At 56.7% G+C, this 56194-nt stretch carries 52 protein-coding genes and 4 tRNA genes (1 of these 56 cut by a window edge); 27 read left to right on the forward strand and 29 right to left on the reverse strand.

Annotated elements, in window-relative coordinates; all coding sequences use genetic code 11:
• Positions 1-57, reverse strand: a tRNA-Asn gene (locus AC2FJV_RS16710).
• A gap of 88 nt (positions 58-145) precedes the next feature.
• Positions 146-1060: an MBL fold metallo-hydrolase gene (locus tag AC2FJV_RS16715; RefSeq protein ID WP_142633579.1), complete on the reverse strand. Its 915-nt coding sequence runs from the start codon at positions 1058-1060 to the stop codon at positions 146-148.
• Positions 1061-1104: 44 nt separating this feature from the next.
• Between AC2FJV_RS16715 and AC2FJV_RS16720 the strand changes: the two genes are divergently transcribed.
• Positions 1105-2424, forward strand: a complete 1320-nt coding sequence (locus AC2FJV_RS16720; protein WP_271947292.1) for an ATP-binding protein — start codon at positions 1105-1107, stop codon at positions 2422-2424.
• A gap of 245 nt (positions 2425-2669) precedes the next feature.
• On the opposite strand, the gene AC2FJV_RS16725 is transcribed toward AC2FJV_RS16720, so the two are convergent.
• Positions 2670-2746: transfer RNA gene (locus AC2FJV_RS16725), tRNA-Ile, on the reverse strand.
• Positions 2747-2853: 107 nt separating this feature from the next.
• Between AC2FJV_RS16725 and purM the strand changes: the two genes are divergently transcribed.
• The 3 genes from purM to rnd all read left to right on the forward strand — a co-directional run bounded on the left by purM (position 2854) and on the right by rnd (position 5764).
• Entirely contained in the window at positions 2854-3900 is a 1047-nt protein-coding gene (purM, locus tag AC2FJV_RS16730) for a phosphoribosylformylglycinamidine cyclo-ligase (protein ID WP_496675783.1), read from the forward strand.
• A complete protein-coding gene (gene purN, locus AC2FJV_RS16735) occupies positions 3897-4493 on the forward strand; it encodes a phosphoribosylglycinamide formyltransferase (RefSeq protein ID WP_496710091.1) in 597 nt (198 codons plus the stop codon). The genes purM and purN overlap by 4 nt, the downstream gene beginning before the upstream one ends.
• A 113-nt stretch (positions 4494-4606) precedes the next feature.
• Complete coding sequence (gene rnd, locus AC2FJV_RS16740; RefSeq protein ID WP_496691182.1) at positions 4607-5764, forward strand: ribonuclease D; 1158 nt, start codon at positions 4607-4609, stop codon at positions 5762-5764.
• Positions 5765-5770: 6 nt separating this feature from the next.
• On the opposite strand, the gene AC2FJV_RS16745 is transcribed toward rnd, so the two are convergent.
• Positions 5771-6295 carry a hypothetical protein gene (locus AC2FJV_RS16745; RefSeq protein WP_496714121.1) on the reverse strand — a complete coding sequence of 175 codons (525 nt, stop codon included), beginning with the start codon at positions 6293-6295 and terminating at the stop codon, positions 5771-5773.
• A 139-nt stretch (positions 6296-6434) separates the two neighbouring features.
• Between AC2FJV_RS16745 and AC2FJV_RS16750 the strand changes: the two genes are divergently transcribed.
• The gene (locus tag AC2FJV_RS16750; protein ID WP_496688197.1) at positions 6435-6845 is read left to right on the forward strand and encodes a SufE family protein; all 411 of its coding nucleotides are present in this window, start codon (positions 6435-6437) and stop codon (positions 6843-6845) included.
• On the opposite strand, the gene AC2FJV_RS16755 is transcribed toward AC2FJV_RS16750, so the two are convergent.
• Together AC2FJV_RS16755 and AC2FJV_RS16760 are read right to left on the reverse strand one after the other, a co-directional pair.
• Positions 6842-7504, reverse strand: coding sequence for a DUF1638 domain-containing protein (locus AC2FJV_RS16755; RefSeq protein ID WP_142633590.1), 663 nt, complete (start codon positions 7502-7504; stop codon positions 6842-6844). The two genes, AC2FJV_RS16750 and AC2FJV_RS16755, sit on opposite strands and share 4 nt — an antisense overlap.
• Positions 7505-7658: 154 nt before the next feature.
• Entirely contained in the window at positions 7659-8357 is a 699-nt protein-coding gene (locus tag AC2FJV_RS16760) for a corrinoid protein (protein WP_271947279.1), read from the reverse strand.
• Between the two features lie 280 nt (positions 8358-8637).
• Between AC2FJV_RS16760 and AC2FJV_RS16765 the strand changes: the two genes are divergently transcribed.
• On the forward strand, positions 8638-9723 hold the full coding sequence (locus AC2FJV_RS16765) for a PA0069 family radical SAM protein (RefSeq protein WP_271947277.1): 1086 nt from the start codon (positions 8638-8640) through the stop codon (positions 9721-9723).
• A gap of 53 nt (positions 9724-9776) precedes the next feature.
• Here AC2FJV_RS16765 and gltA read toward each other — a convergent pair whose 3' ends face one another.
• Positions 9777-11072, reverse strand: coding sequence for a citrate synthase (gene gltA, locus AC2FJV_RS16770; protein WP_142633596.1), 1296 nt, complete (start codon positions 11070-11072; stop codon positions 9777-9779).
• A 121-nt stretch (positions 11073-11193) separates the two neighbouring features.
• Positions 11194-12594 carry a glutamate--tRNA ligase gene (gene gltX / locus AC2FJV_RS16775; protein WP_496688195.1) on the reverse strand — a complete coding sequence of 467 codons (1401 nt, stop codon included), beginning with the start codon at positions 12592-12594 and terminating at the stop codon, positions 11194-11196.
• Positions 12595-12672: 78 nt separating this feature from the next.
• Between gltX and AC2FJV_RS16780 the strand changes: the two genes are divergently transcribed.
• A complete protein-coding gene (locus tag AC2FJV_RS16780; RefSeq protein WP_496714122.1) occupies positions 12673-14688 on the forward strand; it encodes a ComEC/Rec2 family competence protein in 2016 nt (671 codons plus the stop codon).
• Positions 14689-14691: 3 nt separating this feature from the next.
• Here the strand turns inward: AC2FJV_RS16780 and lexA are convergent, their stop codons facing one another.
• The 6 genes from lexA to AC2FJV_RS16810 form a co-directional block, all read right to left on the reverse strand.
• Positions 14692-15390, reverse strand: coding sequence for a transcriptional repressor LexA (gene lexA, locus AC2FJV_RS16785; protein WP_142633603.1), 699 nt, complete (start codon positions 15388-15390; stop codon positions 14692-14694).
• Between the two features lie 77 nt (positions 15391-15467).
• The gene (locus tag AC2FJV_RS16790; protein WP_281994568.1) at positions 15468-16640 is read right to left on the reverse strand and encodes a molybdopterin molybdotransferase MoeA; all 1173 of its coding nucleotides are present in this window, start codon (positions 16638-16640) and stop codon (positions 15468-15470) included.
• Positions 16637-17110, reverse strand: a complete 474-nt coding sequence (moaC, locus tag AC2FJV_RS16795) for a cyclic pyranopterin monophosphate synthase MoaC (RefSeq protein WP_496714123.1) — start codon at positions 17108-17110, stop codon at positions 16637-16639. The genes AC2FJV_RS16790 and moaC overlap by 4 nt, the downstream gene beginning before the upstream one ends.
• The gene (gene trpC / locus AC2FJV_RS16800; RefSeq protein WP_496714124.1) at positions 17110-17922 is read right to left on the reverse strand and encodes an indole-3-glycerol phosphate synthase TrpC; all 813 of its coding nucleotides are present in this window, start codon (positions 17920-17922) and stop codon (positions 17110-17112) included. Before trpC ends, moaC begins: the two co-directional genes overlap by 1 nt.
• Positions 17919-18938 (reverse strand): anthranilate phosphoribosyltransferase, encoded by a 1020-nt coding sequence (gene trpD / locus AC2FJV_RS16805; RefSeq protein WP_496693483.1) that lies wholly within the window; start codon positions 18936-18938, stop codon positions 17919-17921. The genes trpC and trpD overlap by 4 nt, the downstream gene beginning before the upstream one ends.
• Positions 18935-19516 (reverse strand): anthranilate synthase component II, encoded by a 582-nt coding sequence (locus tag AC2FJV_RS16810; RefSeq protein WP_142633613.1) that lies wholly within the window; start codon positions 19514-19516, stop codon positions 18935-18937. Before AC2FJV_RS16810 ends, trpD begins: the two co-directional genes overlap by 4 nt.
• Positions 19517-19709: 193 nt before the next feature.
• On the opposite strand from AC2FJV_RS16810, the gene AC2FJV_RS16815 reads away from it, so the two are divergent.
• The gene (locus AC2FJV_RS16815) at positions 19710-21101 is read left to right on the forward strand and encodes a divergent polysaccharide deacetylase family protein (RefSeq protein ID WP_496688187.1); all 1392 of its coding nucleotides are present in this window, start codon (positions 19710-19712) and stop codon (positions 21099-21101) included.
• A gap of 50 nt (positions 21102-21151) precedes the next feature.
• Here the strand turns inward: AC2FJV_RS16815 and trpE are convergent, their stop codons facing one another.
• The 5 genes from trpE to fabI form a co-directional block, all read right to left on the reverse strand.
• Entirely contained in the window at positions 21152-22663 is a 1512-nt protein-coding gene (trpE, locus tag AC2FJV_RS16820; protein ID WP_281994570.1) for an anthranilate synthase component I, read from the reverse strand.
• A gap of 14 nt (positions 22664-22677) precedes the next feature.
• Entirely contained in the window at positions 22678-24519 is a 1842-nt protein-coding gene (locus AC2FJV_RS16825; RefSeq protein WP_496714125.1) for a peptidylprolyl isomerase, read from the reverse strand.
• An 81-nt stretch (positions 24520-24600) separates the two neighbouring features.
• On the reverse strand, positions 24601-25776 hold the full coding sequence (locus tag AC2FJV_RS16830) for an aminotransferase (protein ID WP_496693485.1): 1176 nt from the start codon (positions 25774-25776) through the stop codon (positions 24601-24603).
• Between the two features lie 36 nt (positions 25777-25812).
• Complete coding sequence (gene gpt / locus AC2FJV_RS16835) at positions 25813-26322, reverse strand: xanthine phosphoribosyltransferase (RefSeq protein WP_142633622.1); 510 nt, start codon at positions 26320-26322, stop codon at positions 25813-25815.
• A 3-nt stretch (positions 26323-26325) separates the two neighbouring features.
• Positions 26326-27132, reverse strand: coding sequence for an enoyl-ACP reductase FabI (gene fabI / locus AC2FJV_RS16840; protein ID WP_142633624.1), 807 nt, complete (start codon positions 27130-27132; stop codon positions 26326-26328).
• A gap of 135 nt (positions 27133-27267) precedes the next feature.
• Between fabI and pdxH the strand changes: the two genes are divergently transcribed.
• The 4 genes from pdxH to AC2FJV_RS16860 all read left to right on the forward strand — a co-directional run bounded on the left by pdxH (position 27268) and on the right by AC2FJV_RS16860 (position 29116).
• Entirely contained in the window at positions 27268-27873 is a 606-nt protein-coding gene (gene pdxH / locus AC2FJV_RS16845; protein ID WP_496688179.1) for a pyridoxamine 5'-phosphate oxidase, read from the forward strand.
• A 142-nt stretch (positions 27874-28015) separates the two neighbouring features.
• Positions 28016-28522: a cold-shock protein gene (locus AC2FJV_RS16850; protein WP_282021219.1), complete on the forward strand. Its 507-nt coding sequence runs from the start codon at positions 28016-28018 to the stop codon at positions 28520-28522.
• Positions 28523-28528: 6 nt separating this feature from the next.
• On the forward strand, positions 28529-28996 hold the full coding sequence (locus AC2FJV_RS16855) for a DUF192 domain-containing protein (protein ID WP_142633632.1): 468 nt from the start codon (positions 28529-28531) through the stop codon (positions 28994-28996).
• A 43-nt stretch (positions 28997-29039) separates the two neighbouring features.
• A tRNA-Pro gene (locus tag AC2FJV_RS16860) sits at positions 29040-29116 on the forward strand.
• Positions 29117-29128: 12 nt separating this feature from the next.
• Here the strand turns inward: AC2FJV_RS16860 and AC2FJV_RS16865 are convergent.
• Positions 29129-29563 (reverse strand): hypothetical protein, encoded by a 435-nt coding sequence (locus tag AC2FJV_RS16865; protein WP_496675753.1) that lies wholly within the window; start codon positions 29561-29563, stop codon positions 29129-29131.
• 533 nt (positions 29564-30096) lie between these two features.
• Here AC2FJV_RS16865 and AC2FJV_RS16870 point away from each other — a divergent pair.
• Positions 30097-33717: a vitamin B12-dependent ribonucleotide reductase gene (locus AC2FJV_RS16870; RefSeq protein WP_496714126.1), complete on the forward strand. Its 3621-nt coding sequence runs from the start codon at positions 30097-30099 to the stop codon at positions 33715-33717.
• A gap of 539 nt (positions 33718-34256) precedes the next feature.
• Entirely contained in the window at positions 34257-34502 is a 246-nt protein-coding gene (locus AC2FJV_RS16875; protein ID WP_281972051.1) for an EF-hand domain-containing protein, read from the forward strand.
• Between the two features lie 53 nt (positions 34503-34555).
• Here the strand turns inward: AC2FJV_RS16875 and AC2FJV_RS16880 are convergent, their stop codons facing one another.
• A complete protein-coding gene (locus AC2FJV_RS16880) occupies positions 34556-36100 on the reverse strand; it encodes a trimethylamine methyltransferase family protein (protein WP_496714127.1) in 1545 nt (514 codons plus the stop codon).
• Positions 36101-36509: 409 nt separating this feature from the next.
• On the opposite strand from AC2FJV_RS16880, the gene AC2FJV_RS16885 reads away from it, so the two are divergent.
• The 4 genes from AC2FJV_RS16885 to AC2FJV_RS16900 all read left to right on the forward strand — a co-directional run bounded on the left by AC2FJV_RS16885 (position 36510) and on the right by AC2FJV_RS16900 (position 41151).
• A complete protein-coding gene (locus AC2FJV_RS16885; protein WP_142633643.1) occupies positions 36510-37022 on the forward strand; it encodes an outer membrane protein in 513 nt (170 codons plus the stop codon).
• 318 nt (positions 37023-37340) lie between these two features.
• Positions 37341-38741: a cysteine--tRNA ligase gene (gene cysS, locus AC2FJV_RS16890; protein WP_496714128.1), complete on the forward strand. Its 1401-nt coding sequence runs from the start codon at positions 37341-37343 to the stop codon at positions 38739-38741.
• Positions 38738-40372, forward strand: a complete 1635-nt coding sequence (cimA, locus tag AC2FJV_RS16895; protein WP_496714129.1) for a citramalate synthase — start codon at positions 38738-38740, stop codon at positions 40370-40372. The genes cysS and cimA overlap by 4 nt, the downstream gene beginning before the upstream one ends.
• Before the next feature lie 2 nt (positions 40373-40374).
• Positions 40375-41151: a squalene/phytoene synthase family protein gene (locus tag AC2FJV_RS16900; RefSeq protein ID WP_282027478.1), complete on the forward strand. Its 777-nt coding sequence runs from the start codon at positions 40375-40377 to the stop codon at positions 41149-41151.
• Positions 41152-41154: 3 nt separating this feature from the next.
• Here AC2FJV_RS16900 and AC2FJV_RS16905 read toward each other — a convergent pair whose 3' ends face one another.
• Positions 41155-42381: an MFS transporter gene (locus AC2FJV_RS16905; protein ID WP_282027388.1), complete on the reverse strand. Its 1227-nt coding sequence runs from the start codon at positions 42379-42381 to the stop codon at positions 41155-41157.
• Between the two features lie 96 nt (positions 42382-42477).
• Between AC2FJV_RS16905 and AC2FJV_RS16910 the strand changes: the two genes are divergently transcribed.
• The 4 genes from AC2FJV_RS16910 to AC2FJV_RS16925 are packed head-to-tail and all read left to right on the forward strand — an operon-like array spanning position 42478 to position 44575.
• On the forward strand, positions 42478-43110 hold the full coding sequence (locus AC2FJV_RS16910; RefSeq protein WP_496714130.1) for a DNA-3-methyladenine glycosylase family protein: 633 nt from the start codon (positions 42478-42480) through the stop codon (positions 43108-43110).
• Positions 43107-43772 carry an alpha/beta hydrolase gene (locus AC2FJV_RS16915; RefSeq protein ID WP_142633653.1) on the forward strand — a complete coding sequence of 222 codons (666 nt, stop codon included), beginning with the start codon at positions 43107-43109 and terminating at the stop codon, positions 43770-43772. The genes AC2FJV_RS16910 and AC2FJV_RS16915 overlap by 4 nt, the downstream gene beginning before the upstream one ends.
• A gap of 3 nt (positions 43773-43775) precedes the next feature.
• Positions 43776-44279, forward strand: coding sequence for a GNAT family N-acetyltransferase (locus tag AC2FJV_RS16920; protein ID WP_496693490.1), 504 nt, complete (start codon positions 43776-43778; stop codon positions 44277-44279).
• Entirely contained in the window at positions 44273-44575 is a 303-nt protein-coding gene (locus AC2FJV_RS16925) for a putative quinol monooxygenase (RefSeq protein WP_281994581.1), read from the forward strand. Before AC2FJV_RS16920 ends, AC2FJV_RS16925 begins: the two co-directional genes overlap by 7 nt.
• Positions 44576-44577: 2 nt before the next feature.
• Here AC2FJV_RS16925 and AC2FJV_RS16930 read toward each other — a convergent pair whose 3' ends face one another.
• Positions 44578-45003 carry a VOC family protein gene (locus tag AC2FJV_RS16930; protein WP_281994582.1) on the reverse strand — a complete coding sequence of 142 codons (426 nt, stop codon included), beginning with the start codon at positions 45001-45003 and terminating at the stop codon, positions 44578-44580.
• 31 nt (positions 45004-45034) lie between these two features.
• Positions 45035-45640: a pseudouridine synthase gene (locus AC2FJV_RS16935; RefSeq protein WP_496704559.1), complete on the reverse strand. Its 606-nt coding sequence runs from the start codon at positions 45638-45640 to the stop codon at positions 45035-45037.
• 210 nt (positions 45641-45850) lie between these two features.
• Between AC2FJV_RS16935 and AC2FJV_RS16940 the strand changes: the two genes are divergently transcribed.
• Entirely contained in the window at positions 45851-46438 is a 588-nt protein-coding gene (locus AC2FJV_RS16940; RefSeq protein WP_142633663.1) for an HNH endonuclease, read from the forward strand.
• Here the strand turns inward: AC2FJV_RS16940 and AC2FJV_RS16945 are convergent.
• Together AC2FJV_RS16945 and AC2FJV_RS16950 are read right to left on the reverse strand one after the other, a co-directional pair.
• Complete coding sequence (locus AC2FJV_RS16945; RefSeq protein WP_271947233.1) at positions 46435-46902, reverse strand: disulfide bond formation protein B; 468 nt, start codon at positions 46900-46902, stop codon at positions 46435-46437. The genes AC2FJV_RS16940 and AC2FJV_RS16945 overlap by 4 nt on opposite strands.
• Positions 46899-47477, reverse strand: coding sequence for a YqaA family protein (locus AC2FJV_RS16950; RefSeq protein ID WP_496700406.1), 579 nt, complete (start codon positions 47475-47477; stop codon positions 46899-46901). The genes AC2FJV_RS16945 and AC2FJV_RS16950 overlap by 4 nt, the downstream gene beginning before the upstream one ends.
• Before the next feature lie 145 nt (positions 47478-47622).
• Here AC2FJV_RS16950 and AC2FJV_RS16955 point away from each other — a divergent pair.
• From AC2FJV_RS16955 to AC2FJV_RS16970, 4 genes are all read left to right on the forward strand, one after another.
• Positions 47623-47708, forward strand: a tRNA-Leu gene (locus tag AC2FJV_RS16955).
• Between the two features lie 398 nt (positions 47709-48106).
• The gene (locus AC2FJV_RS16960) at positions 48107-49075 is read left to right on the forward strand and encodes a TAXI family TRAP transporter solute-binding subunit (RefSeq protein ID WP_142633669.1); all 969 of its coding nucleotides are present in this window, start codon (positions 48107-48109) and stop codon (positions 49073-49075) included.
• Between the two features lie 101 nt (positions 49076-49176).
• Complete coding sequence (locus AC2FJV_RS16965; protein WP_496714131.1) at positions 49177-51786, forward strand: TRAP transporter permease; 2610 nt, start codon at positions 49177-49179, stop codon at positions 51784-51786.
• A complete protein-coding gene (locus tag AC2FJV_RS16970; RefSeq protein ID WP_142633674.1) occupies positions 51783-52214 on the forward strand; it encodes a universal stress protein in 432 nt (143 codons plus the stop codon). The genes AC2FJV_RS16965 and AC2FJV_RS16970 overlap by 4 nt, the downstream gene beginning before the upstream one ends.
• Position 52215: 1 nt before the next feature.
• Here AC2FJV_RS16970 and AC2FJV_RS16975 read toward each other — a convergent pair whose 3' ends face one another.
• The 3 genes in view from AC2FJV_RS16975 to AC2FJV_RS16985 are tightly spaced (each overlapping or abutting the next) and all read right to left on the reverse strand, a layout consistent with a single transcriptional unit that may run on beyond the window.
• Positions 52216-53256, reverse strand: coding sequence for a lipocalin-like domain-containing protein (locus tag AC2FJV_RS16975; protein ID WP_496714132.1), 1041 nt, complete (start codon positions 53254-53256; stop codon positions 52216-52218).
• On the reverse strand, positions 53246-55660 hold the full coding sequence (locus AC2FJV_RS16980; RefSeq protein ID WP_496714133.1) for an ABC transporter permease: 2415 nt from the start codon (positions 55658-55660) through the stop codon (positions 53246-53248). The genes AC2FJV_RS16975 and AC2FJV_RS16980 overlap by 11 nt, the downstream gene beginning before the upstream one ends.
• Positions 55657-56194, reverse strand: partial view of an ABC transporter ATP-binding protein gene (locus tag AC2FJV_RS16985; protein ID WP_496714134.1) — the 3' portion only. 110 nt of this gene lie beyond the right edge of the window; only the last 538 of its 648 coding nucleotides appear in the window; the start codon falls outside the window, past its right edge — the gene reads right to left on this strand; it ends in the stop codon at positions 55657-55659. The genes AC2FJV_RS16980 and AC2FJV_RS16985 overlap by 4 nt, the downstream gene beginning before the upstream one ends.

Consider the following 56194-nt stretch of genomic DNA (forward strand, 5'->3'; position numbering starts at 1 on the left):
GGTAGGGATCGAACCTACGACCAATTGATTAACAGTCAACTGCTCTACCGCTGAGCTACGCCGGAACGGTTCGCGCCATATAGCAACCCGAAATTTCGCCGTCCAGAGGGGAAGCGCGGTTTTGGAAAAAAATTTACCTCGGCATCTATGGGGTTCTGGCGAAGATCGCGCCGACGGATAACTTTGACTGCGGTGCAACCAGAAATCGGCACGTAAGATCAACGAGATGGGCGAATACATTCCGTTCGGCAGCGGGCAACAGGGCGGCGGGGGTTTCGGTATAGATTCGCTCGGCCAATTCCCGGGCGGTCCCTGGCCTGGTTTCCAAAGCATACAGAATCTGTTTTTCCCGGGCGCGCCGGTGGGTGATCAACCAATCGAGCCTTTTGGCAGGGTCGTTAATCGGTGCGCCATGCCCTGCGTGGAATACGGACCAGTTATGTTGCCCTAGCTTTTCGCAAGCCGCCATGAAATCGGTCAGATCACCATCAGGTGGTGACACCAGTGAACTGGCCCAACCCATCACATGATCGGCGGTAAAGCAGACATCCCCCCAACCCAGCGCGATATGGTTACCAAGATGACCGGGCGTATGGATCACATTCAACTGCCACCCTTCGGCGGCGATTACATCTCCATCTTCGACTTCGATATGCGGGCGGAACGCCGTGTCGATCCCTTCACCTCCGCCTGCGAGCCCCTGAGTAGCCAATTCGGCCATCACCTCACTGCGGCCTGCTTCGGGGCCTCCGAAAGCAATGATCTTTGCTTGCGTTCGTTCGGCCAGCGGTGCAGCAAGCGGAGAGTGGTCCAGATGAGAATGTGTGACAATGATGTGGCTGATCCGTTGTCCGGGTTTAACCGCGTTCAGGATTGCATCCAGATGGTCCGCATTGGCAGGGCCGGGGTCAATCACCGCAAGATCGGTTTGGCCAAGCAAGTATGTATTGGTGCCGCGATATGTCATCGGAGACGGGTTGGGGGCAAGAATCCGCCTCAGGCCCGGTTGTAATTCATCATCTCGGCCTGGCATTGGATTGAAATCGTCCGGTGCTTGCATTCTGCACTCTTTCTCTCGTCTGAACAGCCCGTTAGGTTTAACCCATGACGACGCAATGGCTCAAACTTTATATGCCGCGCAGCCTGTACGCACGGGCGGCTTTGATTCTCATTTTGCCGGTGGTGGTGATGCTGCTGGTGATCAGTGTCGCCTTTTTGCAAAAGCACCTGGAAGATGTCACCGCGCAAATGACTCGTGCCGCATCGCGTGAGGTTACGCTGGTTACGGATGTGATAGAACATTCTGAAACGCAGCATCAGGCGGTGGCCGAACTTCGGCCCGATCTGGCCGCGCTTGATATGAAACTGCGGTTTCTCGGGATAAACGAAACGCCAGTCATCGGGAATCGCCGCTGGTATGATTTCATTGCACCTCAAGTCGAATCCGAGTTGCGCGCCCTGCTTCCCGATCTTGTAGCGGTCGCCTTGCCAAGCGGGCAGGAGGCTCGATTGTATCTGCAGACGGATTTGGGTGTATTGCAGCTAACTTTCGACCGTCGGCGATTGTCCCCAACCGCGCCGCATCAGTTGATTGTGACCGTCTTGTTCTTTGCGATCATCATGACAACCATTTCGTTTTTGTACATGCGCAACCAGCTACGACCGATCACCCGTCTGGCCGAGGCTGCACAGGCGTTCGGACGCGGGCGGGTTGTTCCTTATTCGCCAGGCGGCGCGATCGAGGTGCGAGCGGCTGGCAGTGCGTTTCTGGATATGCGCGCCCGGATTGAGCGTCAGATGGAGCAGCGCACCATGATGCTGTCCGGTGTCAGCCACGATTTGCGAACGCCTTTGACGCGTCTCAAGCTTGGGCTGTCTTTGTTGCCCGAAGGTGAGGCAGCGCCATTGCAACAGGACGTGGATGAAATGCAGCTATTGCTGGACGCGTTTTTGGACTTTTCCAAAGGAGCGGCAGAAGTGGCGCCGGAATCCGTAGACCCTGAGAGGTTCCTTCGGCAGATCGTCAAGGATGCGTGCAGGGCAGGGCATAAGGTCGATCTGGTAAAGGTTGATGGCGCAGGAACCGCAATGTTGCGCCCGACGGCTATTCGTCGCGCGGTAGAGAACTTGATCGGGAATGCGGTCAGGTACGGAAATCGCGCTGAAATCAGCCTGTCGGTCTCTTCCAAATCGCTGCGTATCCGCGTTGAAGATGATGGTCCGGGTATTCCGCCCGAGCAGCGCACCGAAGCGGTCAAACCTTTCTCGCGATTGGATCCGGCGCGCAACCAGAATCGGGGCAGCGGTGTTGGTCTAGGGTTGGCCATTGTGGCAGATGTCGCCCGAGCCCATGGCGGCGTGCTTCGATTGGGCAAAAGCGAACATCTGGGCGGTCTGTGTGCCGATATTATCATCGGTCGCTAGAGCATCGTGCACCGGACCTCTGCTCTGCCAAATCTGGTGTGAGTTCATCTTGGATTGTCGGATGTTCAGTGACCGATAAACTGATTCAAGCGCCTGAAAAGTTACCGGGATATCCCGGGCGGGAATCGAAGATATGTCCTGAAACCGTGGGGCACTTGCCTCGCAACCTATTGTTAGGTCGTGGAGCATCTCTCTCTATTTTCGGGCCAATCGAGCGTTGTTTTTAAAGGGAAATTTGCGGATTTTGGTAGGCCCGGAGGGACTCGAACCCCCAACCAAAGCGTTATGAGCGCTCTGCTCTAACCAATTGAGCTACAGGCCCGCCTAGGCGCTTTGCCTATCATGGTGAACGCCCGCGTCAAGCCTGACCGTTGCAACATCTCCAACAATCGACTAACCCGCGCGGGAACCATTCAAAAGAGGTTGGCCATGACAGCAGGCAAAAACGGAATCACCTACGCGGATGCGGGCGTTGATATTGATGCGGGGAATGCTCTGGTCGACCGGATAAAACCTGCTGCCAAGCGGACCAACAGATCCGGTGTGATGAGCGGGCTGGGCGGGTTCGGCGCATTGTTCGACCTGAAGGATGCAGGTTATCGGGATCCGATTCTTGTCGGTGCCACCGACGGTGTTGGCACCAAGTTGCGGATCGCGATTGATACAGGCCTGGTCGATGGCGTCGGTATCGATCTCGTGGCCATGTGCGTCAACGATCTGATCTGTCAGGGGGCCGAGCCACTTTTCTTCCTCGACTATTTCGCAACAGGCAAACTGGATACCGAGACCGCCGCACGGATCATTGAGGGCATTGCCGAAGGCTGCGTTCAATCGGATTGCGCATTGATTGGCGGCGAAACTGCCGAGATGCCGGGCATGTATCCCGATGGTGATTTCGATTTGGCCGGGTTTTCAGTCGGTGCGATGGAGCGCGGCGCACACCTTCCTGCAGATGTTCAAAAGAGTGACGTGTTGCTTGGGCTGGCCTCAAACGGGGTGCATTCCAATGGCTATTCGCTAGTGCGCAAGCTGGTCGAGATCTCGGGCCTGGGTTGGGATGCGGCATCGCCCTTTGGGGATGGATCGCTGGGCGAGGCACTGCTGACCCCGACGCGCCTTTACGTGAAACCTGCGCTACAGGCGATCCGGACAGGCGGGGTGCATGCGCTCGCCCATATCACCGGCGGTGGCCTGACCGAAAACCTGCCACGGGTGCTGCCCGAAGGGCTGGGTGCCCAGATCGACTTGAACTCCTGGGATTTGCCACCCGTATTCCGCTGGATGGCAGAAACCGGCGGTATTGCTGAATCCGAGATGCTCAAGACTTTCAACTGCGGCATCGGCATGATCGTGGTTTGCGGCGCAGAGCAGGCCGACGACCTGTCGGCACTGCTGGCCCAAGCTGGTGAGACGGTTTCGCGGATTGGCACCGTGACCGACACCGCAGGAGTGGCCTATTCGGGCAAATTGCTGTGAGCCATAAGCGCGTCGCCATTCTGATCTCGGGCGGGGGGTCGAATATGGTCTCTCTGGTCGACAGCATGACCGGTGACCATCCGGCGCGGCCCTGTCTGGTCCTGTCGAACGATGCCGGGGCAGGCGGGCTGAAAAAGGCAGCTGATCGGGGAATTGCAACCGCAGCCGTTGATCACCGACCCTTCAAAGGCGACCGCGCGGCTTTCGAAGCCGAGCTGCTGAAACCGTTAGAGAAAGCACAACCGGACATCGTATGTTTGGCCGGGTTCATGCGGGTGCTGACCGGTGATTTCGTCTCGCGCTTTCAGGGTCGAATGCTGAACATCCACCCGTCACTGTTGCCAAAATACAAGGGTCTGAACACCCATGCCCGTGCGATTGCAGCAGGTGATATCGAGCATGGATGCTCGGTTCACGAAGTGACCGCAGCGCTGGACGATGGCCCAATCTTGGGGCAAGCCCGCCTGAATATTGAGGCCGGAGACACTCCTGAGACTTTGGCGGCGCGCGTTCTGACCTACGAACACAGGCTTTATCCGGCCGTATTGCGCCGCTTTGCCGGAAATGACCGCACGCCGGTGCTTTTGCCGTGAATCCCGCGGGGTGATTTACACGCGGTTGCCATTCGGCCTATGGTTCGCCCGACGGCCCGGAAACGTGTAGGACTGACGGGTGATTAAAAACAAAAGCAAGAATAGCACCACGAATGAAAACCCTCACGACGACGCAAGAGCTGGCCGATTTCTGCAAAGCGGCTGCGGCCTTTGATTACGTAACCGTAGATACCGAGTTCCTGCGCGAACGGACCTACTATTCCAAACTTTGCCTGCTTCAACTGGCGGTCCCGTCGCCCGACGAAGACAGCGCCGTTTTGGTCGACCCGTTGGCCGAAGGGATGACTCTGGAGCCTTTGTACGAGCTCTTCGCCGATGAAAGCGTGGTTAAAGTATTTCACGCAGCCCGTCAGGATCTTGAGATTTTCTGGGTTGAGGCGGGTGTGTTCCCCAACCCTCTGTTCGACACCCAGGTCGCTGCTATGGTCTGCGGATTTGGCGAGCAGGTTGGCTATGAAACCCTGGTGCGCAAGATTTGTAAGGAAGGCGTGGACAAGACCTCTCGATTTACCGACTGGTCACGCCGCCCACTGTCCGAGGCGCAAAAGACGTATGCCCTGGCAGATGTAACGCATCTGCGGAAAATCTATGAGTATCTGTCGGCCGAGTTGACGAAAACCAAGCGCAGCCATTGGGTCGCCGAAGAGCTGCGCACGCTGACGCAATCCGGCACCTATGAGATCCAGCCCGAAAATGCGTGGAAGCGTATCAAAACCCGGACGAACTCGGCCAAGTTTTTGGCTGTTGTTCGCGAGTTGGCCGAGTTCCGCGAAGCCTATGCGCAGGAAAACAACGTACCGCGCAGCCGGGTGTTCAAAGACGACGCTCTGATCGAACTGGCATCGACCAAGCCGAAATCTTTCTCAGATTTGGGTGGATCGCGCCTGCTGCTGCGCGAGGCCCGCAAAGGGGTCATTGCGGATGGGATTCTGGCCGCCGTCAAAAAGGGTGTTAATTGCCCACCAGAAAAATTGCCCAAGATTGATACCAGCCGTGACAAGTTGAAGGTAAATCCTGCGCTTGCCGACCTATTGCGGGTGCTGCTGAAATCAAAAACGGAAAGCTCGGGCGTGGCCGCCAAACTGATTGCTACCAGTTCCGAACTGGATCAGATCGCAGCCGGTGAACGGGAATTACCTGCAATGTCCGGTTGGCGGTTCGAGGTATTCGGCGAAGATGCCCTGAAACTGTGCGATGGCAAAATCGCCCTGGCAGCTAAAGGGCAGACCGTCACGGTCGTAGAGCTTTAGCAGGAATTATCTGCGGCGGGATTCCAGGGCATTTTGTTCCCCTTTGACGCGGACCAACCGAATGTTTGCAAGCTCGTCTCGGCTGATATTGATTGCATTGGATACTCTTCGGGACCGTTCGGTCCCCTGGCTTGTCGCATATGACGGGTAGTCGACACGGAACGTGAATTCGAGAATGCCGTTTTTTGCATTCTCTTCGTTTTCAACACGAACAAGCCGCGCATTATAGGCACCCTGCCTTGCAGCAATCCCAGTCGTGTAAACGATAGCTCCATTCGGAATTGGATCGATCCGCAATTCTTCGATCTTGGCGATCGGGAAGCTCTTATCCTCGGGTGGCTTCTTGGAAAACAGGCCAACACCATCGTCTGTCTGGGGAACCAGCGCATTTGCATCGTTCACCGAGACTTCAGAGGGTGCCGGAGTACTGGACCCAAACCAGTTTGTCGGGTTGACCCGAGAATCACGCCAAGCGCTGCAAGCCGACAGGGTCAAGGCAGCAGCCAAAAGAACAGACAGTGATTTCTTCATCGTCACAACACCCAGAGCAGTCTATATGGCAATGAGTTATCGCACTTTTCCGGGTTTGAAAAGCCACGTGGGGGGCTGGACAGATGCTGGTCAGGATCATAGTTCAAAAATGTGAACCCAATGAGAGGACAGCCCCGAGATGGCGACACCTGCTTTTGAAGAAATCGTCGAAGATTTCGAATTCCTGGAGGACTGGGAAGACCGGTACCGCCATGTCATCGAGCAGGGGAAAGCGATGGCGCCAATGGATGATGCGTTGAAGGTGCCTGCAACCAAAGTACATGGTTGCGCCAGCCAGGTCTGGCTGCATCCCAGTGTCGAGGGAGGGATCTTTCATTTTGACGGCGACAGTGATGCTCTGATCGTGCGGGGGCTGATTGCGGTTCTGCGATCCCTATATAACGGCCTGCCGGTTCAAGAAGTCCCGCAGGTTGACGCAGGAGGCGAACTGGCGCGGCTGGGGTTAAACGATCATCTTTCCGCGCAACGATCTAACGGTTTGAGGGCGATGATCGACCGTATCCGCGAGGTCGCGATAGAGGCCGCCTAAAGCGGGCGGCTGGCCCAGTCGCTCAGCGTGGATTGCAGATCACCATAACCGGTAAAACGGCGCTCGAAAGCCAGGCCCATTCGGTCTGCGCACTCCTTGGCCCGTTCGGTCAGAACCGCATCATCAGTCTGTGCCTGATAAACCAGTTTCGTGTAGTTGCCGAAATACATTTCCCTAAGCTCGGGGTGGCGATCCAACCCCAGCGGCTTCCAGACGAAGGCATCGAATTGACGTGCCAGAAAATCTGTTAGGTAGAACGCTGTAGTTTCATCCTCGCCGCGATTTTCAAAGACCTGGTTCCCCTCGAAGAAAGAATAGCAGTGGGGCCCTTTAATCATCTCCACGCCCATCTCCTCGCAGGCTTTCTGCAACAGGCCACCGGTGCCGCAATCTGCGTAGACGACATAAACTTTATCGTATTGGTCGCGGTGTTTGGCAACGGCCTCTTCCACCGCCTGCGTGATCCGTTCCGGGTGGACGTGCAAGATGGCGGGCAGGCAGGTCAGTTCCATATGATCCCAGCCATTACGACGCTTTAGGTCCAGGATTTCCCGCGCCAGCGCACCGCAGGCCAATAACAGAATTCGCCCTGCGCCGTGATGGTCTGAATAGCCCTGCGTTGTCAGGCTGGCATCGTCGGGAAGTTGGTCCTGAGTCATTTCGCGCCTCTTTCTCGTTATCTAGAAAATCGGCTTATTCGGTGGCTGGCAAGCCCGTATTCGACACATAATGTCGGCTTCGGATCAGGGTAGGGTGAATAAATGAAAAAGGCCGCCCGAAAATCGGACGGCCCTGAATTGGTCTAGATGTCGATCAACCCGCCAGCTGATTGTGCTTGCGCGAGACAAAATCCTTTGCCGTCTCAACAGCTACGGCCGCGTCACGGCAATAGGCATCAGCACCGATCGCCTTGCCGAACTCTTCGTTCAGGGGCGCGCCGCCAACCAGAACGATATAGTCGTCGCGCCGACCCTGTTCGATCAGTGTGTCGATCACGACTTTCATATATGGCATGGTCGTCGTCAGCAGGGCCGACATGCCCAGAATATCGGGCTGTTCGGTATCAAGCGCTTCCAGATAGTTTTCGACGGGGTTGTTGATGCCGATATCAACAACCTCGAATCCGGCGCCTTCCATCATCATTGACACCAGGTTTTTGCCAATGTCGTGAATGTCGCCCTTAACAGTGCCGATCACCATTTTTCCAACGCGCGGTGCGCCGGTTTCTGCCAGCAGTGGCTTGAGGATAAACATGCCGCCCTTCATTGCGTTTGCGGCCAGCAAGACCTCGGGTACGAACAGAATGCCGTCACGGAAGTCGTGGCCCACAACCGTCATGCCGCCGACCAGTGCCTTGGTCAGGATGTCATAAGGTGTCCATCCGCGCTCCAGCAGGATGTTCACACCTTCTTCGATTTCTTCTTTCAGACCGTCGTAAAGGTCATCGAACATCTGTTCGACCAGTTCGTCGTCGTTCAGTTCGGACAGGACGATGTCTTCTTCATCGGACATGGGGCGTTTCCCTGAGCTGTTCGGGCCTTGCGCCCGTGGTGGCATTTTTTCCGTTTTGGCCATTTCGCCGTAATACTACTGTGACGATTGCGACCTTGGCAGTTCCGAGACCGACCTATAGGCCAAATTTGTCGTTATCTCGACGTCATTTTACACATGAACATCCTGCAATTCGTTCAAATGTACCAATTGTTCAGGGCCTGATTGGGGTTCTGATGATGCCTCAGCAAGGTAAATGTGCCGCTTGCTGGACCGGTCGATATTCCATATACCAAATGACATGAACAAAAGTAGAACAAACCTACCTTCGGCCATTCCCAAGGGGCGAGCAGCCACGGAAAATACGGCAGGCAGATTCGAACGGTTTGACACAATCCCCTGCGATGACGGCTGGGGGTATGATGACGATCTTCCTCCGTTGCGGACTGAAGTCAGGCACGAAACGGCACGCAGCATAATCACTTATAACCGCTCCCCCGACTTGCCATTTGATCGCTCGATTAACCCCTATCGGGGGTGTGAGCACGGCTGCATCTATTGCTTTGCGCGGCCCAGCCATGCCTATCTGGGTCTGTCGCCGGGGCTGGATTTTGAGACGCGCTTGATTGCCCGACCCAATGCGGCCGTGCTTCTTCGCAAAGAGCTTTCTGCGAAAGGTTACACTGTTGCGCCAATCGCGATTGGAACCAATACCGACCCTTATCAGCCAGTTGAAAAAAACCTCGGAATCACAAGGTCTTGTTTGTCGGTGCTTACTGAGTTTCGCCATCCGGTTGCGATTGTGACCAAGGGGGCACTGATCGAACGTGACCTCGATCTGCTCGCACAGATGGCGGAACAGGGTTTGGTTCGGGTCGGGATATCTCTGACCACGTTGGATGCGGATTTATCGCGCCGAATGGAGCCACGGGCACCCGCGCCAAATCGGCGCCTGAAAATCATTCGCAGGCTGACCGAAGCGGGGGTTCCGGTACGGGTCATGACCTCGCCTTCTATTCCCGGTTTGACAGATCATGAGATGGAAAGCCTGTTAGAGGCGGGCAGGGATGCCGGGGCGGATGCAGCAAGCTGGATTATGCTGCGGCTGCCGCGCGAAGTTTCGCAACTTTGGCAAACCTGGCTGCAAGAGCAAGAGCCAACGCGCGCCGAAAAAGTCATGTCCAAGCTTCGGCAAATGCACGGGGGCAGGGACTATGATCCGCGCTGGGGCCACCGAATGCGCGGTGAGGGCGAATATGCCGAGATGGTGGCTAAGCGGTTTTCACTGGCTGTAAAACGACTGGGCCTTGCAACGCGCACCCCGAAGCTGCGGTGCGATTTGTTCGATATCCCGCCCCAAGCCGGGGACCAGTTGACGCTGTTCTAACAAATCAGCCCCGGATTCTGGTCCGGGGCTGTTTGGTTTGTTGGGGATCGAAATCAGCGTTTTTCGATGTCCACGTAATCGCGACTGGTTTCGCCCAGATAGAGCTGGCGCGGGCGGCCGATTTTGTTCTGTGGATCTGCGATCATCTCTTTCCACTGACTGACCCAGCCAACGGTGCGCGACAGTGCGAAAATCGGGGTGAACATCGACGTCGGGAAACCCATCGCCTCAAGGATGATCCCTGAATAGAAGTCCACGTTCGGGAACAGTTTCTTTTCGGAGAAATACGGATCTTCCAGTGCCTGTTTTTCCAGCGCCTTGGCGACCTGCAGCTTGGGATTGTCCTCAATCCCCAGCAGATCCAACACTTCGTCGGCGGATTGCTTCATAACCTTGGCGCGCGGGTCAAAGTTCTTATAGACGCGGTGACCAAAGCCCATCAGGCGGAACGGATCAGCCTTGTCTTTGGCGCGGGCGATAAATTCCGGGATACGGTCAACCGTGCCAATTTCTTCCAGCATTTCAAGGCAGGCCTGGTTTGCGCCGCCATGGGCAGGGCCCCAAAGACACGCGATACCGGCGGCAATACACGCAAACGGGTTCGCCCCCGAGGACGAGGCCAAACGCACAGTCGAAGTCGAGGCATTCTGTTCGTGATCCGCGTGCAGAGTAAAGATGCGGTCCATCGCGCGGCTGAGGATTGGGTTTACCTCATATTCTTCGGCAGGGACGCTGAAGCACATGCGCAGGAAGTTTGAAGCATAATCCAGATCGTTGCGCGGGTACACGAAGGGCTGACCGGTGTGATACTTGTAAGCCCAGGCAGCGATGGTCGGCATCTTGGCGATCAGACGATGGGATGCGACCTCACGCTGATGCGGGTCGGAAACATCGGTCGAATCGTGATAGAACGCAGACATCGCGCCCACGACACCAACCATGATCGCCATCGGATGCGCATCACGGCGGAAGCCACGATAGAAATATTGCATCTGTTCGTGCAGCATGGTGTGGCGGGTGATCGTGGTTTCAAACTTTTCCAGTTCCTTGGCCGCCGGCAGCTCTCCATAAAGCAACAGGTAGCACACTTCGAGGAAATGCGATTTCTCGGCCAACTGGTCGATCGGATAGCCACGGTGCAGCAGTTCACCTTTTTCGCCGTCGATATAGGTGATGGTGCTGTCGCAGCTGGCGGTCGATGTGAAGCCGGGGTCATAGGTGAACACATCCGCTTCGCTGTACAGCTTGCGGATGTCGATGACATCAGGTCCCACGGTAGGCGAATGAACCGGCAACTCGTATGTTTTACCATGTACGGTCAAAGTGGCTGATTTATTGCTGTCGGTCATAATGTCCCTTCCTCATTCATACGTGAAACGGATCGTCGTCCGTTTCGGCGGGCAACGGTTGCGCACAGGGGCGCAGCCCGGGTGTTAGCGGAGCAGCGTTACCCAAATGTGAAACCTTTGGTTATGTCGCTGCGTCGGAGAGCCGTGCCAGGGTTTCATCCCGCCCAAGCACAAGCATCATATCAAAAACCGAAGGCGTTACAGCCCGACCAGCCAATGCAGCGCGCAACGGCCCTGCCAGCTTGCCAAACTTTAGCCCTTTCGCTTCTGCAAACGAGTTCAGGGCACTCTCCAGTTCGTTCCGGGTCCAGCTAGCATTTTGCACGTGCGGCGTCAATTCACTCAGTATACCGTCGGATACAGAGGACAGCGCCTTTGCAGCCTTCTCATCAGGTTTAATCGGGCGTGACGTCAGCACAAAATGCGCTTTTTCAAGGAGTTCCGGGAATGTGCGTGCCCGATCCTTGAGGCAATACATCGCACGTTCCAGATCACCTGATTGTGCATTGGTGAGAGCGGGCAGTCCCGCCGCCGCCAAGTATCCCTGAATTTCCTGCCGCAACGCGGCATCGCCAGTGATTGGAATATGCTGACCACATAGATTCTCGAGCTTTTTCAGATCGAACCGTGCAGGGCTTTTACCGATTCCAGCCAGATCGAACCACTCTTTCGCCTGCTCATCTGTAAAGAATTCGTCATCCCCATGGCTCCAGCCGAGACGGGCTAGATAGTTGCGCATACCCGCGGCCGGGTACCCCATCGCCTGATATTCTTGGGCACCCAAAGCTCCGTGACGTTTGGATAGTTTCTTGCCGTCCGGACCATGAATCAACGGAATATGTGCCCAGACCGGAACATCCCAACCCATGGCTTCATAGATCATCATCTGGCGTGCGGCATTGTTCAGGTGATCGTCGCCCCGGATAACATGGGTCACACCCATGTCGTGATCATCCACAACAACCGCCAGCATATAAACCGGTGTTCCGTCCGAGCGCAGCAGGATCATGTCGTCCAACTGATCGTTGCGGATTGTCACGTCGCCCTGAACCTGATCGCGGATCACGGTGACCCCGTCCCGCGGTGCCTTTATGCGGATCGCATATGGGGCGTCAGGTTGGGTCGAAGGGTCAGCGTCGCGCCAGGGGCTCTGGAACAGCGTCGATTTTCCCTCTGCACGCGCCTGTTCGCGAAAGGCTGTGATTTCGTCCTGGGTCGAAAAACATTTGTAGGCTTTGCCGTCCGCCAGCAGCTGATGTGCCACTTCAGCATGACGCGGGGCGCCTTCGAATTGGCTGATCACATCGCCATCATGGTCCAGGCCCAACCAGGACATCCCCTGAAGAATTGCTGCAGTAGCCTCTGGCGTTGAGCGTTCGCGGTCCGTGTCTTCAATCCGCAACAAGAACTTGCCACCACGTCCCCGAGCAAAGAGCCAGTTGAACAATGCAGTGCGCGCGCCACCGATGTGAAGAAAACCAGTGGGTGAAGGTGCAAAACGGGTGACGACCTGATCGGACATAGTGTGGATTAACCTTTTGGTAACCGTGTCGGGCTTAACTTGGCGCCTGTCTAACGAGCCCGAAGGACGGGGGCAACCATGCGTGTTCTGGCACGGGTCGAGACCGCATTGCTGAACCAGACAGGCTATTTGTTTCAGTGGTCACCAGTGTGCTTGGCCATTGGCATCGGCCTGTATTTCGCGCTCCGGTTCGAGCCGGGGTGGCAGATTTACGTTTGTTTCAGCGCGGTGATTGTTGCGGCTATGGGGATGGCCCGCAAATCGCGGTCTGGCTGGGCTTCGTTGGCAATCGGGGGGACGCTGATCGCTGCCGGGTTTATCCTGGCCGGCGCACGTGCCCATACGGTGGCAGAGCCGGTTCTGTCTTGGCGGTACTATGGCCCGGTCGAGGGACGTGTTGTCGCCATAGACCGCTCTGCGTCGGATGCGCTGCGGGTGACGCTCGATCGGGTGCGATTAGGGGACGTGCCCTTGGATCGACGACCGCGGCGCGTCCGACTTTCCCTGCATGGTGGGGATGTCGTGCTGGTTCCTGGGCAAAGGATCATGACAACAGGTCATCTGTCGCCGCCTCAGGGGCCGGTAGAGCCCGGCGGTTTCGATTTCCGTCGCCACGCATGGTTTCAACGTTTAGGGGCAGTCGGATACACGCGCGTACCGGTGTTGTCGGTTGCCCCGCCGGACAGGACCAATCTCCGCATCACGGCGTGGAGGATGGCGATCTCTGAACATGTGCGCGCATTGCTGCCTGGAGAGGTCGGAGGTTTCGCCGCGGCTGTCACGACGGGTGATCGCAGCGGAATGGGTCAGGAAACGCTGAACAATCTACGGGCATCTAATCTGGCTCATCTGTTGGCGATATCCGGATTGCATATGGGGTTGTTGACAGGTTTTGTTTATCTGATCTTCAGGGTCACGCTTTCTGCTGTCCCGGTGCTCGCTCTTAGACTTCCGGTCCGCAAGCTTGCAGCGGTTTGCGCCTTGGTCGCGGCGGTTGTTTATCTATTGCTGTCTGGCGGGAATGTCGCAACAGAGCGGGCCTTTATCATGGTCAGCGTAATGCTGGGGGCCATTTTGATCGACAGAAGGTCAATTTCGCTACGCGCGGTGGCCGTCGCTGCCCTTATCGTGCTGTCGTTGCGACCAGAATCTCTGTTAAGCCCCGGTTTTCAGATGTCTTTTGCTGCAACAACGGCACTTGTGGCCGTTTTCGGAGCCTTACGCGGTTTCGGTTCTGCTTTCGGGCCGAAATGGCTACGGCCCATTATCGGGGTATTGATGTCATCTGCCATAGCGGGGCTTGCCACCGCACCGATTGGGGCCGCGCATTTCAATTCACTGTCTCACTATGGGCTGGTTGCGAATATGCTGTCGGTCCCGGTGATGGGAACCGTCGTGGTTCCTGCGGCCGTTATTGCCGCAATCCTGGCGCCATTCGGGCTTGAGTGGATTGGGCTGGCGGTCATGGGGGCAGGGTTGGAATGGATTCTGGCGATTTCAGACTGGATCTCGGGGCTGGAAGGTGCGCAAGGATATGTGGTCAGTCCACCGTCCTACGTCTTGCCCATATTTGCATTGGGCGCGCTGTGGATCGCCTTGTGGCGCGGTGGGGCAAGGTGGGTCGGCGTCGCACCTTGCATGGTGGCGATTGCGCTTTGGGCGCAGGGTAACCGTCCGGAAGTTTTGGTCGCAGCTTCCGGTGGGTTGGTTGGTGTGATGACTGATCAGGGGCGCGCGCTGAGCAAGGAAAAGGGCAGCAAATTTATTGCAACCGTATGGCTTGAAAACGACGGAGACGGCGCGAGCCAGAAAACTGCCGCAAATCGCTGGCCCGATGGGAAAGATCTGTCGCAAAGATATTTCTGGCAGGGCAAAGAGCTGATTCACCTCACCGGCAAACGATCTGCGCGCGAATTCAGCGAATGTGGAGATGACCAAATCGTCATCTCTGCTGTTCCGGTCCAGCTGTCCGGCACCTGTATGGTGATTGATCCCGAGTTGCTGACCAAGACAGGAAGTATTGCACTGTCTAGCGGAAACGTAATGACCAGTGCCGAAGTCATAGGCAAAAGGCTGTGGTCGCCAGACAGCTAAAGATCAATAGCTTCGGATCAGCCCAACCAAACGGCCCTGAACCTTGACCTTATCTTCGGGCAGTACACGCGTTTCATAGGCCGGGTTGGCAGCCTCAAGCGCTATCGCCTGACCTCTCCGAAAGAACCGTTTGAGCGTTGCTTCCTGATCTTCGACCAGAGCGACAACGATATCGCCATTATCAGCCGCGGAGGTTTCGCGGATGACGACCACATCCCCGTCGTTGATGCCTGCGTCAATCATCGAATCGCCGCGTACTTCAAGTGCGTAGTGCTCGCCTCTGCCGGAAACCATGCTTCCGGGGACGGCAACGCGGTGCGAGACATGGCTGATCGCCTCGATCGGAACACCTGCAGCGATGCGTCCCATGACCGGCAATTCCATTGCGTCAACGGTCACTGGTTCGAAATTCGCGGGGCGTCTGCCTTCGGGTTTGTCACCTTCGATAACACGGGGCTTGAAAGCGACTGTAGGCTCTCCTCCCAGGCTTTCAGGAAGTTTGACGATTTCGATGGCCCGGGCACGATGGGCCAGACGACGGATAAAGCCGCGTTCTTCAAGCGCTGTGATCAACCGATGGATGCCGGATTTGGACCGCAGGTCCAGCGCAGCTTTCATTTCATCGAAACTTGGGGGGACGCCATCCGCCTGAACTCGTTTATGGATGAACTCCAACAAATCCAACTGCTTCTTGGTCAGCATTGCTCACACCTCGTCGCTCATACGTTTTCTTTTGTTCTACGCATGTTCACGTTTTGTGTCAATGGTTTTGCGCGGTCTCAGATCGGAAGGAACATCACTTCGTCACCGGCCAGGCGCGCCGGATCATTCGGTTGCCGAACCAAGAGCGCGTTTGCTTCGGCGAGGACGCTGAGCAGCGAGCTGTCCTGGTTTTGGCAGGCTTTTATCCCGTCCGCGGTCACGATGGCACGCATGTAATGCTCTCGCGGCCCATTCGCGGGGATAGCCTCGGTTAAATTGGCGCTTTGAAGCGGGGTCAGAACCTGTTCCAGGCCCAGCATCTTACGGATCATCGGGGCAAGAAACAGATAGCTGCAAACCATTGCGCTGACCGGATTACCCGGAAGTCCAACCATCACGCTATCGCCCAAGCGACCGGCCATCAGCGGTTTGCCGGGGCGCATGCGGATTTTGTAAAAACTCCGCTCCAACCCCAGTGCGGTGGAGACCTGAGAGACAAGATCATAATCCCCAACCGAGGCACCGCCGATCGTAACCACCAAATCAACGTCGGCTGCTAGAGCAAAGGCGGTCTCAAGGGACGAAACCGTGTCAGAGGCGATAGGCAGAACCCGAACATGCGCTCCAACATTCTCTAACAACGCTTTAATACCAAAGGTGTTTGAGGCGATTATCTGATCCGGTCCCGGTGTTTCGCCGGGCATGATCAATTCATCCCCGGTTGCGATTAGCGCGACCACGGGTTTACGTGCAACCGGCACCATGGGGATATTCATCGCCGCCAAAAGCGCCAGATCCTCGGGGCGCAAACGACGTGGAGCCGTAATCTTGGCGCCAATTTCGAAATCGACGCCTTTTGGACGAATGTTGGATTTAGGGCCCGGCAGATCAGAAATGGTGATTAGGTCACCTCGGCGATCAACATCCTCTTGAATGACAACAAAATCTGCACCTTCAGGAATAGGGGCGCCAGTGAAGATCCGAACCGCCTGTCCGGGTCCAACCTGACCGTCAAATCGCCGACCGGCCGCAGCCTCGCCAATGACTTTGAACATGGCGTGCGGCTCTACCTCGGTCGATTTTACCGCGTAGCCATCCATCGAAGACGAAGCGAATGGCGGCTGATCGCGTGTGGCTGCTACATCCTCGGCCAGTACTCTACCCGCCGCATCCATCAAGGGAGCCGTCTCTGAGGGGAGGGTGTTTACAAGATCGAATAACTGCGCCCGGGCGCTTTCAACGGTTATCATTTCGCCTCGTAACGGCCTGATTTACCACCATCTTTTAGCAAGACGCGAATGCCGCCAATTTCCATTGCCTTATCGACGGCTTTGGCCATGTCGTATATGGTCAGTGCGGCGGTTGAGGCCGCTGTCAGCGCCTCCATTTCCACGCCGGTTTGACCAGATGTCTTGACGGTTGCCTGTACCTGTATGCCGGGTAATTCTGGGTCCAGTGTCAGGTCTACGGTAACTTTAGTCACTGGCAGTGGGTGACATAGCGGGATCAGATCGGGTGTCTTCTTTGCCCCCATGATACCGGCCAGACGTGCAACCCCCAAGACGTCACCTTTTTTGGCGCGACCTTCTGCGATCAAGTCGAGCGTATCTTGTGCCATCGTGATATGAGCCGCTGCGACGGCGACACGATCCGTGATGGGCTTGTTCGACACATCGACCATATGAGCCTGTCCCTGGGCATCAAAGTGAGTCAGCGGCATCACATCACACCCGGGCTGAGCGGACGCGACAGCAGATCGTGTGTCGCTTCTGCGACGTCATCCTGACGCATCAGGCTCTCGCCAATTAGAAAACAACGCGCACCGAAACGGGCGATATCGGCCAAGTCTGCTGGAGTGCTCAACCCGCTTTCGCAAACGATGGTCCGGTCAGCAGGAACTAGTTTTGACAGGCGGCGTGTCGTATCAAGAGTGGTCTCGAAGGTCTTGAGATTACGGTTGTTTATCCCAATCAACGGGCTTTTGAGCTGCGTTGCACGTTCCAGCTCGGCTTCATCATGAACTTCAATCAGAACGTCCATGCCCCAGTCAAAGGCGGTCTGTTCCAACTCAGACGCCTGACTGTCATCAACCGATGCCATGATGATCAGAATACAATCCGCCCCAAGAGCGCGGGCTTCGGCCACCTGATAGGGATCGTACATGAAATCTTTGCGTAGAACCGGCAAAGAACAGGCTGCGCGTGCCTGAACCAGAAACTCTTTGGCACCCTGAAAGCTGGGCGTGTCGGTCAACACGGAAAGGCAGGCAGCGCCGCCTTCTTCGTAAGCCTGTGCAAGTGCTGGTGGATCAAAGTCAGCGCGGATCAGACCTTTGGAGGGGCTGGCTTTTTTGACTTCTGCAATCAGCCCGTACCCAGTACGTACAGCAATTTGCAAGGCTGATGCGAATCCGCGTGGTTCAGAGGCTGATCTTGCTTCGTTTTCAACAGCTTCCAGAGACTTATTGGCCTTGTCCGAAGCGACTTCTTCGAGCTTGTAAGCTTTGATTTTGTCCAGAACCGTTTCGGTCATGCGGCCTCCTGTGTAATGCGGGCCAGGGCCGCGATCTTGTCTTTGGCTTTTCCGCTGTCGATACTTTCAGCGGCTTTTGCGACACCTTCGCGCAGATCAGCAGCGGCCTCTGCGACGACCAGGGCCGCTGCGGCATTCAACAATACCGCATCGCGATAGGCAGAGGCCTCACCGTCTAGAAGAGCTCGGAAGGCTACTGCGTTTTCTTCGGGGGTTCCGCCGAGAATGTCCTCGAAGGGATGTACCGGCAGCCCTGCATCTTCGGGGTGAAGCTCGACCTCTTTGATTGCGCCGTCTTCGAGGGCCGCAATCCAACTGATACCCGTGATGGTCAATTCGTCTGTGCCGTCCGATCCGTGCACCAGCCATGCGCGTTCGGACCCAAGCAGGCCCAACGTTTCGGCCATCGGGCGGATCAACTCTCGGCTAAAGGCTCCGGTCAACTGCCGCTTGACGCCTGCCGGATTGGTCAGCGGACCGAGAATGTTAAAGATCGTCCGTGTCCCAAGCTCTTGCCGGGTGGGCATGACATGCGCAATCGCCGGGTGATGCATAGGGGCCATCATGAATCCGATGCCGACATCTTGCAGTGCATTTTCAACGGTTTGCGGGCCGACCATAACGTTGATACCCAGCTGACCTAGCGCATCTGCGGCTCCGGATTTAGAACTCAGGTTCCGGTTGCCGTGTTTGGCCACGGTGACACCGGCACCTGCAACCACAAAGGCGGTCGCTGTCGAGATATTCAGCGTTCCCTTGCCGTCACCGCCGGTGCCCACAATATCTATCGCGCCAGCTGGTGCCTGAACTGCATTGCATTTTGCACGCATCACGGCAGCGGCGGCGGCATATTCATCGACGGTCTCACCGCGTGTGCGCATGGCCATCAAAAGTCCGCCGATTTGGCTGGGTGTTGCGGCGCCGTCAAACAGGATCCCAAAGGCTTCTTCCGCTTCGGCGCGTGTCAGGGGGCGGTCGGCGGCAACTCCGATCAGCGGTTTCAGGGCGTCGCTCATGCGGGAACTTTCATCTCGGACAGGAAATTCTTGAGCAACGCGTGGCCGTGCTCAGAAGCGATGGATTCCGGGTGGAACTGTACGCCATGAATGGGCAGTTCGCGGTGCTGGAGGCCCATTATGGTGCCATCTTCCAATTCCGCCGTAATCTCCAGGCAATCGGGCAGGGTATCGCGATCCACAATCAGCGAATGATAGCGCGTCGCCTCAAACGGCGTGGGCAGGCCCGCGAACACACCTTTACCGGTGTGGTGCATTGTTCCCATTTTTCCATGCACAATCTCATGGCAACGCGTGACTTTCCCACCGAAAACCTGACCTATGGTCTGATGGCCAAGGCAGACACCCAACAAAGGCGTCCGTGTTTCGGCGGCTGCCTCGGTCAGGGCAAGGCAAATGCCTGCCCGGTCAGGGTCGCAAGGGCCAGGGCTGAGCAGGATGCCAGCGGGGTTCATGGCCATCGCTTCTTGCACGTCCAGCGCGTCATTCCTTCGAATGACCATTTCCGAGCCAAGTTCGCCTAAATAATGTACGAGGTTGTAGGTAAATGAGTCGTAGTTGTCGATCAGCAGCAGCATTTGGCTCTTGTCTCGTGTTGGGCATTTCGGGCTGGCGATGCAACCCAAGGCCACGGTATAGTGTTGGCACATACATGCTCAGGCTTGTGGGGCAGCGTCAAGGGTGCATCCCGAACTTGGCGGTCCTGCAGGCAGGTGCCACAACAGATGGTGCAAGGGCAAGGCAGCAGGACTAAGGCGAGAGGCAAATATTATGGGCGGATTTGTCGGCGGAATGATCGCAGGCGCAGTTGTCGTTGTGGTGTTGGGGGCAGTCTTATCGCTCAACGCGCCGCTGTCGAAAAAGCCGTCCATAGCGACAGTCGCACCAGAACCTGCACCGGTGCAGACGTCGGAGAGCTCCGAGGTTGTCGCTGAGGCGGGTGCAGATGCCGATCTGCTCAAACTCCCTGCGCAGACGCCCGAGAATGAAGTCGAAGAAGAGGATTCTCTGGCCGGTTTATCCGAAGCTGAGAACGCCCCGGACAGCCAGCCGGTAGTGAATGACGTAAGCGTTCCGGTCGAAGCGCCGACGCCCAGCGAGGCGGATTCCGTAAGCATCTCGAGTGAGGCCCCGGTCGTTCCGCGAATGCCTGTCCCCGTTCAGCCTGCGCCGCTTGCCGACCTCAGCCCAGATGCCGCAGAAGATGCCCCTGAGCCACCGGCTGATCAGGTTGCTCTTGCCGAGCCCTTGCCCGAAGTCTCGCCTTCGGAATCAATCGAGCTGGAGGTGAATCCGGAGGATAGCCCAATCGCAGTGGAAGGGGACGAGGACACGCTGCCCAGTCAGCCGCTACCGCGTATCGCCTCGGTTCCGCAGATCGGCGCAGAGGACAACTCGTCGGGAAATACCACAATCGGGCGTCGTGTAGTGCCTTTGACTGAACGAGATGATGAAGCAGCCCAAGATCCGCAGGAAGAGGTTCCTGTAGGTAAACCGATCGAGGCCTTCGCAGAGAAGTTTGACAATCCGGATTCCAAACCCCTCATGTCGATCATTCTGATTGACGATGAAGGTGCATATGGCGCCGAAGCGCTTCAGGATTTCCCATATCCGCTTACGTTTGCGGTGCGCCCATCAGACCCCGATGCAGCTGAGAAAATGGCTCGACATCGGGCGGCCGGGTTCGAAGTGATGGTCACTGCTGACCTGCCCAAGGCGGCCAGCGCACAGGATGCTGAGGTATCGCTTTCGGTGTGGCTAGAAGCGTTGCCCGAGACTGTAGGAATTCTTGAAGGTGATGGATCCGGCATCCAGGGTAACCGGAAACTGGCGGATCAGGTCGCCGCCATCGCCGGTGGAACGGGTCGAGGACTGATCACTCAGGATAACGGGCTCAACACGGTTCAGAAGCTGGCCTCCCGTAATGGAATTCCGTCTGCGGTAATTTTCAGAGATATCGACGGCGCGCGGCAGGATGCAAAAATCATGCGACGTTTCCTGGACCAGGCTGCGTTCCGGGCCGGGCAGGAAGGCACTGTTGTCATGTTGGGCCGGTTGCGCCCGGATACCATATCGGCCTTGCTGCTTTGGGGTCTGGAAGACCGCGGAGGCCGCGTTGCAATGGCGCCTATTTCGGCGGTGATGATGCAAGGGGCAAAATAGGCCCGGTCGCTTCCTTCCCCGAAACAGGCAGCCCAGACGGGCTGCCTTTATCAATTCTTGCCGGACAGCGTAAATCGGGCCGCGTCAGCCGCAGCGCGTCTGATGGCGTTGGACTTGTGGACGGTTTCCATGAATTCAGCCTCTGGATCGCTATCATACACAACGCCACCACCGGCCTGAATATATAGCTTTTGATCCTGAACGATGGCCGTTCGCAGGGCGATACACATGTCCATGTCTCCGCCGGCGCTGAAATAGCCGACGCCGCCGCCGTAGACACCGCGTTTTTCCGGCTCAAGCTCATCAATGATTTCCATGGCTCGTACCTTGGGCGCGCCCGAGACCGTCCCCGCAGGCATTCCCGCAAAAAAGGCGTCCAGCGCATCTTTACCCTCGGCCAGCTCACCCACAACGTTTGAAACGATGTGCATAACATGGCTGTACCGTTCGATGATGAACTCTTCGGTCGGGCGCACCGTTCCGATTTTTGAAACCCGCCCGGTGTCATTGCGGCCTAGATCCAACAGCATCAGATGTTCGGCCAGTTCTTTCTTGTCGGCCAGCAACTCAATTTCGTAAGCTTTGTCCTCTTCCGGGGTCGCTCCACGTGGGCGCGTCCCGGCGATGGGTCGTATGGTGACTTCATTGCCAAACACGCGCACCAGGATTTCCGGGCTGGCGCCGATCACCTGAAACCCGCCAAAGTTAAAATAGAACATGAAGGGCGACGGGTTTGTTCGCCGCAGCGACCGGTACAACGCAAATGGAGGCAGCGGGAAATCCTGCGTCCAGCGCTGCGCTGGCACTACCTGAAAGATATCGCCAGCTCGAATGTATTCCTTGGCTTTCTCGACTGCTTCCAGATAGCCGGACTTGGTAAAATTCGAGACGGGTGGAGCGACTTCGTACGCATCGCCAAGGTCGCGTGTTTCAGCAGGCATCGCCCGCTCCAGATCGCGCACTGCGTCCATGACGCGCTCGGCGGCCTGGGCATACGCAGCCTTGGCTGACTGGCCATCGCTGACCCAGGCGGGGGAAACGACCGTGACTTCGCCCTTCACACCATCCAGTACCGCGACGACAGAAGGGCGCAGCATGACGGCATCCGGCAGGCCCAAAGGGTCGGGGTTGATGTTCGGCAGATACTCGACCAAGCGCACCATGTCGTAACCGAGATAGCCAAATAGTCCCGCCGCAGCTTGTGGAAGGTCGTCAGGCAGCTCGATCCGGCTTTCGGCCAGAAGCGTCCGAAGGTTGTCCATCGGATCGCCATCCTGAGCCGTGAAAGCGTCCGGGTCGAACCGGGCCGAGCGGTTCAGTTCCGAGGTTTCAGCGCGACAGCGCCAGATCAGGTCGGGTTTCATACCGATGATCGAATACCGTCCGCGGACCTCGCCACCAGTTACCGACTCGAGCATAAAGGCGTCTTTTTGCGCGCCGGTCAGTTTCAGCATCAAGGAGACAGGCGTATCAAGATCGGCTGCCAGACGGGTGTAAACGACCTGGTTCTCGCCGGCCTCATAAGCACGGGCGAAGCTGTCAAACTCGGGGGTCAGGGCCATATTCGGTCTCTTAATTAATAGCTCGCCTGAACGGCGTTCAGTGCTTGCTGATCCACCACAGGACGGGCGCGGGCCTGGGCGTCGCGAACATAGGCATCGAAAATGTTCTGTGCCAGAGCCTGATTCAGCTGAGCGGCCAGCGCTTGTTGAACCTGACGGCGTTCATCGGTCTCGGCAGGGGGCAACAATTCGTCAAGTCGAACGATCAACGCGACCCCGGCACCGGGAACGACACGATAGCTTCCTAGTTCCATGTCGAACACTTCCGGCATGAAACCTGCGGGTACATCTTCTAGAAATGCAGTTCGTGTCAGAGCGTTTTCCACGCGGTGAGGTAGGCCGGTCGTGGTGAAATCCCCGTTCTCCTGCAACTGCTCCAACACGGCATTCGCGTGGTCTTCCAACGCTTTGTCAGTTTGAACCTGTGTCCAGGCCGCCGCAACGCGATCACGCGCTGATTCCAGCGGTTCAGGCCGACGAGGCAGCGTTTCGTTCAGGCGCAGCGCAAAGATCGAACCGTCCTCCAGGAATGCAATCTCGGGAAAATCCCCGTCTTGCACGGCTTCGGCTGCACTGCGGAAACCGTCATATGCGGCCACGCCATCCTGACTGGCGCGAGTCCAGTCGATCTGTCCCAGCTCCATCCCGGTCTCGGCTGCTAACTCATCGAGTGTTGCCCCGCCTGCAAGCAGGTCATTGATGTCTTCGGACTGAGCCTCGATCTGGCGGCGCGCACGGTCTGCGGCCAACTCTTCGCGCAGAGCTGGGGCGGCGTCTTCGAAGGGAGTGTTGTTCTCAGCCAGCGAGCCGTTGATACGGAAAAGGGCAGGGCCGAATACCGAGGGCAGAGGTCCAACAACAGTGTCCAGTTCAGCCGCGAAAATGGCCTCGGCCGCATCGCCTAGGTCGTCGCGGGTAACGTCGCCCAGATCCACGTCGCTCAGCTCAAGCTCACGGTCACGGACAAGTTGTTCGAAGGTTGTCCCGCCAACTTCAATCTGTGCCATGGCATCTTGCGCAGCGGCGTCATCAGAAAAAGAAAGGCGTTCAACAAGGCGGCGCTCGGGTTGCTGAAACTCGTCTGCGCGCTGTTCGAAAAGCCGGAGAACTGAATCTTCGTCCACCTCGACACTATCCAGCAGCATATTGGGCGACAGAATCGTATAGGTCAGCTTTTTGGTGCGGGGCAGGGAAAACTGGTCCTGGTTCTCGTCGTAATAGGCCTGGATTTGTTCATCGGTTGGGGTTGCAACCGGCTCTGCCAAAACTTCGGGTGAAACGGTTGCAACAGTAAAGCTGCGGCGGGCACCGACAAAGTCTGTCAGAACTTCAGTCAGGATCGAGGGCATTTCTACTCCGCTGACCACGGCATCCTGCACGATGGTCCGTGCGGATTCTTTCCTCAGATCGGTTTCAAACTCGGTGTCGGTCATGCCAACCTGTTCAAGCTGAAAGCGATATGCCTCACGGTCGAAAGAACCATCAGGCCCCTGAAACGCAGGGATCGAGACGATTTCTTCCTGCAAATTTTCATCGCCGATCGAAATACCCAGCAGACCAACTTCGTTATCCAAAGCAGCCAGCGCGGTGAGGCGCGACAGAGCCAGCTGGTCCAAGCCAAAATCGCGGGCCTGTGACATTTGCAGGGGCTGGCCGGTCTGGCTTTCGACCGCGCGGATTTCGCGCTGAAGTTCGCGGACGTAATCGTCAATCGAGATATCTTCGTTGCCCACCTGTGCTACAGTGCGCACGGTTCCAGTCAGGCTGGTCGCGCCAAATCCTGCAAGGCCCAGCATCAAAAGACCCATGAGGATCCAGACAAAGGTCTTTGATAGATTTTTCATGCCTGCGGCCATGGTGCCCTCTTGTTTTATTCGGCAAGTATTTGCCCTGTCGGTTGCGGCCCTGAATACGACGCGCACCGCCGGGGGGCAAGCTTAGAAGGAGAGAGCGTGCAGGCGGTCAAACAATTCCGTAATTCCGTTGCGATCAAGATTGGCAAATGCGATGCGGACTTGTCGTTTCCCGGCCGGGTCGTGATCGGGCATGAACATCGTGCCTGGCAGCAACAGAATGCTGGCATCCGTGACCAGCCGACGGGCTAAATCATCCGAAGAGATGTCAAACGGGTGTTCGAAATAGGCAAAATAGGCGCCCAACCCAAGCAACCGCCATCCTTTACTGGTCAGTTTGGGAAGTTGTCTTGTAATGACAGCGCGACGGTCGAGGATTTCCCTTCGTTCATCGGCCAGCCATTGCGACAGGTTTTGCATCCCCCAAAGCGCACCAAACTGACCGATTTGGTTTGGACAGATCGCGACGGTATCCAGAAATTTCTCAATCTCAGACAGCAGCGACGGACTGGTCGCAACAGCACCTACTCTGTGACCGGTCAGACGGTAGGCCTTTGAAAACGAATATAGATGAATCAGAGTGTCATCCCAGCCCGGCAGAGCGAACAGATCGTGGGGCGGGCCGCTGCGGCTGTCGAAATCGCGGTAGGTCTCATCAACCAAAAGCTTAATTCCGGTTTCGCGCGACAGTTCGAAAAACGCGCGCAGCAGTTCAGCCGGGTATTCGACACCGCCGGGATTGTTCGGGGTGACCAGAGCAATGGCGCGGGTCTTATCCGTTATCAAATCCCGCGCCGCGTTCACCTCTGGCAACAGTCCATCATCAGTTCTCAGATCAATGGCGTTAACACCTGTCATATCCAGCCACATTTTATGGTTGAAATACCATGGCGTGGGCAGAATGACCTCATCCCCTTGGTCTGTGATGGAGGAAATCGCTGCGGCGAAGGCCTGATTGCAGCCAGAAGTAATGGCAACCTGTTCCTGTACGACAGGTGCGCCATAATGATCCGAAATCTGGCTGGCCAGCTCAGACCTGAGGGCGCTGTTGCCCAGAACCGGGCCATAGAGATGAGCGGAATCCTCGATCGACGCATAAGCCGCCATCGCCTGACGCATCTCAAGTGGCGGCGGATCGACTGGGGCCGCCTGACTTACGTTTATCAAGGGCCGGTCTTCAGGGAAGGTCACGCCTTCGATCCACCGGCGCGCCTCCATGACTGGGGGCGGAAAGGTGGCGGCGGTGCGTGTCCGTGTCATCTCAGTGCCCCAGTCAGTTGCTGCGCTTGGGCCGGATCAATCCGTGCCCCGGTAGGGTTCGACATATTGCAAAGCCATATCCCACGGGAAGAAAATCCAAGTGTCCTGGCTGACTTCGGTGATGAAAGTGTCAACCATCGGGCGGCCTTTCGGCTTGGCATAAACAGTCGCGAAATGCGCCTTGGGATACATCGCCCGCACCAGTTCCAGAGTTTTGCCACTGTCGACCAGATCGTCGACAATCAGGATTCCGGTGCCGTCGCCCATGAGGTCAGCGTCGGGTGCTTTGAGCACTTCGGCTTCGCCTTGATCCTGGTGATGGTAGGAGCGCACGCTGATCGTGTCGACTGTGCGAATGTCCAGCTCGCGGCTGACAATCATCGCCGGTGCCATACCGCCACGGGTAATGGCAACGACGCCACGCCAGGCCCCATCATTCGGACCTTGCCCATCCAGCCGCCAAGCGAGCGCTCGGGAATCGCGGTGAATCTGATCCCAGCTGATGTGAAAGCCTTTTTCGTGGGGCAGGCGGTCCTTGGCACTCATGATTCAACCCTTCTCAACATCTGGAGCATCAACGGCTTTCATACCGACGATGTGGTATCCCGAATCCACATGCAGGTTCTCACCAGTGACACCGCCGCTTAGATCGGAAAGCAGATACAGCGCCGAGTTGCCCACATCGTCGATGGTCACATTGCGGCGCAGGGGTGAGTTATATTCGTTCCACTTCATGATATAGCGAAAGTCGCCGATGCCGCTGGCGGCCAGTGTCTTGATCGGCCCGGCCGAGATCGCATTCACACGAATGCCGTCCTTGCCTAAATCCTCGGCCAGATATTTGACCGATGCTTCCAGCGCGGCTTTGGCAACGCCCATGACATTATAATGCGGCATCACCTGTTCGGCGCCGTAATAGGTCAGGGTGATGGCGCTGCCGCCTTCGGTCATCATCTTTTCGGCACGCTGCATCACGGCGGTAAAGGAATAAACCGACACGTCCATCGTGAGGTTGAAATTCGCCCGCGACGTATCAACATAGCGCCCGCGTAGCTCATTCTTGTCTGAAAACCCGATTGCGTGGACAACAAAGTCCAGCTTTCCCCATTTCTCGGATAGCGCATCAAACAATCCGTCGATCGAGGCTTCATCGCTGACATCGCAGGGCAGGACGATTTCACTGCCCAGCTGTGCCGCCAGAGGGTCAACGCGCTTTTTCAAGGCATCCCCTTGATATGAGAATGCTAACTCGGCCCCGGCCTCGGACAAGGCGCGGGCGATTCCCCATGCGATTGATTTGTCATTGGCCAGTCCCATGATGAGGCCGCGCTTTCCGGCCATCAACTGATTTGACATGTTCGGTTCTCCGCCTGTCTTCGCGTTATGTTGCGTTGGTTTATGCCATTGGCTGGTCTGCTTCAAGGCCGTGCACTCTTGCCCGTGGCGGGAACTCGCCCTAGGGTATCCCTCAATAGTTTCCAGGGGATGGAAATGAGCGAACGTGATGGCATCTTCGCAGGAACCGACCCATTTGCAATAGCAGGGCGGTGGCTGGGCGAAGCTGTGAAGAGTGAACCCAACGATCCTAACGCGATTGCACTGGCAACCGTGGGCGAAGATGGTATGCCCAATGTACGAATGGTGCTGTTGAAAGAGATCGAAGCCGACGCCTTCGTTTTCTACACAAATTACGAAAGTGCCAAGGCAGGCGAGTTGGACAATGCTGGCAAGGCGGCCTTCGTGATGCATTGGAAATCTTTGCGGCGTCAAATCCGCGTTCGTGGTATAATCACGCGCGAGGATGGACCAAAGGCTGATGAATATTATGCCTCCAGGTCATTGAAAAGTCGGCTTGGTGCATGGGCGTCCAAGCAATCTCAGCCGCTTAGCAGCCGTTCCGCGCTGATGGCGGATGTGGCGAAAGTGACCGCAAGGCTTGGCCCTAACCCTCCGCGCCCTAAATTTTGGGGTGGTTACCGGCTTGTGCCGACGGAAATTGAATTCTGGGCAGACGGCGCATTTCGTCTGCATGACAGGTTCAGGTGGTGCCGGGATGACGCTGCTTCGGAATGGCAGATTCAGAGGTTGAATCCATGACGTTCACGTGTCGCGAATTGCAATGCGCAGATAACAAAGGGATTTTTCACCTTGAATTTGCGCGTCAATCCCATACACATCGGACCCTTAACAAAGTGAAAAAAAACGCAGTGGGACCACAGTGCCAGAAGATCTGAACAACATGTACCGCGTCCGAGGACACGTTAAATGGTTCGACCCTGCCAAAGGATACGGCTTTGTCGTCTCGGATGAAGGTGGGCCGGATATTCTGCTGCACGTAAACGTTTTGCGTAATTTCGGTCAAAGCTCGGTTGCAGACGGGGCGGGCATCGAAATTATGACGCATCGCACTGATCGCGGTGTGCAAGCTGTCGAAGTCATCAGCGTCGATCCGCCAGCGCGCGCCGATACGATGATGCTCGCGGATTTTGCTGAACTTGATCCAGTTGAGATTGCAGCGGCTCCTTTGGTGGCTGCGCGGGTTAAGTGGTTCGACAAGGGCAAAGGGTTTGGCTTCGCTAATGTATTCGGGCGTGGCGAAGATGTGTTCCTGCATATTGAGGTTCTACGCCGTTCGGGGCTTGCGGATCTGCAACCCGGTGAAGCATTGGCCATGCGGGTCATAGACGGACAGCGTGGTCGGATGGCGGCCCAGGTTATGGCCTGGGAAGCAGCCATGGATGACTGATCTGCCATGGCAGGGCTTTTCAAGGTTCTGACTGTCGTCTTGTTACTTTGGGCCGGTGGCGCAGAGGCCGCCTGTCGTACAGATCGTGTTAGCCTGAAAAATGATAAGTCCCAAATCGGCTTTGATATTGAACTCGCCGTGTCGCCACAGGAGCGATCGCGCGGACTCATGTTTCGAGAATCGCTTCCGGTACGTTCAGGGATGCTGTTTGTATTCGACCCGCCGCAACCTGTTGCGTTCTGGATGAAGAACACGCTGATTCCTCTGGACCTGATCTTCATAGATAAGACGGGTATGGTAACGAAAGTTCATCACAACGCGATTCCCGGTGATTTGACCCCCATCGGAGGGGGCGATTCGGTATTCGCGGTGTTGGAAATCAACGCTGGTCTCGCAGATCGTTATCTGATCACGCCTGGAACACAGATCCAGCACAAAGTTTTTTCACATGGTCCGGCGATTTGGCCCTGTTAGGGCTTTTCAAATCAGAACGGCACGGTTAGGAAGGCGCACGGTTCGGGGCGTGGCGCAGTCTGGTAGCGCACCTGTTTTGGGTACAGGGGGTCGTAGGTTCGAATCCTGCCGCCCCGACCACTTCTTCAAAAATTAAAATGGCGACCCACCCATCGTTCGATAGATGGCGCTAAGGGTTTTATCCAATTCTTTGCTTTCTACAGGGACTTTTGCAGCAGGCCCTGTTTCGCGCGGCACATTAAAAAACAGATCCGCTTCAACTAGATAGCCACCTGCGTTTTTTTCGGCGGTCAGCCGAGTCACACTTTTGGGTAGGTTCTGTGGATAGCCGTCATAGTTGAGAATCAGGTAGGCTGTGGTCTTCGGAGGCAGAAGTTCCTGACACTCGAACTGACGATTTCCGATTTTCCTAAATTCCTCACCCGGGCCGTTGCAAGATGTCTCGAACGTAGCAAACAACTTGTCGGGAAAGGCTGAGAACTGCGCGCTGCGCGATGTGGCGGGCGTTTCTTGTGGCGTGCAGGCCACGATCAGGGCAAACAGGGAAATTATTCGAAACGCGGTCATTGATCGGTCTGCCCTTTGTTGGATGTGCTTTTAAGCGCACCTCTGAGTAATGTCGAAATCGGCCGGATGCTGATTCTATTTCAACCTAGACATCTTAAGGCTGGTTTATCAAATCGCGATAAGTAAGCCGGAAAGAACGGTTAATCGTATTGCGGACTTGGCCAGGTGATGGCGAACCATGGCGGATAACTCTGTGGAGGAATCGGAAACTGTCCTTCACCAGTTTGTCTATGCGGATCGGTCAACATAAAAGATTCCAAAAATGGCGGAAAAAGGCCGTTGACGATCTATGTGTGAATACGCCAGATTGTATAGGCCGAAAGTGCTGCCACTAAATCTGGTAGAAAATCCAGAACGTGGCACAGGGCGAGGGCTGGAGAGCACATCATACTTACGTGCGTCCGTCGGAACGGGGTCACGCTGCTTCGGGCAGCGGCCGGTTTCCTGCGCCCAAGATTTTCGGTTAGGGCAGATGGTCCGTTTATTGGGATCAAAAGCCAAGGGACAAGTTGATTGAATCTAGGGCGGCGGACATGAAGATTGACAGAAAATTTACCAAATCGGGACAGGATGCTTATGCAGAGCTTAAGTTCGCTTCTGCGACGTCAGAAATCCGAAACCCGGATGGGACCATCGTTTTCCGCCTGGACGATATCGAGGTTCCTACCAGCTGGAGCCAGGTCGCAAGCGACGTCATCGCGCAGAAGTATTTCCGCAAAGCAGGCGTTCCGACCAAGCTGAAGAAGGTCAAGGAAAAGGATGTCCCAGAATTTCTGTGGCGTTCTGTTCCGGCTGAGGACGCTGAATTTGGGGGCGAAATCTCGTCCAAACAGGTGTTTGACCGTCTTGCCGGCGCCTGGGCCTATTGGGGCTGGAAAGGTGGCTATTTCTCGACCGAGGATGACGCGAGCGCCTATTTCGACGAGATGCGTTATATGCTGGCGACTCAGCGCGCTGCGCCGAACAGCCCGCAATGGTTCAATACCGGCCTGCACTGGGCTTACGGAATCGATGGCCCGGCACAGGGGCACCACTATGTCGATTATAAGTCAGGCAAGCTGACCAAATCGAAATCCGCCTATGAACATCCGCAGCCGCATGCGTGTTTCATCCAGTCCGTAGATGATGATTTGGTGAACGAGGGTGGCATTATGGACCTGTGGGTCCGCGAGGCGCGCCTGTTCAAATACGGAAGCGGAACCGGGACCAACTTTAGCCACCTGCGTGGCGAGGGCGAGGCACTGTCGGGTGGCGGTAAATCCTCGGGTTTGATGGGCTTTCTCAAGATCGGCGACCGCGCCGCTGGCGCGATTAAATCAGGCGGCACGACCCGTCGAGCAGCAAAGATGGTCATCGTCGATGCAGATCACCCAGACATCGAGAAATTCATCGAATGGAAGGTGATCGAAGAGCAGAAGGTGGCCTCGATCGTTGCCGGATCGAAGATGCACGAGAAGATGCTGAACGGCATTTTCGAGGCCATCCGCAGCTGGGACGGCGCGCAGGAAGACGCGTATGATCCCAAGACGAATGACAGCCTGAAAAAGGCGGTTCGCGAGGCGAAAAATGTTGCGATCCCAGAGACTTACATCAAACGCGTTCTGGATTACGCCAAGCAGGGCCACGATAGCATCGAATTCCCGACCTACGATACGGATTGGGATTCGGAAGCCTACAGCTCGGTTTCGGGCCAGAACTCGAACAACTCGATTCGCGTAACCAACGCCTTCCTGACCGCTGTCGAGAAGGACGCGGACTGGGAGCTTATCAACCGCACAAACGGGAAAGTCGCCAAGACCGTCAAGGCGCGCGACCTGTGGGAAAAGGTTGGCCACGCGGCCTGGGCCTGCGCCGATCCCGGCATCCAGTTTCACGACACAGTCAACGAGTGGCATACATGCCCCAAAGATGGGGAGATTCGCGGATCGAACCCATGTTCGGAATATATGTTCCTCGATGATACGGCCTGTAATCTTGCGTCGATGAACTTGCTGACTTTCCTCAAGGATGATGAGTTCCAGGCAGTGGACTATATGCATGCCTCGCGCTTGTGGACCCTAACGCTGGAAATCTCGGTGACCATGGCGCAGTTCCCGTCCAAGGAAATCGCGCAGCTGTCCTATGACTTCCGCACTTTGGGTTTGGGCTATGCCAATATCGGCGGTCTGCTGATGAACATGGGCTATAGCTATGACTCGGATGAAGGCCGCGCGATCTGTGGCGCGCTGACCGCGATCATGACCGGTGTAGCCTATGCAACCTCGGCCGAGATCGCTGGTGAATTGGGTCCGTTCAATGGCTATGAGCGCAACGCCGATAACATGCTTCGGGTCATCCGCAACCATCGCCGCGCATCTCAGGGTGTGACTGAAGGATATGAGAAACTGGCAGTGAAGCCTGTACCTCTGGACCATGGCAACTGCCCGGATAAACGTATGGTTGATCTGGCGATGTCAGCTTGGGACGAAGCGCTGAGCCTGGGTGAGCAGAACGGTTACCGCAATGCGCAGGCCACTGTGATTGCGCCAACCGGAACCATCGGTCTGGTGATGGATTGCGACACCACTGGGATCGAGCCGGACTTTGCTTTGGTAAAGTTCAAGAAACTGGCCGGTGGCGGGTATTTCAAAATCATCAACCGCTCGGTGCCTGCAGCGCTGGAAAAGCAGGGGTATTCCTCGGCTCAGATTGAAGAGATCGTCAGCTACGCGGTTGGTCATGGCACCATCGGCAACGCTCCGGGGATCAACCACACCTCGCTGACGGGTCACGGCTTTGGCCCCAATGAACTGGCCAAAGTGGATGCCGCGCTGGAAAGCGCCTTCGACATCCGGTTCGTGTTCAACCAGTGGACTCTGGGCGAGGATTTCTGCACCGGGGTTCTCGGCATCCCTGCGACCAAGCTGAATGACCCGACCTTCGATCTGCTGCGCCATCTGGGTTTTACCAAAGCGGATATCGACGCGGCCAACGACCACGTTTGCGGAACCATGACGCTGGAAGGCGCGCCGCATCTGAAGGAAGAGCATTATTCGATCTTCGACTGTGCCAACCCGTGCGGCAAGAAAGGCAAGCGTTTCCTAGGTGTTGACAGCCACATCACCATGATGGCTGCAGCGCAGAGCTTCATTTCGGGTGCGATCAGCAAGACGATCAACATGCCGAATGACGCCACCATCGAGGATTGCCAGAAAGCTTATGAGCTGTCCTGGTCGCTGGGTGTGAAGGCCAACGCGCTGTATCGCGACGGCTCTAAACTGTCGCAGCCATTGGCAGCCGCGCTGGTCGAGGATGACGAAGAGGCAGCAGAAGTTCTGGAAACCGGGACGCCGCAGGAAAAAGCCGTCGTTCTGGCCGAGAAGGTCATCGAGAAGGTCGTCGTCAAGGAAATCATCCGCAGCCATCGTGAGAAACTGCCGCATCGCCGCAAGGGTTACACTCAAAAGGCAATCGTGGGTGGCCACAAGGTATACCTGCGCACGGGCGAGTTCGAAGACGGCCAATTGGGTGAGATCTTCATCGACATGCACAAGGAAGGCGCTGGCTTCCGTGCGATGATGAACAACTTTGCCATCGCCGTGTCGGTCGGTCTGCAATATGGCGTGCCGCTGGAAGAGTTCGTGGATGCCTTCACCTTCACCAAGTTCGAACCGGCGGGAATGGTACAGGGCAACGACTCGATCAAGAATGCGACGTCGATCCTGGATTACATCTTCCGCGAACTGGCCGTGTCCTACCTTGATCGTACTGATCTGGCCCATGTGAAACCCGAAGGCGCAAGCTTTGACGATCTGGGTCGGGGTGAGGAAGAGGGTGTCTCGAACGTGTCCGAGATCAGCGAAAGCGCTGCATCCAAGTCTTTGGAAGTTCTGAAACAAATCAGCTCGACCGGGTATCTGCGCAAACGGATGCCGCAGGAACTGATGGTTCTGAACGGCGGACAGAACGTGGTGAACGGCATGGCCGAAACCGCAGCCACTTTTGAAGCTCCGGTGGTTGAATCCGCCGCCGCAACCGGAATGGATGCCCGCACCAAAGCCAAGATGCAGGGCTATGAGGGCGATCCTTGCGGTGAATGCGGAAACTACACGTTGGTGCGCAACGGCACCTGCATGAAATGCAACACCTGCGGTTCAACAAGCGGGTGTAGCTGAGTTAAGCGCCCCGGCAACCCAGGGCGCAGGGGTCGGAAGCTGCCACAGTTACCGGCCCCGACGAATACGGAGCAAGGCGCAGAGACTTACCTTCGATGCCTTGGTCCACTCGGCCGACATGCCCGTGTTGGCCGGGAACAGGGTGGGGCGGAATATTTGCTCTTTCCCACTCTTTCACGGAACGGGTGCGCTCGTTCCATGCGACGTCCAGGCCGCAGGCAAACAAAACACCGGGCGGTCAACGAATGGAGCCTGGATGGCGAAACTGACAGGGGGCTTCGGCCCCCTTTCTTTTTGTCCTAAAGCCGTTAACTCGGCAGAGCCTCGCCATATTGCCTGTTTCCCATCGGGCAAGAACCGCCGACCGTGTTTGGGGGAGTTTTACCCAGCGACAGACCGCGGATGCGACTCTGGCAAACACGCGGAGTTTGGCGCGAAATCAAAGCGATGGTACTCAGTGGCTGACAACTGGTGGTGATTGCGTGTTCTTGATGCTTGTCCGGACACAAAACACACAAACTCTATCAGGAGGCATCACAATGAAACTGAATACTCTGGTCACATTTTCCACACTTGCTTTTGCTCTGCCGACTTTGGCTGTCGCGCAGTCTGCGGCGGATACCAATGGGGACGGCGTTCTGACAATCGAAGAAGTTCAGGCCGTCGTGCCAGACGTTGATGCAAACGGATTTGCAGCAATGGATGCAAATGGCGACGGCGCGCTGGATCAGGATGAAATTGCAATCGCGCAGGAAGCCGGGTTGCTGCCATCTACAAACGGCTGATCAACAAATTATCAAGGCGGCCAGACGAAAATTCTGGCCGCCTTTCTAGGTGTTTATCTGGGTAGGTGAATGTTGAATTTACTGCGAATCTGCGCATCCAATGCCGGATCGAACTGTGCCGGAGAAGAGGTCGACAGGATTTCCAGTTTTCGCGCGGTCGCTTTTTCGATCAAGTCAGGTTTGCCAAGCTCGACCCATTCTTTCGGAGACGTTCGATCTCCATGTGCGGGATACACATAATCGGCCTGCATGCGCCCAAGTGTGGCATCGGTTCCCAAATAGTGACCGGGCCCACCAAGGCAAACCTCGGCCATCTGATCCAATGCCAGTGTTTCGTCAGATACTTCGATCCCGCGGACGCAGCGCATCGCCTGTCCGATAAGATCATCCCCTAAGATCAAGCTTTCAAAGCAAAAACCCAACAGAGACGAGTGCATCCCGGCGGATTCATAAACCATATTCAGGCCCGACAGGCCGGCCATGACGTTCGAGCACATCTGCTCCCATCCCGCTTGCATATCGGGCAATTTGGAATCCGACGCGCCTGCGGCGGCTCCGCCTGGCAGATCATAAAACTTGTGCATTTGGGCACAGCCTGCGCTGAGCAGAGCCTGTTCACCTGATCCTACGGACATGGCGCCTGTCCGAAGGTCCAACCCAAAGGGCCAGGTTCCAAAAATCGCCGGTGCACCTGGCTTTACGGCATTTACATAAACCAAACCGGCAAGACATTCTGCTGTCGCCTGGGCAATGGCGCCTGCGATTGTGGACGGAGCAGTTGCACCTGCCATTCCGGCCGAAAGAAGAAGAACAGGCATTCCTGCCTTGATGCATTCCTCCATCACCTGACAGCTTTCAGTGGCAAACTTCATGGGCGGTACGACAAAGCAGTTCGAGTTCGAGATGAATGGCCGCTCGCGCCACTTGTCTTCACCGCCTGCGATCATGTGGATTAGTTCCATCGCTGGCGCGACATAACTAGGATCGGTGAACGATGTGCCGATATGCTTGTAAGTGCCAGAACTACAAGCATAAACCGTGTTCAGGTCCATCTCGAGATTGTCGGAAATATCGCGACAAACCATCGGGCGTTGGACAAAATGGATGTTATCCAGCTGTTGGCAAATCCGCGCGGCATCGTGCAGATCCTGCACAGTCGAATCGCGGTATTCGCGGCCGTTGACTTCAACCATACTGACAGCGGCACCGGCGGTCCCATAGTGAACCTTTGCCCCCGACAATTCCAGGTCAGTTTGACCATCCCGGCTGAACAATGTGACCGAGCGGTTGGCTTTGGCAATGGTGTCTTCAACCAGCGCGCGCGGAAACCGGATGCGTCCGTCGTCGCCAAGTGTGCAGCCCGCGCCAACCAGATAGTCGATCCCGCTTTGCGGAGCATCCGCCAGACCTATGGTTTCAAGCGCCTGCAGCGCGGCCTCGTGAATGCGTTCGACTTGTGGCTGAGTCAGTGGCTTGTAGCGTCCGCCCTCCATTCCCGGGCGGATAGGGCGCAGATGATCAGGCAGAGCAGATGCGCGGGCAGCACGACGCGCAGCACGTCCGCCACTGCGGGAAGAGTTACGGGGTTGGTCGTTCATGTTTAGGATCCAATAGTGAGAAACGTATTTTGAGAGGCCTTACAAAAAGCCTGAAGGACGCCCCCTGGCAGCACGTCCCCGATCCGCGCCGATTGTGCGGCTGATCAGGTGGATTTTCCAAAATTCGTTCTGCATTTGGTTCCTCATCCAGTGGCCGCAGTGTTCCAATTCAGAACGGCATTATCTGTTCTATTTGCGACCTTGATGCCGAAAAGCGAAGCAAATTCTCAAGTGATTGTTGCCTAAAGATATTTTTCCCCGAGGCGGTCGAAATCTGCTATAATTTCTCTGCTTACTTGAATTGGGCCACTAGGCTAAACACTTTTTTAACGAATGCGGCCCAGTTTGTAGCAAATTGATCTGAATACTCGAAAGCATTTCTGAAAGGTTTTTGGTGAATCGTAGGAAGGTGCATATCGCATTAATTGTTGCTCTGGCGACATCCGGCTTCTCACCGGCTTTGGCCGAGGATTGGAGCGGTGCCTATGCGGGATTCAGCTTTGGCTATGCTGATGCAGACGGGCCGAATGGTTCAAGCGGCAGCGACACCAGCTTTGGTCCTCATCTCGGGTATGACTTTGATTTCGGCAAGTTCGTGTTGGGTGGTGAGCTTGAGTATAACCGGCTGTCGCTGAATCTTGGTCAGGGCGAAGGCAGTCTGGATAGCATGACCCGGCTGAAACTGCGCGGCGGATACGATTTCGGTAATGCGTTGGGATATGTAGTTATCGGTGCGGCGCGCGTGGATTCCACGGTCGAAAACGATACCGCAGCGGTTTATGGCATTGGTGTCGCTTATCCGATTGGCAATAATTTCGTCATCAGCGGTGAGGCGCTGCGCCAGAATTTCAATGACGTTACCCGATCGAATGGGGGGCTGGATTCGAATGTGTTCAATCTGCGTACGACATTTCGGTTCTAGCAAGATTTCCAGATTGAATCTGATCTGAGCTGCCGAATTCACGACTATGAAGGTCTGGCGTTTGCGGAGCATGGCGTCGATTTCCTGTTCCAATTCAGGGCGTTCGCCAATCACTCCCCGGTCATGATAGAACGTAAGGCTTGGCGCGGCGGGATAGCCGTGCTAGAGGATGATCCATGAACCGGATGACCTGCATCATTATCTGCTGCATTACCTGCTGATTTATCAAGCGGGCCGGTTTCTTTCGTTTTCTTCCCTGAGACAAGTTGCTAAGCCCGCGCCAACGCGAGACGCTATGCCGTTCTTAGGAGCCGACAGATGAAGACGATCAAACTGCACAACACACGGACACGGACAAAAGAGGATTTCGTTCCGATCAGCGCCGACAATGTGCGGATGTATGTCTGTGGACCTACCGTCTATGACCGTGCCCATCTGGGTAACGCGCGGCCCGTGGTCGTGTTTGATGTGCTCTATCGTTTGCTGCGGCATGTTTATGGCGCAGATCATGTGACCTATGTGCGCAATTTCACCGATGTGGATGACAAGATCAACGCGACCGCGTTGTCTCGACAGAAGGCCGGGGCCAAAGGGTCGCTGGAGGATTTGGTGCAGGAACGATCGGATGAAACCATTGGCTGGTATCTGCACGACATGGGCGCGCTGGGGGCGTTGGAGCCGACCGAGATGCCGCGCGCGACGCAATATATTACTCAAATGGTCGCGATGATCGAGGATCTGATTGCCAAGGGTCACGCCTATGCGGCCGAAGGGCATGTTCTGTTCGCGGTGGACAGTTGGAAAGAGCAGTACGGAGCCCTGTCCGGTCGGTCCGTGGATGATATGATCGCGGGTGCTCGGGTCGAAGTTGCGCCGTATAAGAAGAACCCGATGGATTTCGTTCTGTGGAAACCGTCTACCGACGAGTTGCCCGGGTGGGAGTCTCCTTGGGGTCGAGGGCGTCCGGGTTGGCATATCGAATGCTCGGCCATGAGCTATGAGCTGTTGGGTGAGAGCTTTGACATTCACGGCGGTGGCAACGATCTGATGTTCCCGCACCATGAAAACGAGATCGCCCAGAGCAAATGCGCCCACCCGCATGGCGAGTTTGCGCGCGTTTGGCTGCACAATGAGATGCTGCAGGTCGAAGGCAAGAAAATGTCCAAATCGCTGGGCAACTTCTTCACCGTGCACGATCTTCTGGAGCAGGGCGTGCCCGGTGAGGTGATCCGCTTTGTCTTTTTGCAGACGCATTATCGCAAACCGATGGACTGGACAGAGAAAAAGGCACGTGAAGCGGAAGCAACGCTGCGCAAGTGGCGGGCGCTGACATCAGGCATCGAGCCCGCCGCCAGCGCGGCGCCCGCGGTCATCGCTGCGCTGAGCGATGATCTGAACACAGCGGGCGCCATCACCGAGCTATACCGGCTGGCGTCCGAAGGTGACCATGCAAGCCTGTTGGCTGGCGCCGAGGTTATGGGTCTGTTGATGCCCGAAATGGGTGCATGGGCCGATCTGGCCTCAGTGGATTTGGGGTCGTATGCGGATAAACTGGCAGAAGCGCGGGCCGGGGCGATGCAGAGCAAGGATTTCTCAGAGGTGGATCGCCTGAAAGCAACATATGTGGCCGCTGGCCTTGAAGTGCGGATGAGCAAAGAAGGTGTAGAGTTGGTTCCCGGTACCGGCTTTGACCTTGCCAAGTTGGAGGGAGTGTTATGACAAAAACTCGCCTCTACCTCTACGACACCACCTTGCGCGATGGGCAGCAGACGCAGGGCGTGCAGTTCTCGACCGCTGAGAAGGTGCAGATCGCGCAGGCGCTGGACGAGTTGGGTGTGGATTACATCGAAGGTGGTTGGCCCGGTGCGAACCCGACTGACAGTGCGTTTTTTGATGCCGCGCCAAAAACTGCGGCGCGGTTGACCGCTTTTGGGATGACCAAACGCGTGGGCCGGTCAGCTGAGAATGACGATGTTCTTGCGGCGGTGATGAACGCAGGCACGAAGTCAGTGTGTCTTGTGGGCAAGTCGCATGATTACCACGTGACCCAGGCGCTTGGGATCACTCTGGAGGAGAATGTCGAGAATGTGCACGCCTCGGTTGCGCATATCGTGGCGCAGGGGCGTGAGGCGCTTTTTGACGCTGAGCATTTCTTTGACGGCTACAGAGACAATCCCAGATATACGGTCCTGGTTTGCAAGGCCGCTTTAGAGGCCGGAGCTCGCTGGGTTGTTCTGTGTGACACCAATGGGGGCGCATTGCCCGGTGAAGTGTCGCGGGTTGTATCCGAGGTGATTGCCGCAGGTTTGCCAGGTGATCGTTTGGGCATTCATACCCATAATGACACGGAAAACGCGGTTGCGTGCTCGCTCGCTGCTGTGGATGCGGGCGTGCGTCAGATTCAGGGAACCCTGAACGGGTTGGGCGAACGCTGCGGGAATGCAAATCTGACGGCTTTGATCCCCACTTTGCTGCTGAAAGAACCTTATGTGTCGCAGTTTGATATTGGGGTCAGCGTCGAGGCCTTGGCGGGTCTGACGCGGGTCAGCCGTATGTTGGACGAAATCCTGAACCGAGTTCCCAGCAAGCAGGCGGCCTATGTGGGGGCGTCTGCTTTTGCGCATAAGGCGGGGCTGCATGCCAGCGCGATCCTGAAGGATCCGTCGACGTACGAACATGTCGATCCGGCGACTGTCGGCAATGCACGGATCATCCCGATGTCGAACCAGGCGGGGCAGTCGAATCTGCGTAAACGCCTGACTGAGGCCGGCCTGAGCGTGGAAAGTGGTGATCCGGCGCTGGGGCGCATTCTTGACCGGATCAAGCAACGCGAGGCCGAAGGCTATTCTTATGACACCGCCCAGGCCAGTTTTGAGCTGTTGGCGCGCGATGAGCTGGGCCAGTTGCCCGCGTTTTTCGAGGTCAAACGCTATAAGGTCACGGTCGAGCGGCGTAAGAACAAATACGACAAGATGGTCAGCCTGTCCGAGGCCGTTGTCGTGGTAAAAGTCGACGGGGAAAAGAAGCTGTCGGTCAGTGAATCTCTGGACGAAGATGGCAGCGACCGGGGTCCGGTGAACGCTTTGGCCAAGGCTCTAGCCAAGGATCTGGGGCAATATTCGCGGATATTGGACGACATGCATCTGGTCGATTTCAAGGTGCGGATCACCCAAGGCGGAACCGAGGCCGTGACGCGGGTCATCATCGACAGCGAAGACGGGCAGGGGCGGCGCTGGTCAACTGTCGGGGTCAGCGCGAACATAGTGGATGCGTCGTTTGAGGCCCTATTGGATGCGATCCAGTGGAAGCTTGTACGGGATTGCCGTCCTCGGGCGGTGGTGGCCGAGTGACGGTGCAGTTCAATGACGATCTGAAGGCCTGTGCTGCATTGGTGCATCGCGCCGATCCGGACCGGTTCATGGCGGCGATGGCCGCGCCGGTTGCCGCACGTTCGGTTCTGTTTCCGATCTATGCCCTGAATGTCGAGGTCGCCCGAGCGCCCTGGGTCACGCAAGAGGCGATGATTGCCGAAATGCGCCTGCAATGGTGGCGCGATGCATTGCAGGAAATTGCTGAAGGTCCGACTGTGCGTCGACATGAGGTCGTGACGCCGTTATCGCAGGTTCTTTCCCCACATCTGGCGGTGATGCTGGATGAATACGTGGCCGTAAGGCGCTGGGATATTTATCGCGATCCTTTCGAGGACGAGGCCCATTTCGAGGCCTACCTCAATCACAGCTCAGCCAGTTTGATGGTCGCGTCGGCGCAATCTTTGGGTGAGGCCGACGAGCCTGTGTTGCGAGATTTCGGCTATGCCGTTGGCGTGGCGAACTGGTTGCGCGCAATCCCGGATCTTGAAGCGCGCAGGCGTATTCCTTTGTTGGATGGAACACCCGATGCAGTGCGCGCTCTGGCGCAAAAGGCTCTGAACCGGTTACGGCGCGCACAGGGACAGCGTCTGGCGATTTCACCAGAGGCGCGCCCGGCGCTTTTGGCGGGTTGGCAATCTGAATGGGTGTTGCGCAAGGCGATTGCTCAGCCAGATCGCGTGGCCGCAGGGAATTTGATGCAGGGTGAGGTTCGGCGCCGGGTTTCCCTGATGTGGAAGGTGGTCCGGGGTCGCTGGTAGACCTCAGACCGTTTCGGGCTCGGACGGGCGCAGAACCAACCAAAGCAATGCGCCCCCGGCCAGAGTCAACAATGGAACCATGGCAAGGTTTACCGCGGTCCAGCCTTCAACCGGTGAGCCGCCAGAGCAGTTCATCAATCCACCCGAAGCAAGCGAAGCCAGTGTTACGCCACCGAATACCAGCAGGTCGTTCAGACCCTGCATGCGGCCACGCTCGTTGATGTCATGCGATGCCGCCAACATGGTGGTCGCGCCAATAAAGCCAAAATTCCATCCGACGCCCAGCAAGATCAGAGCGATGAAGAAGTTCTCAAGCTCAACCCCTTGCAAGGCGACAACGCCAGCACCGGCAAGGATTGCCAGACCAAGAGCTACGATCTTTTCGACGCCAAAACGGGCAATCAACTGGCCGGTGAAGAAACTGGGGATGTACATGGCGAGAACGTGAAAAGAGACCACATCTGCCGCGTCATTGGCTGTGTAGCCACAACCAACCACTGCCAGCGGAGTGGATGTCATGACCAGATTCATCAACGCATAAGAAACCATTGCGCAGATGATGGCCACGGCGATGCGCGGCGTCTTTAGCATCTCAAGCCGGGTGCGTCCGGTCGGGGCCCCCTCAGCGGCTTTTGCAGGCGTGGGGATGTCCAGAAAGAAAAACAAGACCGAACCCAGAATGTTGAGCACAATCACCGCCAGATAGGTGCCCAGGAATGGGATCACATAGGCGGTTGAGGTCAGCTTAACGATTTGGGGGCCAATGAGCGCGGCGGCCAGACCGCCGGCCATGACGTATGAGATTGCCTTAGGGCGAAAGGCGTCCGAGGCTGTGTCCGCGGCGGCAAAGCGATAGAATCCGTGCGCGCTCATATAGATGCCGGTCAGCAGACTGCCCGCCAGGAAGACCGGGAACGAGGCCAGATACAAACCGTAGGCCCCAACCAGCCCCCCGCAGGCACCTGCCGTTGCCCCAACCAGAAACCCTGCGCGCCGTCCCCAGCGTTGCATTATGGCCGAAATCGGTGTTGCCGCCAGCATTGACCCCAGCACGATCAGCGAGATGGGCAGGGTTGCTAGACAGGCATTGGTGGCCAGCGACTGCCCGGCCAGACCGCCAACAATAAAGATCATCGGCATCTGCGATCCCAGAATGGCCTGAGCTGCGACCAGAACAGCGACATTACGCTTGGCCTGACTGTTATCCGGGATCGTGGGTGTCATTGTCATGCGCCAATGCGTAGCGATGAAAGCAGGGTCATACAAGACGGTTGCATCTGCGACAAAGCACCCTAACGTGCTGCTGACCAATTTGCCGGAGCGCGCATGTCCGTCGGACGTATCATTGAAACCCCCGATTGCGTGGCCGAGGGGGCCAAGTGGCTGGCCGAGACCTGTCCGCGCATGGCCTATGCGATGGACCAGACCGGGCCTTTGCCGCTGCGCCGTAAGCCTGACGGGTTTGCCCAGCTGCTAAGTGCGATTGTCAGCCAACAGGTCAGTGTGGCCTCGGCGAACGCCATCTGGAAACGACTGCAAGATGCAAAACTGACGGGCCCACGCAAAATCATGTGGGCCACCGATGAGGATTTGCGTGCGGTGGGCCTTAGCCGCCAAAAGGTCAGATATGCCCGAGCGCTTGCGGAGGCTCGTATTGATTACAAGGCGTTACGCGACGCACCTGATGAGGATGTTGTGGCGATCCTGACCGAAATTTCAGGCATAGGCGTCTGGACTGCCGAGATTTACGCGATGTTTTCTCTGGGCCGTGCCGATGTGATTGCACCGGGCGACCTTGCGCTGCAAGAGGCCGCGCGCATCCTCTATGATTTACCCAAGCGCCCTACGGATAAAGAACTGCGCCGGATGGCCGAAGCGTGGTCACCCTGGCGGTCGGTTGCAGCGCGGGCGTTGTGGGCCTATTACCGGGTCGCAAAAGAACGAGAAGGGATCAGATGACACGGGTTTTGAATGCGCTCCGAAAAGAGCCGGTTTCGGGCGATACGCGCTCGGTCGTGGTGTTCGTGCATGGCTATGGCGCCAACGGGGCCGACTTGCTGGGGCTGGCCGATGTGTTGGGCGAGCACTTGCCGGACACGCTGTTCGTTGCCCCTGACGCGCCCGAGCAGATCCCGGGTATGCCCAATGGCTTTCAGTGGTTCCCGATCCCGTGGATTGATGGCTCTTCCGAAGAAGAATCGCGCCGCGGGATGGAAATGGCGGCGGATGACTTCGACGCTTTCCTCGATGCGTTGATGGTGGACGAAGACGTTCTGCCCGAGCAGGTGGTTCTGTTCGGATTTTCGCAAGGCACGATGATGAGCCTGCATGTCGCCCCGCGCCGCGAGGACCCAGTGGCCGGGATAGTAGCCATTTCAGGACGCCTTCTGGAACCCGATCTGCTGCCGGATGAAACAGTCAGCCGCATGCCGGTCCTACTGGTACATGGCGACGCCGATGACGTCGTGCCGCCACAATCATTGCCCGAAGCCGCCGAGGCCCTGCAAGCGGCTGAGTTCAAAGAGGTCTATGCCCATGTCATGAAGGGCACCGGCCACGGTATTGCCCCGGATGGTCTTAGCGTCGCACTGGCTTTCATGCGTGACAAGCTGAGCCTTTAAGCAATGATTGCGGTCCGCCCCATGATGCCCGAGGATGTCGCAGCAGCTTGCGATTTGCTCAACCAGATCATCGCCATTGGTGGTACGACTGCGAATGAAACCCCTTTCTCCGAGGCGCAGTTTGCGCAGAGTTATCTATTGGGTCTCGATAAGATTTGCAGCCATGTAGCGATGGACGCGCAAGGTGAGGTTGCCGGGTTTCAATGGCTTGGGGTGAATGACGCACTGCCCGACGATTGTGCTGACATTGCAACCTTCACCCGCCGCGAACCGGTTTTGAAGGGGGCAGGGCGTGCCTTGTTTGAAGAAACCGCCAAATTTGCCGTAGGGGTTGGGCTCGGTTCCATCAGCGCGACAATAAGGGCTGATAACCGGTTGGGCCTGAACTATTACGAGAAGATGGGATTCCAAGATTACTCGGTTGATTTTGGTGTGCCCCTTCGTGACGGCACGCCGGTCGACAGGATTACCAAACGGATTGATCTGAGATTGGAGATACCATGCTGATCGTAACCGGAACTATCGAAATTACGCCGGAAGGTGTCGAAGCTGCCAGAAAAGCTGCGCAGGAAATGGTTGCCGAGACGGTGAAGGAAGCAGGCTGCACGGTCTATGAATTCAGCCAGATTCTGGGTCATGCCAATCGGTTTCGGATCTACGAAGAATGGGAAAGTCAGGCCGCGCTCGAGGAGCATTTTGCCACACCGCACATGGCAACATTTCAGGCGGTGCTGGGCAAGGTCGGAGTGACTGAAAGTCTAATCTATCGGATCACGGGAGGTGACAAGAAACCGCTGCGGTGATCCTAGTCCCATAAGGAAGGCTCGGCGAATTCGATGGAATTCCCGGACGGGTCGCGAACGTATAGAGACAGTATTCCGTTCGGCCATTCAAATTCAGCGTCTACGGGCACGTTCCAGTCTATAAGATGTTTTCGCATCACCGCGATTTGCGCGCGCGCCATGCCAAAGCAGGCATGACCCGGACCTTGGGCGCCATGGGCGGGAACAGGCAGGCGCGGGTTGCCCGGAGGTTTTTCGGTCTCTGCCGCATTGAATAGCAGCAACACTGAACCACCCACCTTGTAGAACACATGCCGGTTGGCGACACGCTGGATTTGCTCAAGCGCCAAAACGTCCCCATAGAAATGCTCTGCAGCATCCAGGTCGTCGACATAAAGTGACGCTTCTAAAAGGCCGGTTGGCTGCGGAATGTCAGGTGATACCTTCATTCCTCGATCCTATCACAAATAGGCGTTTCGGTCACCGACGTGGGCGCCGGTCCCGTTTGCGCGAAGAAGATGGCGCAAGGGCAGGCATAGATAGGCTATCCCATTGCCCCGGCTCAAGCCCGTCCAAAGTCCAGTCGCCAATCCGGGCGCGGATCAGTCGAAGGGTCGGGTGCCCAACGGCCGCCGTCATCCGGCGCACTTGCCTGTTTCGACCTTCTCGAAGGACCAGTTCGACCCAACAATCCGACACCGTCTGCCGCACTCTGATCGGCGGGTCGCGCGGCCACAATGCCTCGGGCTGATCCATCAATCGCGCCTTGGCAGGGCGGGTCAAGCCCTCCTTCAGCTCAACACCATCGCGCAGGGCTTTTAGGGCGGAGGCGTCTGGCTCCCCTTCGACCTGCACCCAATAGGTCTTAGCCATTTTATGCTTGGGATCGGCTATCTGCGCCTGAAGGCGACCATTGTCGGTCAACAGCATCAAACCTTCGCTATCGCGGTCCAATCGCCCGGCGGGATACACGTCCGGCAGATCAATGAAATCCGACAGCGTACTGCGCGGAGACTCCGCATTCGCGCGATCCGTGAACTGCGGCAATACATTGAATGGTTTATTGAAGCGGATGAACCAGGACATTACCCGCCATAGCCCGGCGATCGAATTGGTGCAACCTGTGGATAACTGTCATCGGCCTGTTACGGATTCGGAATACTCAATCCCCGAGATATTGTGGAAACTCAGGGCTTGTCAGAGCTTTAACACGATATATAGTAAAGCTAAGGCCGGGGCGGGGGTTCTCCGCTCTGATGCCAAAAGAGGCAGAGCAGAGCGTGGAGCGATTCTGATATGGACGGAGACTTCAGGACCGAATTTGTCAGGGAACCCGGTGCGCTCAAGCATCATCCGGCATTGGTTTTGAACGCCGATTACCGCCCCTTGTCCTACTATCCACTATCGCTCTGGCCGTGGCAGGAGGCCATAAAAGCTGCCTGGCTGGACAGGGTGGATATCGTCGCCGAATATGACGAAGTTGTCCGAAGCCCGAGCACCGAAATACGAATACCCTCGGTCGTTGTGCTGAAAGATTATGTAAAACCCAGAAAGCGCGTGGCCTTCACGCGCTTTAATTTATTTCTGAGGGATGAATTCCGCTGCCAATACTGTGGCAGCCGTGGGGATCTGACCTTTGATCACGTGATCCCGCGCGCGGCGGGCGGGGTGACAAGCTGGCAGAACGTTGTTGCGGCCTGTAGCCCATGTAACTTGCGCAAAGGGTCTAAATCACTGCGGCAAGCAGGAATGACATTGCGCAAGCCTCCGCGGCAGCCGGATGCCGAGGCTTTGCGCAACGTTGGACGAAAATTCCCACCGAACCATCTGCATGACAGTTGGATAGACTTTCTCTATTGGGATGCGGAACTGGACGAGCTCTAACGGCCTTCACGCCACGCGGCGAACCAGAGCAGAACCAGAACGAAAGACAAAGCGGCATTCCATCCGGCCATGGAAACACCAAATAACTCCCATGGAATATCATCACAGCGTACCAGTGGTGCCGACATGATCTGATCCAGCAGTTCTTCTGCCGACAGACCGCCGATGCTGCTTGATGTGCAGCTTGACGGACCTTCCCACAAACCGCGTTCTACACCAGCGTGATAGACACCAATGACCGCAGTGGTCAGCGCCGCCATGACGCCTAAAAGAGGGAGGATCGCCAGCCGAGGTAGCGCAAGCGCCGCAGCACCGATCAGGATGGCGACAGCATGCGGATAGCGTTGCCAGATGCACATTTTGCAGGGTGGAAGCCCGCCGAGATACTGAAACGCAAAGGCCCCAAGCAGCAATGCCACAGATCCAAACGTGGCAACCAGGACCAGTAAATTTCGTCTTGTCATAGGAATCTCACCGCTAGGAACCCGCCGAACAAAAGGATGATGAACAGGGTAAACATAAGGCCCAGCCGCTTTTCTATGAAGGTGCGGATCGGCTCTCCGAACCCCCAAAGCAGACCGGCGACGATGAAGAACCGGATCGCTCGGGCCAGAATCGAGGTGGCAATGAAGGTGCCCAGGGGCATCCCTGTCCAGCCGGACATGATGGTGATGACCTTATAGGGAAAAGGCGTAACCCCAGCGGCCAGAACAGCCCAGAAACCAAAGTCATTGAACCGTGTGTTGAACTCTTCCATGGCGTGGGCTTTGCCCATGGATTCAAGGATGGGCTGGCCGAGGCTTTCATAAAAGAACGCGCCGATTGCATATCCTAACATTCCGCCCAAAACCGAAGCTACCAGTGCCACAGAAGCAATCAGCCAGGCCCGGGAGGGTCGGGCAAGGATCATGGGAATCATCAGAACGTCCGGCGGTATCGGAAAGAAAGAGCTTTCGATGAAGGAAACAATAGCCAGCGCCCACAAGGCATTCGGGTGTTCTGCCAGACGAATGGTCCAGTCATAAAGAGGTCGCAGCATCAGGTGCAATTTCCCTGTACATGTGTTGGGTAAGCCAAATCATGCGCCCCGCAGGCCGTCAACCTTGCAGGCTGGAACATTCCTCAATCAGGGTGTTTTTTGCCTCTGGACCTTCTCGATTTTGAACGCTAATTCAGTGTCCGTGGCCCAAGTGGCGGAATGGTAGACGCAGGGGATTCAAAATCCCCCGGTAGTGATACCGTGCCGGTTCGAGTCCGGCCTTGGGTACCAAAGTAAAAACAGAGGGTTAGGGGAACCTGCCTTCTGTTTTTTCTTTCCGGCAGTTCTAATTGCTCGCATTCCCAACTCACACTTTCGCGTTCTGGTCAGAATTCCCGATGTCAAAAGCGCATAATTGGATGTGTTTGCGGTCACTGCGGGGCAGATGCGCAAGAAAAGCTTCAAAGGCGGGGAAAATTCAGGGGGGCTTGTCAAATCTGAGGATACGCCTGCTTTGGTGACCTGCTGGCCTTGACAAGCTAATGCTCAGAATGAAACCTCTTACGGGTTGGGAGATTCTGAAAATTCAAAGATATGCCTGCTGCATAGCGGGCGTTGTTGCATATCGCAGGGCCATTTATCCGGCGCTTTGATGTGTCTCCCACCAGAAAAATAATGGGAGTTCACTTATGAAAAACAGCAGCAAGCTTAGCCTCGGCGCGGTTGTCACGGCGGCTCTGATGGCGCCTGCGGCCTATGCCGAAGAGTTTATCACCATCGGCACAGGTGGCGTGACCGGGGTGTATTACCCAACTGGCGGTGCAATCTGTCGTCTGGTCAACAAAGGGCGCAAGGAACATGGCGTGCGCTGCTCGGTCGAATCGACCGGCGGTTCCGTGTACAACATCAACACCATTCGCGAAGGCGAGCTGGAGTTTGGTGTCGCGCAGTCCGACTGGCAGTACCACGCCTATAACGGCAGCTCGAAATTCGAAGAGGCCGGCCCGTTTGAAAACCTGCGCGCCGTCTTCTCGGTTCACCCCGAACCGTTTACCGTTGTGGCCCGTGCCGATTCCGGTGTGACCAATTTCGAAGACCTGAAAGGCAAGCGCGTAAATATCGGTAACCCCGGTTCCGGTCAGCGTGGCACCATGGAGGTTCTGCTGGGCGAAATGGGCTGGTCCACTGACGATTTCGAACTGGCGACCGAGTTGAAGGCGGCGGAACAGTCTGCGGCGCTTTGCGACAACCAGATTGACGCAATGGTCTATACCGTGGGTCACCCCTCGGGCTCGATTCAAGAAGCCACCACGGCTTGCGACTCGGTTCTGGTCAATGTCAGCGGCGAGGCCGTGGACAAGCTGGTCAACGACAACTCATTCTACCGTACTGCTACCATTCCCGGCGGCATGTACCGCGGGTCGGATGGTGATACCGCGACATTCGGCGTTGGCGCGACCTTCGTGACTTCGGCGGACGTATCGGATGATGCGGTTTATGCGGTTGTCAGCTCGGTTTTCGAGAACTTCGATGACTTCAAAAAGCTTCACCCGGCATTTGCCAACCTTAAGCCCGAAGAGATGATCGCGGACGGCCTGTCGGCTCCGCTGCATCCGGGTGCCGAGAAGTACTATAAAGAAAAAGGCTGGATTCAATAAGCCAGACCTGACGCGGGGTGCCCGTCGGGCGCCCCGCACAAAACCCGTATCAAGCGGGTGATTCAGAAGGCCGCAAATGGCCACGACGGGGAGACATTTTCATGAGTTCCGAGACACAATCGAACCGCCCGCTATCCGAAGAAGAACTACAGGATCTGGTCGCATCTTCAGATGCCGGAGGGCGTAATCCGGTTGGGAATGTAGGCGTTTTCCTTGCGATCGTGGCGGCGATCTGGTCGATCTTTCAGGTCGTACTTGCTTCGCCTCTGGCGAACTATGTGTTGCCCGGCAGCGTGGTTAACAATTCGCGTCAGTTTCACCTGGCCTTTGCGATGTTTCTGGCCTTTGCAGCCTATCCGGCGCTGAAATCCAGCCCACGGGATTATATCCCTGTGCATGATTGGATCATGGGGCTGCTGGGCGCGTTTGTGGCGCTGTACGGATATTTCTTCTACACCAAGATCGTTGATGCCGGAGGGCTGGCAGACGATACAGACAAATGGATCGCCCTGGGTGGGCTATTACTGTTGTTCGAGGCCGCGCGCCGCGCGCTTGGCCCGGCGATGGCGATTATTGCGACGATCTTTTTGGCCTATGTCTTCTTTGGATCATCCGAATGGGTGCCCGAAGTCATCCGCTGGAAGGGCGCCAGCCTGAAAAAGGCGATGAGCCATATGTGGATCACCTCCGAGGGCGTGTTCGGAATCGCCTTGGGTGTTTCGACCAAGTTTGTATTCCTGTTCGTTCTGTTTGGCGCCTTGCTGGATAAGGCCGGGGCAGGGAACTATTTCATCAAGATGGCCTTTGGCGCGCTGGGTCACCTGCGCGGCGGCCCCGCCAAGGCGGCGGTTGTGGGCTCAGCTGCGACCGGCCTGATCTCGGGCTCGTCCATCGCAAACGTTGTGACCACTGGTACCTTCACCATTCCATTGATGAAACGCGTTGGGTTCAGCAGCGAACAGGCGGGTTCGGTCGAGGTTGCCTCTTCGGTGAACGGGCAGATCATGCCACCCGTCATGGGCGCTGCAGCCTTCTTGATGGTAGAATATGTGGGAATTTCCTATGTCGAGGTGATCACCCACGCCTTCCTGCCAGCGGCGATCTCGTACATTGCTTTGGTCTATATCGTGCATCTCGAAGCCGTAAAGCGGAACATGCCCACGTTGGGCGACCGCGAAGTGAAACTGGCACGTACCGTGGTTGGTATGTTCTCGTTCTTCATTGTCTTTGCTGGGCTCTGCTATGGCTCTCAATTCCCTGTAGAAGCAGTGACAAATTGGATGCCGAACTCGGCCGGTCTGGTCCTCAGCCTGATCATCTGCGCAATTTACGTGGCGCTGCTGTACCTGGCCGCACAGGTGCCCGATCTGGAACCCGATGACCCGAATGCCAAAGAGGTGACGCTGCCGGTCATTAGCGAGATCTACAAGGCGGGCCTGCACTACCTTCTGCCGATCATCGTGCTGGTCTATTTCCTGATGATTGAACAGAAATCGCCCGGTCTTTCGGCCTTTTGGGCCACGTCCTTGCTGTTTGTGATCCTGCTGACGCAGAAACCGCTGAAGGCGATGTTCCGGGGGCAAAGCAACTTCTACAACGCGTTCATCGACGGTGTCGCGGATCTGTGGCAGGGCATGATCGACGGCGCGCGCAACATGATCGGTATCGCGCTGGCGACGGCCACGGCGGGTGTGATCGTTGGTACCGTGACCCTGACCGGTGTGGGCCAGGTGATGGCCGATCTGGTCGAATTCCTGTCGGGTGGCAATCTGATCCTGATGCTGATCATGGTCGGTATCCTCAGCCTGATCCTGGGCATGGGCCTGCCGACCACTGCGAACTATATCGTCGTCAGTTCTTTGATGGCCGGTGTGGTCGTGGAGCTGGGCGCGCAGAGCGGGCTGATTGTGCCGCTGATCGCGGTGCATCTGTTCGTCTTCTACTTTGGCATCATGGCGGATGTGACACCGCCCGTGGGGCTGGCCAGTTTCGCGGCTGCGGCTGTATCGGGGGGCGATGCGATCAAGACCGGATTCATCGCCTTCTTCTATAGCCTGCGCACGGTCGCGTTGCCGTTTGTCTTCATCTTCAACACAGACCTTCTGTTGATTGATGTGACCTGGGTCGAAGGGATAATCGTTGCGATATTTGCGACGATAGCGATCCTTGTCTTTACGGCGGGCACGATGGGCTACTTCCTGACCCGCAGCCGGATCTATGAAAGCGTTGCCTTGGTCGCGGTTGCTTTCGCACTATTCCGTCCGGATTACTTTATGGACAGGATTTCACCCCCATATCAGACCGTTGAACCGGCTGCATTCACCGAAACGATCGGGGAAACACCGCCCGGAACCGAGGTGCGTCTGGTCATCAGCGGCCCGGATTTCGACACGCTTGAGATGGTGGATACCACGGTTGTCGTCTCTGTCGGTGACGAAGACGGCGGTCCTGCACGGGTTGATGCGATGGGTCTACTGCTGATCGAAGAGGACGGTCTGATCAAACTGGAAGAGCCGCTGTTCGGCGCGCCTGTTGCAGATGATCTGAGCATCTTCGACTATTACGGGGATGAGGCCGTGCGCCTGACCTCGGTCAGCCTGCCGTCAAGCCAGCCACCCAAGCAACTGGTGTATATCCCGGCGATGATCCTGTTGGGTCTGATCGCCTTCCTGCAACGCGGCCGTGCCGCCAGACAAGGGGTGCCCGCATGACACGTTCTGTTCTGTGTGCTGTTGATATCAGCAATGGAAAAATTGATGGCCCGGTCCTTCAAAAGGCCGCTGCATTGGCCGATTTGGAGGGGGCGCAGCTGGATGTGGTCAGTGTTCTGCCCGATTTTGGAGAAAGCTGGGTGTCCGGCTTTTTCCAGGCGGATTTCCATGAAAAGGCATTGGCTGAGGCGCAGAAACAACTGACCGAGCTGTGCGCATCAACATTGGGCAGTGAGCGCAATGAAAAGATCCGCCATGTGGTGGCCACGGGCACGGCCTATCAGGAGATCCTGAGAACCGCAGAAAGCGCCGGATCTGACCTGATCGTCATTGGGGCGCATAAGCCGGACTTCAAGGATTACCTGCTGGGTCCGAATGCTGCGCGCGTCGTGCGGCATTCGACAGTCTCGGTCTACGTGGTGCGATGATCTAATACCCGGTCATTTCAAGATAGCCACGGCCTGAATGGCTGCCTGAGACCGTAACGGGCCCCTCCCAATAGGCAAAGCGGGTTGCCATCCAGGCTTTGGGTGTCAGGGCGCTGACGACAATATCCACCCCGCGGGCGGGGAGTGTAACACGCCATTCAATCGGGATATCCCGGTCAGCGACATGAGCTGTCTGAAGCGGTTCAAAAGAAACAGAGCCATCGGCAAGCGCGGTGGTTTCGCCATCCTTGCCGATCCACGTTGCAGAGGTGAAATCCTCAGCCTCTCCGCGCAGGCGAAAGGCCATCAGCTTGTCGCCGCCTTCAAAGCTGAGCGAGAACCAATCCCATCCGCTTTGATCCTCGGCCAAGGGCTGCGAGGACCATTCCCGATCCAGCCAACCCTGTCCGGATACCGCAACATCCCCATCCGGCAGATGCACTGTGCCTGTCAGGTCGAAAAACGGCTGTGAATAGTAATGACTTGCCTGCCCCTGCGTAGACTTGACCGAATATCCGGCATCCCCGTGAAAGACCAAAGGCCCCGTTGCGCGCATTGACAGATCGTATCCGAACTCAGAACCGTTGGCCCTAATCTTCAGCGCATTAAAGTCGGGTCCGCGCATGTACCATTCGTCGATCCAGGCTTCGAATGGGGTGGCAGTTACCCCGGCCTGACCGATACCGCCCCGCGACAGGCGTTCAGCAAAGTAATGGGCATCAGGGGTGGTCAAGGCGGCATGGCCCAACCACAACTGCGGACTTTGCCAGGATTGCTCTTCATAGGGTTTCAGCGCCGAGCGGAACAACGTCCATTGCACACCGTAATCGCGCCCGTCTTCTCCTTTCAGGTTTGCGGTCAGATACCACCATTCGATCTTGAAAGTGGGATGGGGACCGTGATCCTGTGGAAAGCTCAACTGATACCCAAGCAGGGGGACGTCGAACCCGTCGGCCTCACCTCCAAGACCGGCAAAGCCCTGCGCCCGAAGTTGGGCGGGCAATAGCAGGGCCAGAATTAGGAACCAGGCTTTAGCGTTCATTGGCAAACACTCTTAACAACTCGGCAGGCAGGATGCGCAGCAACCGAAGGGCTGGAACCGCAGCGGCGATAACAGCGGCCAGTAAGGTCAGAAGAAATAGATAGAACCAGTCGCTTGGGAATAGGTACATTGGTAACCGCCAGCCAAACGCCTCGACATTGATGACCGTCAGCAACGTCCAGGCCAGAACTAACCCAAGCGGCAAGGCCAGCGCGGCGGTCAGAGAGGCCAAAAGCACGCTCTGCGTCAGTTCAAACCGCGCCAGTTGCGCCCGCGTCAGGCCAAGCGCCCAGACCGGTGCGATCTGAGGCAACCGTTGTGTCCAAAGCGTCAGCAGGCTGGTCAGGATTGCAAATCCAGCAACCCCAAGCGTCAGGATATTCAGCGCAGAGGTCACCACAAATGTGTCCTCGAAGATTTCCGTGGATCGGGCCTTCATGTCCGCTTGATGAACGACTGCCTGCGGAGGAAGGTCAAATTCCGCCCGAAGCCTTTCGGCAACATCGCTGGCCTGATCAGGGGGCATGCGAACGCCATATCGCCGTTCCTCGGTATTGGGTGCGATATCTTCCAAAAGCTCCATCGACACGATGGCTTGTCCGGTTGGATTGCCATAATCAGAATAGACCCCTGCAATGACCAGCTTGTGACCCGGGCGGAGCGTGATTTGATCTCCGGGCCACAAATTGGATCTGCGCGCAAGCTGTTCGTTGATCAGAACGGCGGTTCCGGACATCACCTGATCCCATACTCCGGGCACTGAGGCGATCAGCGACCAGTTTTCTTGATAAACCGGATTGTTCACCACTCCGTAAAGAAACAAGGGGCCGCTTCCGTGCGCCAGCTCGACGCTGCGGATCGGCAAAACGGCGTCGACCTGAGGCAGCAGCCATTTCTTGATGTCCTGCGCCTGTTGTTCGTCGGCTGCGGTTATATACAGTTCTGATGTCAGTCGTTGGTCAAGCCACCCAGTAAATGTCAGCCGGAAACTCGACACCATGGTTCCAACGCCGATATTTGCGGCCAATGCCAACATCAATGCCATCAGGGCCAAAGAGAGACCGGGCAGTTGCGCCTGCATGTCGGCGAATACCCATTGTCTGACCGGGCCGTTCTGTAGCTTCTGAAGTCCGGTTACTGCGATCAGCAAGAGAAACGGTAAAATCAACGCAGAACCCGTCAGGATTCCGGCAACCAGCACGAACCCTGCGACCAAACCGTCGGCCACAAAGATTGAAACGATCCCCAACCCAATCAGGAATACTCCGATCAGAGCCAATCTTTTGGTTGCAGTGTCGTCCCCCCGCCAGGCCTGCGGACCCGGGCTGGATAACAGCGGCAGCCGAGCCAATCGGAACAAAGCCTGAGAGCTGGCCAATAGCGTTCCGAACAGGGCCATGGCCAAGCCCGCAAGAACCCAGTGCAGTTGAAGCGAAAGCTGACCTTCAACTGGTGCACCATACAACCCGCGTAGGGTCGATGCCACGTCGGGCAGCAAGGCCCCGGCCAGCAGGAAACCCAGTACCAGACCGGCGCCCCCTCCAATCAGGGCCAGCAGCGAAAGCTCGGCCAGAATGATCCATACGATCTGACGCATCGGAACGCCCAGCGCACGTATTGTTCTGATAATTGCTCGGCGCTGTGCAAAGGCCAGCCCGACGGTGCCATGGACGATGAACAGCCCGACGGCAAAGGACAAAAGAGCAAAGGCAGACAGGTTGAGGTGGAAGCTCTCTGTCAGTTGCGCCGTGTCCAATCTGGTCGAGGCTGCAACGCGTGTCAGATCGGGGGCGATCTGCTCAAGCGATGGGATCGCTCGGGGCTGCTCTGGCAAGACGACCAGACGTGAAATCTGCCCCTTTTTGTCAAGCAGCTGTTCGGCAACGCCAATATCGGTAAAGACCAGATCGGGCGGCAGCGCGTCGCTGGACAGGATCGTGGGCAGGTCGCTTGCCTGCGCCAGAATCTGGGCAAGTTCCGTCGCGACTATTATCCTGCCGGGCGCGGTGAGCATATCTGCGGGATCGGGCGGCGTATCGCTTTGTTCCAAACGGCTGAGGGCCGGTAGGGGTGGAAAGGCGACCAAGTCGACCCCCATGACCTGCAGATTGCGCCCGCTATGGCGCCAACGCCCCTCAAGCACCGCAGCGACCTGCCAGCCAGCCCGACGCAAGCTGACATAATGGTCGATCGTCAAATTCCCCGAGGTGGCGTGCAATTCATCGTATTGACCAAATGAGAGCTGATCATTGGCCCGTTGATAGCTTGCCCGCGCCTCGGAGTTTATGGCCTGAACCGCCGACCACAGCCCGGTCGCAAGCGCAGTGCCGGTCAACAAGGTCAATAGCTGAAGCCAATGGGCACGCCAGTGCGACACCAACGCCTGTATGACGGCCAAAGTCACGAGATATGACCGCCGGACAGGCGGACCTGTTGGTCCAGACGGGCTGCTATGTCATGCGAATGTGTCACCAAAAGCAGGGCTGCGCTGGTTTCGGCGACCAGCGCAAGCATCAAATCCAATACATTGGTACTTGCGACCTCATCCAGATTTCCTGTTGGTTCATCCGCGAGCAAAAGACTGGGGCGCGGCGCAAGGGCGCGTCCGATGGCAACGCGTTGCTGCTGGCCGCCTGACAGGTTCTCGGGAAAGCGGTCTAGCAGGTCCCGCAATCCCAGTTTGTCTGCAAGATGATCGCACCAGTCCGGATCATATTTACCGGCAAGCCGGGCATGGAAGGACAGGTTTTGGCCGACCGTCAACGACGGGATCAGATTGAACTGTTGGAATACCAGGGCCACACGCTCGCGCCGAAGGGCTGCGCGCCCGGTATCGTCTAGTTTGGACAGGTTGGTTCCGCCCAGTGAGATTTCGCCCGCATCGAATATGTCCAGCGCACCTGCGAGATTTAGAAGCGTGCTTTTGCCACTGCCACTT

It is taken from the genome of Ruegeria sp. CDSA241, assembly GCF_059611265.1.

What these genes read in the sequence shown, in the direction of transcription:
- trpC (WP_496714124.1), bottom strand. Translation starts at nt 17,922, where the DNA reads ATGACCGAAACGGTTCTGGACAAAATCAAAGCTTACAAGCTCGAAGAA.
- gltX (WP_496688195.1), bottom strand. Translation starts at nt 12,594, where the DNA reads ATGTCCGATCAGGTCGTCACCCGTTTTGCACCTTCACCCACTGGTTTT.
- AC2FJV_RS16920 (WP_496693490.1), top strand. Translation starts at nt 43,776, where the DNA reads ATGATTGCGGTCCGCCCCATGATGCCCGAGGATGTCGCAGCAGCTTGC.
- AC2FJV_RS16745 (WP_496714121.1), bottom strand. Translation starts at nt 6,295, where the DNA reads ATGAAGAAATCACTGTCTGTTCTTTTGGCTGCTGCCTTGACCCTGTCG.
- moaC (WP_496714123.1), bottom strand. Translation starts at nt 17,110, where the DNA reads ATGCCGCTGACTCACTTTGATGCCCAGGGACAGGCTCATATGGTCGAT.
- AC2FJV_RS16940 (WP_142633663.1), top strand. Translation starts at nt 45,851, where the DNA reads ATGGACGGAGACTTCAGGACCGAATTTGTCAGGGAACCCGGTGCGCTC.
- rnd (WP_496691182.1), top strand. Translation starts at nt 4,607, where the DNA reads ATGAAAACCCTCACGACGACGCAAGAGCTGGCCGATTTCTGCAAAGCG.
- AC2FJV_RS16975 (WP_496714132.1), bottom strand. Translation starts at nt 53,256, where the DNA reads ATGAACGCTAAAGCCTGGTTCCTAATTCTGGCCCTGCTATTGCCCGCC.
- cimA (WP_496714129.1), top strand. Translation starts at nt 38,738, where the DNA reads ATGACAAAAACTCGCCTCTACCTCTACGACACCACCTTGCGCGATGGG.
- AC2FJV_RS16965 (WP_496714131.1), top strand. Translation starts at nt 49,177, where the DNA reads ATGAGTTCCGAGACACAATCGAACCGCCCGCTATCCGAAGAAGAACTA.
- cysS (WP_496714128.1), top strand. Translation starts at nt 37,341, where the DNA reads ATGAAGACGATCAAACTGCACAACACACGGACACGGACAAAAGAGGAT.
- AC2FJV_RS16810 (WP_142633613.1), bottom strand. Translation starts at nt 19,516, where the DNA reads ATGCTGCTGCTGATCGACAACTACGACTCATTTACCTACAACCTCGTA.
- AC2FJV_RS16760 (WP_271947279.1), bottom strand. Translation starts at nt 8,357, where the DNA reads ATGTCCGATGAAGAAGACATCGTCCTGTCCGAACTGAACGACGACGAA.
- AC2FJV_RS16815 (WP_496688187.1), top strand. Translation starts at nt 19,710, where the DNA reads ATGGGCGGATTTGTCGGCGGAATGATCGCAGGCGCAGTTGTCGTTGTG.
- gltA (WP_142633596.1), bottom strand. Translation starts at nt 11,072, where the DNA reads ATGACCGACAGCAATAAATCAGCCACTTTGACCGTACATGGTAAAACA.
- AC2FJV_RS16875 (WP_281972051.1), top strand. Translation starts at nt 34,257, where the DNA reads ATGAAACTGAATACTCTGGTCACATTTTCCACACTTGCTTTTGCTCTG.
- AC2FJV_RS16930 (WP_281994582.1), bottom strand. Translation starts at nt 45,003, where the DNA reads ATGAAGGTATCACCTGACATTCCGCAGCCAACCGGCCTTTTAGAAGCG.
- AC2FJV_RS16755 (WP_142633590.1), bottom strand. Translation starts at nt 7,504, where the DNA reads ATGACTCAGGACCAACTTCCCGACGATGCCAGCCTGACAACGCAGGGC.
- fabI (WP_142633624.1), bottom strand. Translation starts at nt 27,132, where the DNA reads ATGTCAAATCAGTTGATGGCCGGAAAGCGCGGCCTCATCATGGGACTG.
- trpD (WP_496693483.1), bottom strand. Translation starts at nt 18,938, where the DNA reads ATGAGCGACGCCCTGAAACCGCTGATCGGAGTTGCCGCCGACCGCCCC.
- AC2FJV_RS16790 (WP_281994568.1), bottom strand. Translation starts at nt 16,640, where the DNA reads ATGATAACCGTTGAAAGCGCCCGGGCGCAGTTATTCGATCTTGTAAAC.
- AC2FJV_RS16925 (WP_281994581.1), top strand. Translation starts at nt 44,273, where the DNA reads ATGCTGATCGTAACCGGAACTATCGAAATTACGCCGGAAGGTGTCGAA.
- AC2FJV_RS16765 (WP_271947277.1), top strand. Translation starts at nt 8,638, where the DNA reads ATGAACAAAAGTAGAACAAACCTACCTTCGGCCATTCCCAAGGGGCGA.
- purM (WP_496675783.1), top strand. Translation starts at nt 2,854, where the DNA reads ATGACAGCAGGCAAAAACGGAATCACCTACGCGGATGCGGGCGTTGAT.
- AC2FJV_RS16720 (WP_271947292.1), top strand. Translation starts at nt 1,105, where the DNA reads ATGACGACGCAATGGCTCAAACTTTATATGCCGCGCAGCCTGTACGCA.
- trpE (WP_281994570.1), bottom strand. Translation starts at nt 22,663, where the DNA reads ATGGCCCTGACCCCCGAGTTTGACAGCTTCGCCCGTGCTTATGAGGCC.
- AC2FJV_RS16950 (WP_496700406.1), bottom strand. Translation starts at nt 47,477, where the DNA reads ATGCTGCGACCTCTTTATGACTGGACCATTCGTCTGGCAGAACACCCG.
- AC2FJV_RS16825 (WP_496714125.1), bottom strand. Translation starts at nt 24,519, where the DNA reads ATGGCCGCAGGCATGAAAAATCTATCAAAGACCTTTGTCTGGATCCTC.
- AC2FJV_RS16935 (WP_496704559.1), bottom strand. Translation starts at nt 45,640, where the DNA reads ATGTCCTGGTTCATCCGCTTCAATAAACCATTCAATGTATTGCCGCAG.
- AC2FJV_RS16880 (WP_496714127.1), bottom strand. Translation starts at nt 36,100, where the DNA reads ATGAACGACCAACCCCGTAACTCTTCCCGCAGTGGCGGACGTGCTGCG.
- AC2FJV_RS16855 (WP_142633632.1), top strand. Translation starts at nt 28,529, where the DNA reads ATGGCAGGGCTTTTCAAGGTTCTGACTGTCGTCTTGTTACTTTGGGCC.
- AC2FJV_RS16715 (WP_142633579.1), bottom strand. Translation starts at nt 1,060, where the DNA reads ATGCAAGCACCGGACGATTTCAATCCAATGCCAGGCCGAGATGATGAA.
- pdxH (WP_496688179.1), top strand. Translation starts at nt 27,268, where the DNA reads ATGAGCGAACGTGATGGCATCTTCGCAGGAACCGACCCATTTGCAATA.
- AC2FJV_RS16830 (WP_496693485.1), bottom strand. Translation starts at nt 25,776, where the DNA reads ATGACACGGACACGCACCGCCGCCACCTTTCCGCCCCCAGTCATGGAG.
- AC2FJV_RS16960 (WP_142633669.1), top strand. Translation starts at nt 48,107, where the DNA reads ATGAAAAACAGCAGCAAGCTTAGCCTCGGCGCGGTTGTCACGGCGGCT.
- lexA (WP_142633603.1), bottom strand. Translation starts at nt 15,390, where the DNA reads ATGCTGACCAAGAAGCAGTTGGATTTGTTGGAGTTCATCCATAAACGA.
- AC2FJV_RS16910 (WP_496714130.1), top strand. Translation starts at nt 42,478, where the DNA reads ATGTCCGTCGGACGTATCATTGAAACCCCCGATTGCGTGGCCGAGGGG.
- AC2FJV_RS16850 (WP_282021219.1), top strand. Translation starts at nt 28,016, where the DNA reads ATGTACCGCGTCCGAGGACACGTTAAATGGTTCGACCCTGCCAAAGGA.
- AC2FJV_RS16945 (WP_271947233.1), bottom strand. Translation starts at nt 46,902, where the DNA reads ATGACAAGACGAAATTTACTGGTCCTGGTTGCCACGTTTGGATCTGTG.
- AC2FJV_RS16870 (WP_496714126.1), top strand. Translation starts at nt 30,097, where the DNA reads ATGAAGATTGACAGAAAATTTACCAAATCGGGACAGGATGCTTATGCA.
- AC2FJV_RS16905 (WP_282027388.1), bottom strand. Translation starts at nt 42,381, where the DNA reads ATGACAATGACACCCACGATCCCGGATAACAGTCAGGCCAAGCGTAAT.
- AC2FJV_RS16780 (WP_496714122.1), top strand. Translation starts at nt 12,673, where the DNA reads ATGCGTGTTCTGGCACGGGTCGAGACCGCATTGCTGAACCAGACAGGC.
- AC2FJV_RS16915 (WP_142633653.1), top strand. Translation starts at nt 43,107, where the DNA reads ATGACACGGGTTTTGAATGCGCTCCGAAAAGAGCCGGTTTCGGGCGAT.
- AC2FJV_RS16750 (WP_496688197.1), top strand. Translation starts at nt 6,435, where the DNA reads ATGGCGACACCTGCTTTTGAAGAAATCGTCGAAGATTTCGAATTCCTG.
- AC2FJV_RS16970 (WP_142633674.1), top strand. Translation starts at nt 51,783, where the DNA reads ATGACACGTTCTGTTCTGTGTGCTGTTGATATCAGCAATGGAAAAATT.
- AC2FJV_RS16865 (WP_496675753.1), bottom strand. Translation starts at nt 29,563, where the DNA reads ATGACCGCGTTTCGAATAATTTCCCTGTTTGCCCTGATCGTGGCCTGC.
- gpt (WP_142633622.1), bottom strand. Translation starts at nt 26,322, where the DNA reads ATGAGTGCCAAGGACCGCCTGCCCCACGAAAAAGGCTTTCACATCAGC.